Below are 56006 nucleotides of genomic sequence, written 5' to 3'. Positions count from 1 at the left end.
GCATGGCCGCGGCGATGAAGGCGCGCGACCCGGCGCTCTACGAACGCATCAACACGCAGCGCAATTCGGCTTGGGTGTCGCGCGTCAAGGCCCTGCTGGACGCGCCCGGCGACGACGATGCCCTCGTCGCGGTCGGCACTCTGCACTTGCTCGGTGCGGAAGGGCTGGTGCAGCAGCTGGCCGCCGCGGGTTACACCGTCGAGCGGCTGTAGCGCGGGGGCGGAGCCGCGGGCTGCAGGTCGATGCAGTCGACCGGGCAGGGTGGGATGCACAGTTCGCAGCCCGTGCAGAGGTCTTCCACGACCACGTGCAGGAACTTCGGCGCCCCGATGATCGCGTCGACCGGGCAGGCGGCGATGCACTTGAAGCAGCCGATGCATTCGTCCTCGCGGATGCGTGCCACCTGCGGCGGCTTCTCCACGCCGTGCTCGGCGGAGAGCGGCTTCGGCTCGCGGCCGAGAAGCGTCGCCAGCGCGCGGATGCCGGCTTCGCCGCCGGGAGGGCACTGGTTGATGTCGGCTTCGCCCTTGGCGATCGCCTCGGCGTAGGGCCGGCAGCCGGGGAACTTGCACTGTCCGCACTGCGTCTGCGGCAGCACGGCGTTGATCTGGTCGACCAGCGGATCACCCGCGACCTCGAAGCGCTTCGCGGCCCAGCCGAGCAGTGCGCCGAGGGCGGCGCAGAGGACGACCAGCGCCAGCAGGGGAAGCCACAGATCGGCCACGACGCGCCCTAGCGATCCATGCCGGTGAAGCCGGCGAAGGCCAGGGCCATCAGGCCGGCGGTCACCAGCGCGATCGGCGCCCCCTTGAACGCCGCCGGCACCTCGGCCGATTCCAGGCGCTCGCGCAGGGCGGCGAACAGCACCAGCACGAGGCCGAAGCCCACGGCCGCACCGAAGCCGAACAGCACGGATTCCAGCAGCGAATGCTTCGCCTGCACGTTGAGCAGGGCCACGCCGAGCACGGCGCAATTGGTGGTGATCAGGGGCAGGTAAATGCCCAGCACCTGGTACAGCCGCGGACTCTGCCGGTGCAGCAGCAATTCGGTGAACTGCACGGTCGCGGCGATGACGAGGATGAAGGCCGGCGTGCGCAGGTCGCCGATGCCGAGGGGCTCCAGCAGCCAGTGCTGCAGCGCCCACGAGAGACCTGCGGCCAGTGTCAGCACGAAGCCCGTCGCCAGCGCCATGCCCACGGCGGCATCGAGCTGCCTCGACACGCCCATGAACGGGCACAGGCCGAGGAACTTCACCAAAACGAAGTTGTTGACCAGCACCGCGCCGACGAGGATCAGCAGGATGTCGGTCACGGCGCGGAATCCGTGCTCAGCGCACCGGCATGCCGGGCAGGGCGCCGCTGTCGACGTCGAGCAGGGCGAGCGCGCCGCCATCGAAGCCGGCGGAGAGGATCATCCCTTCGCTCATCCCGAAGCGCATCTTGCGCGGGGCGAGGTTGGCGATGAACACGACATGGCGGCCGACGAGTTTCTCCGGCTCGCCGTAGCTGGCGCGGATGCCCGAGAAGATCTGCCGCTCGCCGAGCTCGCCGGCATCCAGCTTGAAGCGCAGCAGCTTGTCCGAACCCTCGACGAAGCCGCACTCCAGCACCTTGCCGATGCGCAGGTCGAGCTTGGCGAAGTCCTCGATGCCGACGAAGGCCGGCGCGCCGGCCTCGGCGGGCGTCGCGGCGGCCGGCTTGGGCGTTTCCGGTTTGGCGGGCTTCGCCGCTTTGTCGGCGGTGCTGGCGGCGGCCTTGGCGGCGTCGGCCGCGGCGGCGAGGGAGTCCTTGGAGGCGTCGATCATGGTGTCGATCTGCTTTTGTTCGATGCGGGTGAGCAGGGGCTCGTAGGGGCGGATGGCGCGGCCCAGCAGCGGCGTGGCGGCGTCGCCCCAGCCGGCGACGGGCGCGTCGAGGAAACCCTCGGCGCGCGCGCACAGCGCCGGCAGGATGGGCTTCAGGCCGATGGCCAGCAGGCGGAACAGGTTGAGCCCCTGCGTGCAGACGCGCTGCAGCTCGGCGTCGCCGCCCTCCGCCTTGGCGATGACCCAGGGCTTCTTCTCGTCGACGTAGCGGTTGGCCTCGTCGGCCAGCGCCATCACCGCGCGCACGGCGGCGGCGGCATCGTCGTCGAGGTAGTGGCCGCGCACCGCGTCGAGGGCTTCCACGAAGCGCGCGACCATCGCGGGATCGTCGAGCTCGGAGGCGAGCTGGCCGCCGAAGCGCTTCTCGATGAAGCCGGCGCAGCGGCTGGCGATGTTGACGAACTTGCCGACGAGGTCGGAATTCACCCGCGCCATGAAATCGGGCAGGTTGAGGTCGAGATCGGTGACGCCGCCCGAGCTCTTCAGCGCGTAGTAGTAGCGCAGCGCTTCCGGCGGCAGGCCAGCCTCGAGGTAGGTGCGGGCCTGGATGAAGGTGCCACGCGACTTGCTCATCTTGTCGCCGTTCACCGTCAGGTAGCCGTTGACGTGAAGGCGCGTCGGCGTGCGGTGGCCGGAGCCGTGCAGCACCGCCGGCCAGAACAGGCCGTGGAAGTTGACGATGTCCTTGCCGAGGAAGTGGTGCAGCTCGGTCTCGCCCTTCGCATTGCGCGCGGCATCGAGGAAGGCGCCGAAGTCGAGGCCGTTCGCCTCGCAGAGGGCCTTGAAGCTCGAGAGATAGCCAATCGGCGCGTCGAGCCAGACGTAGAAGTATTTGCCGGGCGCGCCGGGGATCTCGAAGCCGAAGTAGGGCGCGTCGCGCGAGATGTCCCAGGCCCGCAGGCCGGACTCGACCCACTCCATCAGCTTGGCGCGCACGCCCGGATGGGCGACGTCGCTGGCCAGCCATTCGCGCAGGAAGGCCTCGAAGCGGCCGAGCTCGAAGAAGTGGTGCTCGCTCATCCGCAGCTCGGGCGTGGCGCCGGAGACGACCGAGCGCGGGTTCTTCAGCTCGGTGGGTGAGTAGGTGGCGCCGCAGTTCTCGCAGTTGTCGCCGTACTGGTCGGCCGTGCCGCAGTTGGGGCACTCGCCCTTGATGTAGCGATCCGGCAGGAACATTTCCCGCACGGGGTCGAACAACTGCTGGATCGGCCGCGCGCCGATATGGCCGTTGGCCTTCAGCGCCGTGTAGATCGCTTCCGTCAGCGCGCGGTTGCCCGCGCTGTTCGTGGAGTCGTAGTGGTCGAAGCCGACGAGGAAATCGGCGAAGTCGCGCTCGTGGCGGGCCTGCACGCCGGCGACGAAAGCTTCGGGCGTGGTGCCGGCCTTCTCGGCGGCCAGCATGATCGGCGTGCCGTGGGTGTCGTCGGCGCAGACGAAATGGGTGGTGCCGCCGGCCATGCGCCGGGCCCGCACCCAGACGTCGGCCTGGATGTAGCCGACCAGGTGGCCGAGGTGGATCTCGCCGTTGGCGTAGGGCAGGGCGGTGGTGACGAGGGCGGGCGCGGGACGCGCCGCGGAGGCAGCGGAGGTGGTCATCGGCATCGCGGTGAAGGCAGGCGGCGATTATCGCAGATGGCGCCTGAGTCCCGGCCAAGGCCCCGGGAAAACGAAGCCCGGCGCGAGGCCGGGCTTCGGGGGCGGCGGAGGTGTCGGCTCAGTCCAGGGCGTACGTGAACTGGACGGAGACCTCGCGGCCGATCGGGCTGAACGCGCGCCAGAAGTACGGATAGCTGTTGAAGCCGTCATCCCGCGGCGCGAACTTGTTGAGCAGATTGTTGACGTAGAGGCCCACGGAGGCCTGCTCGGTGATGCGTTTCGTCGCGTTCACGTTCCACAGGATGTAGGGCGCGATGCGTCCGGTTTCCTGCCAGTTGGGCACGCTGCCGTAGCGCGTGGCGAAGACGTTGGCCGTCCAGTCGTTCCGAGCCCATGCCACCGAGCCGCGCATGCGGCTGCGGAAATCGAAGTTGCCCGGATCGTCGCGCCAGTCCTCCTGGACCGGATCGGTCGCGAAGCTCTGCAGTTCGAAGTTCAGCACGTGCGACCAGTCGAGGCTGAAGGCGAACGTGCCCCAGTTGGCGGTCTCCAGCCTGTGGCGGAGCGACGCGTCGATGCCGTCGATGCGCTGGTAGGCCTGGTTGACCGGGCCGCTACGGACACCGGTGATGCGGTCGGTCGGCTCACCCGGTGCGGGGGCGCGCTGCACGCGGCTGATGATCTCTTGGCAGAAGCCGGAGTTGATGTTGAAGGCGTAGGGCTGGCGCGTGCGCGTCAAGCCCGTGCGGCAGCCGGCCTCGGCGTCGAGGATGTAGGTCGACGTGAGGTTGGTGACCGCGCCCTCGAGTTTGATGTCGTAGTAGTCGACCGACGCGGAAATCGTGTCGGTGATGTCCCAGACGAACCCACCGGTGAACGAGCGGCCCGTTTCCTCCTCGAGCGTCGGCTCGCCGCGGCTGGTCGCGAAGACCGAGTAGGTGTAGATGGCGCCCGCGCAGGTGGACGTGCCCGGGGTGCCGCCGGTCGACAGGCAGCGGAAGGTGTCGAGGGCGTTGCTGAAGCTGCCGCTGCCCTCGTTGTAGACGTAGTGCATGTCCGGCGCCTTGAAGCTCGTCGACAGGTTGCCGCGGACCAGCAGCGAGTCGAAGGGGCGCCATTCGAGGCCGGTGGCCCACGTGCGGGCGTCGTCCACGTTGGTGATGTCGTCGTACTTGTCGTAGCGCGCGGCGATCGTCGCGCGCAGCGAGTCGAGCAGGGGCAGGCTGGTTTCCAAGCCGATGGCGTAGCGATCGCGATCACCACCGCCATTGGTGCCCGTCAGGTTGTAGGCCAGGCGGTTGGTCGGCAGGATTTCCGGTGGGGAATCGAGGTCGTAGCCCTGCTGGGTGACTTCGAAGACCGTCGCGAAGCCTACGGCGCCGGCCGGCAGCTCGAACAGTTCGCCGCTCAGCACGACGTTGCCCTGGTTGACGTAGGACTCCGACTCGTACTTCAGGTTGGTCGAGATCGAGGCGTACTCGGCCGGCGTCAGCGGCCGGTAGAAGCGCTCGAGGTTCAGCAGGTGCCGCGGCGTGCCGGTGGTGTTCAGGCGCGGGCCGAAGAAGAAGTCGGTCACCGCGGAGCCGTCGAGGCGCGGGCGCGTGCGGGTCGCCCGGTAGTCGGCGCGACCGACCGTCGCTTCCCAGTCGAAGCGATCGGCGAGGGTGCCGCGCAGGCCGAATGCGAGGTCGAGCGAGGACTCCTTGAAGCGCTGCAACGTTCCTTCAATGCCGCCGTACTCCTGCGGCGTGAAGATGCGCTGGATCTGGACGTTGCCGTTGATCTCCGGGTTCGTCGCGAAGAAGGTGCTGGTCACGCCCACGCCGTCCGTATGCGGGCCGCTGATGAACTCGACGCCGCCGGTGAGCTTGGAGCGTGACTGGAAGCCCATCACGCTGGCCCAGGCCTGCATGCCGTTGTCGAAGTCGAGGTTGCCGAACAGGTAGCCGGACAGATCGTTGTTGCCGTTGGCGACAGACTGGTAGCCCACGTCGTCGAAGTAGCCGCAGGCATTGCCCTGCGTGAAGGGCAGGCCAGTCGCGGCGTTGACGGCGCGATAGGTCCAGTCGACGTATTCGCCGCCGAAGCGCGCGCAGGTGCCCGCCGGCGGCGCGATGAACGAGGTCGAGCCGGTGGGCAGGCCGATGCGGTTGATGCGCAGGCCGGCGCCGGGCTGGATGCCGACGATGTCCGGCGGCAGCGGGTTGTCGAGGCGGGAATCCATGAAGTCGCGCTGGAACGCGTAGACCGGCTCATCCGCGTAGTACTGGAGGGCGTAGGTGAGGCTCCAGCGATCCCCGGTGCGCCCGCCGACCCACTGCAGGTCGGCGAAATCACCGCCGCCTTCGGTCGACGTTCCGGTGCGGAGCTTGGCCACGTCGCCGCGGAAGTCCTTGCGCAGCACGACGTTGATCACGCCCGCGACGGCATCGGAGCCGTAGATCGCGGACGCGCCGCCACTCAGGATCTCGATGCGCTCGACCGCCGCGGTCGGGATGTTGTTGAAGTTCTGGAAGTTGCTCTGGCCGTTGTACGGGAACGGATAGTCGGCCGCGCGGCGGCCGTTGATGAGCAACAGCGTGCGGCCGGCGCCGAGGCCGCGCAGGTTCACCGGCGAGCCGTTCGGCGTAAAGCCGCCGGCCGAGTTCAACTCGTTCTGGACCGAGCCCGCGTTCTGCGTGATGGTCTCCAGCGTTTCCGCGACGGTGACGAAGCCCTCGCGCTGCAGCTGGTCGTTGCTGATGATGGTGACCGGGGACGGCCCTTCGATCGTCGAGCGCTTGATGCGCGAGCCCACGACCTGGACGGCCTCCAGCCGCTTCGCCTCGCGCTCCGTCGCGTCGTCGTCGGTGCTGGACGCGTTCTGCGCCAGAGCCGGGAGGCTGATCCCCAGGGCTAGCGCGGTGAGCGTGGCGACGAACAGCGGTGAACGTGCCGGGTGCTTCCTGATCTGCATGATTCGAATCTCCCCATTCGATGTGGTGGTCAAGGCGTCCGTCCGTTGTGTCCCCACACAGTGACGAGCCCTAGGGAGAGGCTAGCAGGAGTGTGAAAGATTTGTGTGGGAGGCGGCGCGGCCCCAAACGACGAAGCCCGGCGCGAGGCCGGGCTTCGAAGGAAACACCGATCGATGGTCGATCAGTGGCCGGTGCTGGTGCTCGCGGCGGGCGCGCGGTTCGACGTCGCCATCTTGCACTCGTTGTTGAGGAAGTTCTCGATGAGCGTCAGGCCCTGGTCCACCTGGCGCGGATACCACGGCAGGCTGTGCGGCTGGTCGGCGATCAGTTCGAACTTCGCCGGCACCTTGTCCTTGACGGCGTTGTAGAAGTTCTGCGCGTGCCAGGCCGGCGTGCGGACGTCGCGGTCACCCACGTACAGCAGTACCGGGATGTTGGCCTTGTCCGTGTTCTGCATCGGGTCCATGCCCTTCACGGTGGTGCCTTGGACGATGCGCTGCAGGCGGTTCTCGCTCCACGTGTTGCCGAGGCGGGCGAGGTCGGTGACCGGCGCGCCCGAGATGGCGCAGGCGTAGGGGCTGTTCTCGCGAACCACTGCGGCGGCGGCGGCGAAGCCACCGTAGGAGTAGCCGAAAATGGCAATGCGATCCGCATCGGCGATGCCCTGCTCGACCAGCCACGCGGCGCCGTCGTCCTTGTCGTCCTGCATCTTCTGTCCCCACTCGGCGTCACCGCTGAGCCACAGGCGACGGCCGAGGCCCGAGGAGCCTCGGTACTGCGGGCGCAGCACGGCGTAGCCGCGCGAGGTCAGGAAGGGCACCCAGCCGCTCGCGTCCCAGCCGCCGACGTCGCGCGACCACGGGCCGCCGTGCGGGTGGATGATGGTCGGCAGCGGGCCCTGCTCCGGCGTCCAGCCGGCCGGGAGGTCGAGGATGCCCGGGATCTTCATGCCATCGCGGGCCGTCCACGTCACCCAGCGCTGTTCGCCGATGTCGTTCGGGTCGATGCCGGTGCGCTCCGTGCCCAGCGGCAGCACCTGCTTGCCGTCGACCAGCAGGAAGTAACGCGGCGGATGGCGGTTGCTCTCGGTGCTGAACAGGAACTTCTTGCGGTCGTCGGTGTAGCTCAACACGTTGACCTGCTGGCCCGGGAAGGCCTGCTTCAGGCCTTCATGGATGGCGGCCAAGCCCGGCTCCACCCAGGTCGTCTCGATGTTCATCGCGGCGACGGTGTAGCCCAGGACCTTGTTGAAGTCGCTGGGGCGAGTGCCGAGGACGATGTTGGCGATCGAGAACTCCGGATGCGCGATCAGCGGCTCGTCGTCGAACTCGCGGGTCTTCGGGTCGTACATGCGCGCCTGCACGAGGTCCGAGAACAGGTCGGTCAGCACATAGAACTTGCCGGTGGCCTCGTCGCGACCGACGAAGTTGAACTCGAAGCGGTCATTGATCTTGCGGGTGAGGTTGTCATGCACCTCGAACTCGCCCGTTTCCGGGTTCTTGATCAGGACGCGCTGCTCGAAGGTGCTGCCGACGGCTTCGAGTTCGTTCTTGGTCAGCAGGTCGCCGGTGCGCGGGTCGAACAGGCCGGGCGTGGCGCGGCCGCCGGCGCGGTAGACCAGCTCCGTGGCCTGCGTGCGGAGGTTGAAGCGGTAGTAGTCGGTGCGCAGCGTGCCCATGTTGGTCTGCTGCACCAGCACGTTCTCCGGGTCCAGCGGCAGCTGGTTCACCAGCCCCGCCGATCCGAAGATTTCGAAACAGCGCTGTTGCAGGTCGCTGACGCCCATGGCGCGGCCCTTGTCGGCGAAGGCTTCATCGAACGACGACTGCGTGCTGTCGGTGAGGTAGGCCTTGGTGACGAAGGTCTTGGTGTTGCCGATCGACTGGCCTTCGCCGCCGCACTCACCGATCGCGCCGGTGAACTCCTGACGGCCGACGACGAAGATGTGGTCGGACTTCAGCGCCGAGGCGCTGATGAACTTCATGCGGTCGCCGGAAGCCGTGACCGTCGGACCCGCGCCAAGATTGTCGAGGTCCCAGGTGGCGAGGGAGGTTTCGAATTCCTCGGCGTCGGCCTTGCCGATCAGCGCGACGATGCGCTTGCCGTCGCTGCTCATCGAGAGCGACTGGATTTCCGGCATCTTCGCGAAGGCGTCGACGGGGATCGGATCGCGGGCGGCGCTGCCGCCTGCCGCGGCCATCGCCGCGAAGGCGAGGCTGGAGAGAACTGCGGATCGCATAGGGGGTCTCTGGAAGGGCGAGGGTGGACGTGTCGGAAGACGACCGGCCGAGTGTGGCGCGGAGTCGTGTTCAGTGGATGTGCAGAAAGGCAGGGGGAAGTGTGTGAAGGCCCCTCCCGCCCAAAGAAAACGGCCGGGCGAACCCGGCCGTTTTCCGTCAGCTCAGCTGCCGCTTAGAAGCGGTAGTTGAAGCGGGCGAACAGCGAACGGCCCATCCAGTCGTACTGGGTGGCGAACGCCGGCGTGTTGCCGAAGCGCGTCGCAGTACCGGTCGAGACCGTCGGCGGCTTCTTGTCGAACGCGTTGTCGAGACCGACCAGCACGTCCCAATCGGCCTGGCGGTACAGCACCGAGAAGCTGTGGTAGATCGCAGCCTCGGCCTTGCTGTCGTACACCGGGTTGGCGTTGCCGAAGTACGTCGCCGGGGTGACGAAGCCACCCACGCCGAGGTTGTCGGTTTCGTCGACGTAACGCATGCCCCAGGTGTACGTGTAGTCACCACGCACGAGGGCCGAGCGGATGCTGCCGACGAGGGCCGGACGGCTGATCTCGGTGTTGCGGTCGTTGTTGTTGAAACCGCTGGCCTGCGCGCTGCTGAACAGCTGCTCGATGTCTTCCATCGTGTACGTGAACTGGCTTTCGACTTCGACCTTGCCGAAGCTGAAGTCGCCATCCCAACGCACGTTCAGGTCATAACCGCGGACGAGCTGGCGGTTGATGTTGACGTACGAAGCGCGGACGTTCGTGATGTTGAACGGATTGACCGTCGCGTTGCCCGGGTTACGGGTGAACAGGTTGCAGAACTCGTTCGGGAACACCGGCAGGGCGTAGCAGCTGCCGACGATCGCGCCGCCGCCCAGCGTGCTGATCTGGTCACGCACTTCGATCTCGAAGTAGTCCAGCGAGGCGCTGACGTTGGCGAACTCCGGGGTGAACACGAGGCCGGTGGTGAACGACTTCGAGGTCTCCGGCTTCACGACGCCCAGGCCGCCACCCGTGATGATGGTGGCCGACGAACCGGCGCCCGTGTAGTTCTGCGGAATGCCCGCGGCGGCGCAGTTGGTGCGGATGTTCGGGTTGGTGGCGTTGCCCCAGTCGATGCAGGGGTCGATGCCGAGCTGGCCGACGAAGCTGGTCAGGTTGCCCAGGTACAGCTCGTACAGGCCCGGAGCGCGGTACGACGTGCCGTTGGTGGCACGCAGGCGCAGCGACGGGATGATCTGCCAGCCCATGCCGACCTTCCACACGGAGTCGGAGTTGGCGACGGTGTCGTACTTGAACACGCGGGCCGAACCGTTGAAGGTCAGCTGCTCGACCAGCGGCAGGCCGGCCAGCACCGGGACTTCGACTTCGCCGAAGATTTCGGAGATGTAGTCCTTGCCGCGGGTCGGCTGGGCGCCGCTCTGGCCCCACGCGCTGCCCGACTGCTCGAACGCGCTCGGCGTGTCGTCGATCGAGATGCGGCGGAACTCGGTGCCGAAGGCGGCACCGGCGATGCCGGCCGGGGTCTCGAACAGGTCACCGTTGATGGTGCCGTTGGCGACCATCTGGGTGTAGACGGTGTTGCCGGTGTGGTACTGGCCGATGCGGTCGATCAGGCCCTGCATGCCCGAGCCGTTGAGCAGCGCCGGCGACAGGTAGTTGATCGGGATGCCGCCGCCGTTGCGGTCGAGCTGCACGTCGCCGGTCAGGTCGCGGTTGATGGCGAGCACTTCGTAGTCACCGCTCGAGCGGCTGTACGTGGTGTCGAAGCGCCAGCCCCACGAGGTGTCACCGAAGCCACCGTTGAAGCCCGAGGCGAAGTACCAGTAGTCGACGTCGATGTTCTGGTCCGACTTGAACGGCATGATCGGCTGGATCACGCCGGTGAAGCCGAACGGACGGCCGTCGATCGCCGGGAAGAACTGGCGGAACTGGCGCGATTCGGTCTGGCGGTTGGTGTAGAGCAGCTGGCCGGTCCAGTTGATATCACCGAAGGTGAAATCAGCCGACGAGAACAGGCTGGCGCGCTCCTGACCCGAGAAGACGTGCGACGAACCGACGAAGTCGAAGTTCAGCACGTCCTGGTAGAACGCCGGGTTGCCACCGATCGCGTTCGAGTTGCCGCGCGGGCGGTAGCCCGGGATCGGGCCGACGGTCGAGCCGTCCGGCGACGGGATGTAGCGCAGGCCGGTGACGGCGTCGATGACCGTGTTGGCGTACAGGTTGTTGCAGCCGCCGAGCGAGGTATTGCCGATGATCGAGCGGTCGACGCGGTCGATGATCTGGCCGTTGGCGTTGCGGACGAGGTCCTGCGGGCAGTTCAGGAAGTCACGGTCTTCGCGCAGCAGCGGCTCGGAATCCCACCACTGGAAGGCGGCGACGACGCTGCCGTTGTCGAAGTCCCAGCCGGTGGCGCCGGCGATCGAGTAGTTCGAGCCACCCGACTGCTCCGGCAGGTCGGTGTCGAAGGTCACGACCGTGCGGTCGACCGACTTGCGGGTGATCAGGTTGGCCACGCCGGCGACGGCGTCGGAACCGTAGACCGAACCGCCGCCGTCCTTCAGCAGCTCGACGCGCTGCAGGATGACGCTCGGGATGACATTGAGGTCGAACGCGCCGACCTGGCCGCGGGTACCGGCCGGGCCCGGACGACGGCCGTCGAGCAGGACGAGGGTGCGGTTCGCACCGAGGCCGCGCAGCGACAGGGTCTGGACGCCGTTACCGCCCTCGACTACGAAGCCCGAGAACTGGTTGCTGATCTGGGTCGAACCGGCAGCGACGTTGGACGTCTGCAGGATCGAGGTGGTGTCGAGCTGGCCGAGCGTGGCGCTCGTGTCAGCGGTGATGATCTGGACCGGCGAGACGCTGTCGAAACCGAGGCGGCTGATGAGCGAGCCGGTGACGGTGACCTTCTCGAGCTGCTTGGGCTGCTCGCCGTCCTGCGTCGATTCTTCAGTGGTTTCGTCCTGGTCGGCCTGCTGGGCGAACAGGTAGGGGCCGTACAGGCTGGTCATGACGGCCAGGGCGAGCGGGAGGCGCGCGAGGCTCTTGTGACGCTTGGTGGACATGCGAGGAGTCTCCGGTTTGGGATTCGGCATCGGTTCAGACGCCTGAGCGATTTATTAACACCGGAGCGCGATTAATGCAAATGAAACAAATGCCCCGGAATGCAAATTCTTGATGCCCCGGACCGGGCCGATGGCAAGATGCCGGCCGATTTCCCGACGGCCTTTCCCGTGATCCCGAACGAGCTCCTGACCGCGGCCCTGGCCGCGATTTCCGACCCCCACACCGGGGAGCCCCTGTCCCCCTCCGTCATTCGCTCGGTGGGCGAGGACGCCGGTCGGGTCATGGCCGTCCTGCAGCTGCCCTACGCCGCCGCCTCCTGGCATGACGAGCTGGCGGCCCGGGCCGAGGCGGCCCTCCGGGCGGTGCCCGGGGTGGTCTCGGCCCAGGTCGAGGTCGGTTCGCGGGTGCTGGCCCACAAGGTCCAGAAGGACCTGACCCCCCTTCCCGGAGTGAAGAACGTCATCGCCGTGGCCTCGGGGAAGGGTGGAGTGGGCAAGTCGACGACGGCCGTGAACCTGGCCCTGGCCCTGGCGGCAGAGGGGGCGAGGGTGGGGGTGCTGGATGCCGACATCCACGGCCCGTCGATCCCGATGATGCTCGGCCTGTCCGGCAAGCCCGACAGCCCGGACGGCCAGATGATCCTGCCGAAGCGCGCCCATGGCCTGCAGGCGATGTCGATCGGCTTCTTCCTCGGCGAGGACCAGCCCGCGATCTGGCGCGGCCCGATGACCACCCAGTACCTGCAGCAGCTGCTGACCGGAACGGCCTGGGACGAACTCGACTACCTGGTGATCGACCTGCCGCCGGGCACGGGCGACATCCAACTCACGCTGGCCCAGCGGGTGCCGGTCTCGGGGGCGGTGATCGTGACCACGCCGCAGGACATCGCCCTGCTGGACGCGAAGAAGGCCCTGAAGATGTTCGAGAAGGTCGAGGTGCCGGTGCTCGGCATCATCGAGAACATGGCCATGCACTGCTGTTCGAAGTGCGGCCACGTCGAACACATCTTCGGCGAGGGCGGCGGGCAGGCGATGTCCGATCGGTACGGCGTGCCGCTGCTCGGTTCGCTGCCGCTGGACATCCGCATCCGCGAGCAGGCGGACGGGGGAGCGCCCACGGTCGTCGCCGAACCCGGTGGCGCGATCGCCCAGGCCTACCGTCTGATCGCCCGGAAGACGGCGGCGCGCTTGTCCATGCAGGCCAAGAACAAGCAGATCGCCTTCCCCAGCATCGTGATCCAGGACACCTGAGCCGACCGGGGTGCGCGGCCCGCCGCGGCTTCACGCTAAGCTTTCGCTCCCCGAACACGCAGGCCGCGCATGAGCATCAAGAGCGACAAGTGGATCCGCCGGATGTCCGAAGTTCCGAACGGCATGATCGAGCCCTTCGAGCCCGGGCAGGTCAAGCATGGCGCCGACGGCCACCGCATCGTCAGCTACGGCACGTCGAGCTACGGCTACGACGTGCGCTGCGCGCGCGAGTTCAAGATCTTCACCAACATCAACTCGACGATCGTCGACCCGAAGGCCTTCGATCCGTCGAGCTTCGTCGACGTCGAATCCGATGTGTGCATCATCCCGCCGAACAGCTTCGCGCTGGCGCGTACCGTCGAGTACTTCCGCATCCCGCGCGATGTGCTGGTGGTCTGCCTCGGCAAGAGCACGTACGCGCGCTGCGGGATCATCGTCAACGTCACGCCGCTGGAGCCGGAGTGGGAAGGCCACGTGACCCTCGAGTTCAGCAACACCACGCCGCTGCCGGCCAAGATCTACGCCGGCGAGGGCGTGGCGCAGATGCTGTTCTTCCAGTCGGATGAAGTTTGCGCCACCAGCTACCGCGATCGCGGCGGCAAGTACCAGGGCCAGACCGGTGTGACGCTGCCGAAGACCTGATGGGACCGGCGTGGTGCCCTTTAGCGTGGATGTATCGCGCTATGGCGCCACCACCATCGACATCGGTGCGCCGGGCTGGAGCATCTGGTCGACGGTGTCGTCGCAGCCCCGCCGCAACGGCGCTATTGCCTTGGGCGACGCCGGCTACCACGGCACCACCAAAGCGCGACGCCCACGACGTCGCTCAATGGCCGGGTGGTCAGCAATGGCCGCCTGAACGTCAGCGGCTTCTGATCGGGGCCTTCCAAACGAAGACGCGAAAGGCCCGGGAAACCGGGCCTTTCTTTTTCGTGGGCCAAGCCCTTACGGCGTGGCGACCGCGGCGTTGGCTTCGGACGATTCGACGCGTTTCGGGGGGGTGTCGCCGAAGGCGATGTCTCGGAACCGCGGGGCGACGGTCGTGATCCGGCCTTCGCGGATCGCCTCCAGGGTCGTTCGCCGCTGATTTTCGTCCTCGATCCAGGTGCTGATTTGCCCCTGTGCCGACCAAGCACCGGCCGATTCGACGAAGACGTGGCACGACACGAAGTCGTTCTCTGCGGCATGGCAAACAAGCACGTCGGCGCGGCCATCGGCATCGACATCAAGGTGATTTGCTATGCAGGTCCCGCCGTAGCGCGAGCAGTAAGGGTTCTCGCCCTCGCCGCTGACCAGGACCGACGCGAGCAATGCCTCGGGCAAGGCGGGCTGGCCCGCGGGAACCCGGATGCGCGCTGCGAGCTGTGCAGGAGATTCGGGCGGCGTGCGTTCGGTTTCCCAGTGGTAGCGTGCTGGTCGTTCGCGGATCTCGGCCAAAGTCGAGACGAAGTCCTTGGACGCGTGGGGTGCTTCGGCGAGGGCGTCCAAGGCCGCAACGCCGCGACGCCCGCTTTCGAATCGGAGGTACTCGAGCCGATCCCGGACCGCCTCATCGACCACCGTTTCGTTCGCTGCGGTTTCGATCCGTTCCCGTTGGCTGGCGACTGCAAGGCGATGGGGGTCGAGGATCGGGGAGTTGCCCAGCAGACCAATGCCGATCAACAGCAAAGAGGCGGCGATATTCACTCGCGGCAGCTTCGTCATCCACGCGCCCGCGGGGCGCAAGGCTGCCCAAGCGTATCCAAGGGCGTAGGCGCCCAGCATCACCACGGCCACCAGTGCCCAGAAGCGATCCGTGGTCCAGCCATGCTCGTCGATGCGGACGATGACGGCATGGAGGGCGATCCCAGCGAACACCGGCAGGGCAACCATGGCTGCGTCCACCAGCCAGCGCAGGGCGCGCGGATAGGGCGATGCGCGGCCGTTCTGGACCACGGCGTTCAGCAGCAGTACCAGCGCGGCGACGAGCAGCGAAAGTGTGGAGGCCGTGCTCGCCGCGGCGCGGAGCGGCGCGAGGCCGGTAAACGGCAGCGTCAGCAGGAAGATCATGGCGATGAAAGCTGCCAACGGAAGGAACCCCGTGAAGATCGCGAACAGCACATTCCGTGCCACCTGCATCGCACGGTGCTGCGTCCGCGCCACCAGCACGCCCAGCCCGGCGAAGAGGCCGGAGGCCATGTAGATGAAGGGGTCCTCGCTGAACAGCCGATGGAAGAGGTCGATGCCGATGAGCTGGAACAGCGCCTGCCAGAGCGTCAGCAGCAGCCAGCCCAAGCCCGTCATCACGCAGACCACCTTGAGGGTGAGTGCGTTCTGCCACGCCAGCGCGAACAGGTCGTCGTAGGGCGCGCCGAAGCGGCCGAGCGCCAGTCGGACCTGCAGGTAGGGCAGGGCGACGAAGGCGATGAGGGCCATCGAGACGGCGAACGGTCCGAGCGTGGCGGATGCTGTGGTACCCGGCGCACCGGTCACGCTCCAAGCCGCCCAAGCCGCCGCCGCCCCGAAGATCGCGGTGGCCAAGACGGTGTTACTCCAGAATCGAGGGTCGTCGAGGCGTTGCAGAGACAGCTGCATCATGCTCGGGACCACCAGCACCAGCGTGTACCACGGCACCTGCCCGGACAGGTCGGAGAGGATCGGCCACCCCTGCCCGTCGCCGTATTCGACGAGATACAGCAGCAGGCTCTGCAGCAGGGCCAGCAGAACGATGGCGCTTTTCTCGCGTCGTGCCAGGGTGGGGGCGGTGTCGTCCATGGTCGGGGATTCTCAGGGGGGGTGGGGGAGCGCTCTCGGCGGAAGGGCATCCAGTGCGCGTGCCAAGGCCGATGCGATCGTCGGCCCATCGCCTCCGTAGGCGCGCCGCGTTCCCGCGCCCCACACGGGGCCCGGCCAAGCCGCATCACCCTCGCGACGCCCAACGACGTGCACGTGCAGCTGCCGCACGATGTTGCCGAGCGCGCCGATGTTGAGTTTGTCGATAGGGGCGAAATGCGCGCGGAGCAGGGCGCCGGCCTGGTTGATCTCGGCCAGCAGCAGGCGCTGCGAAGCGCCGTCCAGGTCGATCCACTCCGTAGCGCCCGGCACGCGCGGCACCAGCACCAGCCAAGGGAAGCGGGTGTCGTCCATCAGGCGCAGTTGCGACAGCGGGCCGTCAGCGATGAAGACCGAATCGGCCTCGAGCCGGGGGTCGAGCGTGAAACTCATCGCAGCGTTCGGGTGAAGAAGGCGAGGGTGCGCTGTAGCGCTGCCTGCGCCGAGGGCTCGTGGTAGTCGGCGCGCTGATCGCAGTTGAAGCCGTGCCCCGCGGGCCAGACCTCGATATGGGCCTCGGGCAGGTGTTCGCGGTGCAGGGCCACGTGGTCCGGCGGGATGAGTGGGTCGGTTTCGCCGAAGTGCATCAGCAAAGGGGCCTTCGGGTGCTCGTGGCCGAGGAAGGGCACGGTGCGACCGCCGTAGTAGCTCACAGCGGGGAGACCCAGCCGGCAGTTGGCGAGGAAGGCCGCCGTGCCGCCCCAGCAGTAGCCGACGACGCCCACCTTGCCGCTGTCCGTCGTGGTCTCGATCTCCCGCGCTGCCGCCTCGATGTCGCCCATCACCCGGTCGAAACCGACCTGGGCCGCGAGTTCGCGTCCGCGGGCCACGCCCGCCTCGTCATAGGCCAGTTCGACGTGCGATTCCACGTGGTCGAAGAAGGCTGGGGCGATGGCCACCCAGCCGTGGGCGGCGAAGCGGTCGACCACGTGGCGGATGTGCGTGCTGACGCCGAAGATCTCCTGCACGACGACGATCGCCCCGTGGGGCGGGATGGGCGGGTCGGCGCGCCAGGCGCTGATCCGCCCCGTGGGCGTCGAGAGCGAAACGGGATGGCCCATATGAACGCGTCCTCAGGGTCGGTGCGGGGTGCCCGGTATACTTGCCGCCCGTTCCCAGCTCGCGCAACCGGCATCAACGCCGGCGCCCCGCCATGTCCCTCAAGAACCCCAAGGTCGGCTTCGTCAGCCTCGGCTGCCCGAAGGCCCTCGTCGACTCCGAGCGCATCCTCACCCAGCTGAAGGTCGAGGGCTACGACATCGTCGGCAGCTACGACAAGGCCGACGTGGTGGTGGTGAACACCTGCGGTTTCATCGAATCGGCGGTCAACGAATCGCTGGATGCCATCGGCGAGGCCATCGCCGAGAACGGCAAGGTCATCGTCACTGGCTGCCTCGGCAAGCGCCCGGAGGAGATCCGCGCGGCCCATCCGGGCGTGCTCTCGATCAGCGGCCCGCAGGACTACACCAGCGTGATGAGTGCGGTGCACGCCGCGCTGCCGCCGAAGCACGATCCCTTCACCGACCTGCTTCCGGCCCCGCGCAGGCGCGGCAAGAAGGATGACGGGATGATCGAAGGCGTGGGCTTGAAGCTGACGCCCAAGCACTACGCGTACCTGAAGATTTCCGAAGGCTGCAACCACCGCTGCAGCTTCTGCATCATCCCCTCGATGCGCGGCGACCTCGTGTCACGGCCGGTGGACGAGGTGCTGCGCGAAGCCGAGAAGTTGGCGATGGGCGGCGTCAAGGAGCTGCTGGTGATCTCGCAGGACACCAGCGCCTACGGCGTCGATGTGAAGTACGCCGCCAAGACCTGGCGCGACCGCGAGTACCAGACCCGCATGACCGACCTCGCGCGGGGCTTGGGCGAGCTCGGCCTGTGGACGCGCCTGCACTACGTCTACCCGTACCCGCACGTTGACGACGTCATCCCGCTGATGGCCGACGGGAAGATCCTTCCCTACCTCGACGTGCCGCTGCAGCACGCCAGCCCGCGCATCCTCAAGCTGATGAAGCGCCCTGCCGCGGCCGAGAAGCAGCTCGAGCGCATCCTGCGCTGGCGCGAGATCTGCCCCGAACTGACCATCCGCAGCACGTTCATTGTTGGATTCCCGGGGGAAACGGAGGACGACTTCGAGCAGCTGCTGGACTTCATTGATGCGGCCGAGCTCGATCGCGTGGGTGCCTTCCCGTACTCGCCGGTGACCGGCGCCAAGGCCAACGACCTGCCCGATGCCGTGCCGGAAGACGTGAAGCAGGAACGCCTCGCGCGCTTCATGGAGCTGCAGGCGCAGATCAGCGCGGAGAAGCTCGAGCGCAAGGTCGGCACGGTGCAACAGGTCATCATCGACGCCATCGATGGTGATCTCGCGATTGGCCGTTCGAAGGGCGACGCGCCCGAGATCGACGGCACGGTGCAGGTCCAGGATGGTGCGGCGCACAAGCTGAAGCCGGGCCAGTTCGTCGATGTCCGCATCATGGGCGCGGACGAGCACGACCTGTTCGGGCTGGTGGCCGGGCAGGACTGACCGCCAGCCTCCGCGGCCGCGCGGGGCGCTGCGGTATCCTCGGGCTCCCTTCCTTGAGCCCGCCGACATGACCGAGTCCACGAGCGCCGCGCCGCTGTCGCGCCACCCCGTCGTCACCGGAATCGTCGGCTTCTGCGCCGGCCTAGTCATCGCCTACGGCATCGGCCTGTGGCAGCGCAGCAGCGCCTTGTCCGCGCAGGCGGAAGCGAACGCCGCCGTGATTGTCGCCAAGGACACCGAGATCGCCGCCAGCGCGGAGCGCCTGGTTGAAGCCCAGCGGGCCGCCACCGCCGCCGAGAGCCGCAACGCGCTCAGCAAGGCCCGGCTGGCCATCTTCCAGGCCCTCAACGACCTCGACCAGCGCAATTTCGGCGTCGCTGGAGATCGCTTGCGTGATGCCGCGACGCAGCTCGACGCGGTTGATGCCGCCAGCCTCGGCCTTGATCCGGCGCTGCTCTCGACCCTGAAGGCGGAAATCGCCGGCACCCAGGTGCTGGTCGCCACCGATTTCGAACAGCAGCGCCTGCAACTGCTCGAGCTGGCCGCCCGCATCGACGCGCAGACCGCCGCTGCGGCCGGCTCCGGCGCTCCCTGAGCGATGCCGGGCGTTCTCTCCATCGCCGGGCGCGATCATGACCTCGGCGGGGGCTTCGTCGTCCGCCGCCTGTTGCCCCACGCGAAGCGTCGCTCCGTCGGGCCGTTCGTCTTCCTCGATCACATGGGGTCCCATGGATTCCCGCCGGGGCAGGGCATCGACGTCCGCCCGCACCCGCATATCGGCCTGTCGACCCTGACCTGGCTTTGGGACGGGGCCTTGATGCATCGCGACAGCGTGGGTTCGGTGCAGGCTATCCGTCCCGGCGACGTGAACTGGATGACCGCGGGGCGCGGCATCGTGCATTCCGAACGCACGCCGGACGCCGAGCGTGCCAGCGGCCAACGCGTCGAAGGGCTGCAGACGTGGCTGGCGATGCCCGAGTCCGAAGCTGAAGCCGCACCGTCCTTCCAACACGTGCCGGCCGCCGACGTGCCGATCCTGCACCGCGACGGCGTGGACATCGCCATCGTCGCCGGCCACGCCTTCGGCCAGCGCTCGCCGGTCCGCACCTGCGTCGACACGCTGTACGCCAGTGTCCGGTTCGCGCCCGGCGCATTCCTCGATCTGGACGACGAACACGAAGAGCGTGCGGTGTACCCGCTGGAGGACGGGCTGGTGTTGGACGGTGAACCTCTCGCCGCGCGCCAGTTGCACGTGCTGTCGGGCCGTGGCGACGTGCGCTTCGCATCGACGGCGCCCCTGCGCGCCATGCTGCTCGGCGGTACGTCGCTTGGGCCGCGCGTACTCTGGTGGAACTTCGTCGCGACGACGCGCGAGCGGATCGAACAAGCCAAGGTCGACTGGGCGGCACAGACGCTCGGCACGGTGCCGGGCGAGTCCGAATTCATCCCGCTTCCGGAGCGTTGATCCGATGGTCGAATGGTGGACGAATGTGGCCGGATGGCTTCCGTGGTGGGCTTGGGTCATCGCGAGTGGACTCGCGCTGATCGGGTTCACGCTGTCGTGGGCGTCGGCCTTGGCCGTGATCTCCGCCGCGGGGTCGAACCATGGCGTGTTGACGCCGCGCCAACGCCGCATGGCGCGTTACGCATCGATGGCGTCACTCGCCGCCATTCCACTGACTGCGGCGCTCGGGCTCTTTGCCATCCTTTCAGCCGCGTGGGCGCTCTTCACCTGATTCCGAGGTGAAAATCGGTGAGGCCGGGATCGTTTCCATTGACCATCCCGGCCTGCTGTGAAAGGCTGCGGCCAATTCGACAGTCAGCGCGCACGTGGCGCGCAGGGGCAGTACGGTCGTCCATGGCAAAGACTGGATGGGGTTTCTTCTCGAAGCGTCGCCGCCGCCCCGTGGGGCATGTGGCCCTGTCCCTGTCGATGGATCGTCTCGCGCTCGTCGTCCGCCCGGCGGATGGTCGTCCGGTTCGGGCCTACGAGCGCGCCGCGGGCGCCGATGTCGGAGCCACCCTGCAATCGCTCGTGCGGGAGGCCGACGCGGCCGGTATGGCCTGCGAGTGGGTGCTCGAGCCCGGTGCCTACAGCCTGCAGCAAGTCGACAAGCCGGCAGTGCCGCCGGCGGAATGGGTGCAGGCGCTGCGCTGGAAGGTGCGCGACCTGATCGGTTTTCCGATCGATGACGCCGTGATGGACGCCTTCGAGGTGCCCGGCCTCGACAGCCGCGGCCGCCCGCCCACCCTCTACCTCGCGGTCGCCCGCAAGGACGAATTGCGCCCCCGCATCGCCCAGATCGAGGCGGCAGGCCTGCAGCTCTCGAGCATCGGCATCAGCGACTTGGCGTGGGCCGAGGCGGTGCGGACGCTCTCACCGGGCGACGACAGCCAGGCCGCGCTGGTCATCGATGCCCGTGGCGGCACCATGCTGGCGATGCGCGAGAACACGCTGTTCGTGGCCCGCCGTTTCGAGTTCGATGGCGACGACCAGCGCGTGCTGCGCGAGCCGCAGGCGGGCCGTACCGAGCGTCTGTTCGAGCGCATCGCCCTTGAGCTCCAGCGTACCCTCGACTATTTCGACCGCACGCACCAGCGCCCGCCGCCGCGTCGCCTGCTGCTGCTGGCCGGCTTGGAAGGCCTCGATGGCCTGGGGGAATCGCTGCGCAACAGCCTTGGACTGGACGTGCAAAGCGTTTCGCCGGAGTCCGCTTGGCCTGAATTGTCGGCGCTGCCCGAGGCCGCTCGCGTCCGCGTCGCGGCCCTGTCCGCCGTCGGCATGGGGGCGGGCCGCGCATGAGCACGCAACGCATCGATCTCTACCGCGACGACCTCCGTCCGCTCGAGCCCAGCGAGGAACTGCCGCGGAACCTCGCCCTGATCGGCCTCGCCGCGTTCGCGATGCTGGTCTGGGGCGGCATCGCCCAATGGCGGGCTTCGGTTTCGGCGGAGCGCCTCGCTGCGCTGAACACCGAACAGGCATCGCTGCAGGCGCAGATGACCACCGCCTCCGAGCAACTTGCCGCCCGCAAGCCCGATGCGGCACTCACCGTGGCCCTCGTCGAAGCGCAGTTCGGCGTCGATGGCCGCCGCTGGCTGGTCGACGAATTGGCCCGCGCCGGCGACGAGGTGGTGACCTTCAGCCACGTGCTCGAGGGCCTGGGGCGCCAACGGCCGGCGCCGCTCTGGCTGACCCGCATCCGCGTGGCCGAGGCCGGCGCGGAGCTTGGTCTGGGCGGGCGCACCTTGGATGCGGACGCCGTTCCGGGCTTCCTGCAGGGGCTGTCGACCGAAGACGGCCTGAAGAATCGGGAGTTCACGCACTTCGCCATCGAGCGTCCGAAGGACGCCGGTGAGCCGCTGCGGTTCGACATGGCCACCGATTGCGTTGCGCTGGCCGCGGGCTGCACGACGAAGGCGGAAGCGGAGGACGCCCCATGAGTCGGTTCGTCGCTCTCCAGCAGCGCTTCGATGCCATGCAGCCGCGCGAGCGCCTGCTCATCAGCCTCACCGGCGGCGTATTGCTCGTTCTCGGGCTTTACGTGCTGTGGATCGAGCCGGCCAGCAAGTCGGCCGCTTCGAACGCCGCGCAGATCGAATCCCTGACGCCGCAAGTCGAGAGCGCGCGGGCCGCGCTGGCCCTCGTGCAAGAGGAGTTGGCCCGGGACCCCGAGGCGGAGCGCCGCCTCGCGCTGGATCGCCTTAAGCTGGAATCCGGCGAACTTGACGCCCGGTTGCGCGCCGACGAGGCCGCCGTGATCCCGCCGGGGCGCATGCCCGCGGTGCTGCGTGACCTGCTCGGACGCGATGCGCGGCTCACCGTGCTCGGCGTCCGGGCGCTGCCGCCCGAGGTGCTGCGCTGGTCGCCCGCGCCGGCTCCCGCGCCGCCCCCGGGCACGACGACGGCGGCCCAGGGCGCACCCGCCGCGGAGGCATCGGTGCCGTCCACGGAGGGCATTCCGGCGCTCTACCGCCACCGCGTGGTGCTGCGGTTCGAGGGGGACTACGCGGCGGCGCTGGACTACGTCCGCGCCGTCGAAGCCTTGCCGTTCCGCGTGCGCTTGCACGATCTCGATGTCGACGCCGAGCGCTGGCCGGCCCTGACGATCACGCTGACGGTGGAAACCCTGGGCCTGCAGGAGGGCTGGATCGGTGTCTGAGCGCCTTCGCCTCCTGCTGGTCGTCGCCGCCCTGGGAGGGCTGGTCGGGGCCGGCGTTCCCGACCCGACGCGGCCCGCCATCGCGCCCCGCGTTGTGGCCAGCGAGGCTGCCCCCGTCGCGGCCCTCGTCCTTCAATCCACCTTGGTCTCGCCGAGCCAGCGCAGCGCCATCATCAACGGACAGCGCTACCGCCTCGGCGATGCCGTCGGCGACGCCCGCCTGGAGGCCATCGGCCCCGGCTGGGTGCGCTTGCGCAGCCCCACGGGCAGCACCGAGCTGCGCCTGTCCTTCACGAATTCCACCCGACCGGTGAACCGCTGATGTTCCGACTCCTGCCGATCCCGCTGGCCCTGCTCCTGGTCGCGCCGCTGGCCGCCCAGACGCCGTCGCCCGCCACGCCCGCGCAGGCCGCGACGCCGCCGCCTGCCGTCACCCGCGCCCTGGTCGCGCCGCCGCCGCGTCCAGCAGCGGCCCCGCGCTTCAACGTCGATGTCGACGAAGTGCCGGCGCGCGCCTTCTTCATGAGCCTCGTACAGGACACCGCCATCAACATGGTGGTGCACCCGGACGTGGCCGGGAACATCAGCCTCAGCCTGAAGAGCGTCACCGTGCCGGAGGTGCTCGAGGTCGTCCGCGAGGTCTACGGCTACGAGTACGAGCCGCGCGGCAACGGCTACATCGTGCTGCCGGCCCGGCTGCAGTCGCGCGTGTTCGAAGTCGACTACCTGCACCTCCAGCGCGTCGGCGAGTCGCGCACGCGCGTGAATGCCGGTGACCTCACGAGCAGCGAGAATGGCGGCAGCCAGAGCAGCAGCGGATCGGACGGGAGCGGCGGCGAAGACGGCGAGTCGGGCGGCGGCGGCAGCGGCCGCAGCGAGGCCTTCACCAGCCGCGTCCGCACGCGCAGCGAATCCGACTACTGGGCGGAGCTGGACCGTGCGCTGCATGCCATCGTCGGTGACGGCCCGGGCCGCTCGGTCATCGTCAGCCCGCAATCCAGCACGGTCGTCGTGCGCGCGCTGCCTTCGGAGATGCGCGACGTGCAGCGCTACCTCGAGGCCGTGCAGGGCGCGGTGACGCGCCAAGTCATCCTCGAGGCGCGGATCATCGAGGTGACGCTCAACGACAAGTTCCAGGCCGGCATCAACTGGGCCCAAGTGGTGGACAGCGGCGCCGGCATCATCGGCCAGACCGGCGGCGGCGCCATCTTCGGCCCCGATGGCCGTTCGGAAATCGGCGGCAACACCGGCAGCTTGGATCCGAACAATCCCTCGCTGCCGGATGGCACCGCCACCTCGGCGTTCGGCGGCGTGTTCACGATCGGCTGGCAGCGCGGTGACTTCAGCGCCTTCGTCGAACTGCTGAAGCAGCAGGGCGACGTCCGCGTGATGTCGAGCCCGCGGGTGTCCGCCACCAACAACCAGAAGGCCGTCATCAAGGTCGGCAGCGACGAGTTCTTCGTCACCGGCATCAGTGGCGCGCAGAACCAGAGCGTCGGCAACCAGACCCAGCAGACCGACCCGTCGCTGGAGCTCACGCCGTTCTTCTCCGGTATCTCGCTCGACGTGACCCCGCAGATCTCCGAGGACGGCAACGTGCTCCTGCACGTGCAGCCGACGATTTCGGAGGTGCAGGACCAGACCAAGCTCATCGTCGTCGGCGACCGCGATTACCGCCTGCCGCTGGCCGTGAGCGCCGTGCGCCAGAGCGATTCCATCGTGCGTGCCGGCAACGGACAGCTGATCGTGATCGGCGGTCTGATGCAGGACAGCGAGACGCGGCAGAACGCGCGCACGCCGTTCCTCGGTGCCATCCCGGTGCTCGGCCACCTGTTCCGCCAGACGCGCAACACCGGCCGCAAGACGGAGCTGGTGATCCTGCTTCGCCCCACGGTCGTCGAAGGCGCCGAGACCTGGAATCGCGCCGCGCAGCCGCGCCTCGACGAGACGCGCGCGCTGCAGTCGGAAACCCCTTGACCGGTGGCCTGGCCACGGCGATGTACGAAGAGCACTTCGGCCTCCGCCAGGCGCCGTTCTCGCTGACGCCGGACACCGGCTTCTTCTTCCGTAACGATGCGCATGTCGAAGCCCTGCAGGTGCTTCGCGTCGCACTCGACGCCGGCGAAGGCTTCATCAAGGTCACCGGCGAAGTCGGCACCGGCAAGACGCTGCTCTGCCGCCTGCTGCTGAACAGCCTCGACGAGCAGTGGGTGACGGCCTGGGTGCCCAACCCCTACCTCGACCCGGACGCCCTGCGTCGCGCCATCGCCGACGAGCTGCGCGTCGCGCTCGGCCCCACGCCGCGGCAGCACACGCTGGTCAAGAAGCTTCAGGAGCGACTGATCGAACTCGCCGCCAGCGGCAAGCGCGTGGCCGTCATCATCGACGAGGCGCAGGCCCTGTCGGATGAAAGCCTCGAGGCGCTGCGGCTGCTGTCGAACCTCGAGACCGAGACCCGCAAGCTCCTGCATGTCGTTCTGTTCGGGCAGCCTGAACTGGACGAGCGTCTGGCGCAGCCGCAGCTGCGCCAACTGCGGCAGCGCATCGGCTTCGGCTACCGCCTGCAGCCGCTCGACGCCGACGGCGTGGCGCTCTACCTGCAGCATCGCCTTTCGGTGGCCGGTTACAACGGCCGGCCGCTGTTCGCGCAGCGCGCCCTGCGCCGCCTGCACCGCGCGAGTGGCGGCATTCCGCGCCTGGTGAACGTGCTCGCGCACAAGGCCCTGCTGCTGGCCTATGGCCGCGGACTGCGCGAGGTTTCGGAGGCCGAAGTGGCGCTGGCCGTGCGCGATACCGATGGTGCTGCAGCGCCCGCGCGCGCTGGCTGGGGCAAGGCGGCGGCGTGGTCGGCCGCTGTCGCCGCCGCGATCGCTGGCGCGTTCTTGGTGTGGCGTTTCGCCGGGGGTGCGGCATGAGCGTGATCAACCAGATGCTGCGCGACCTCGATGCGCGCGGGCAGGGCGATGCGGCGTCGCGTCACGCCGCGATGGCTTCGGTGGGGCAGCCCGTGGGCCATCACGCCTCGTCATGGCGCTCGCGACGTCTCTGGTGGTGGGTGGCGGCCGCGAGCGTCGCGCTCGCGCTCACCGCCGTGCTGCTGGTGGTGAACCGGTGGCAGGCCGTCGAACGGCTGGCCGAGGCGGGCGTCGACAGCGAGGCGAAGGGATCGGCCCATCCTGAAGCTCCGGTCGAGGCCACGGTCGTCATGCCGGCCGCGCCGCAGGCGGCGAGCATCGTCCCGGGACCCGCTCAAGTGCCAACGCCGACGCCGGTCGTTGCGGCACAGGTGGAGACCTCCCCCGTGGAGCCGCCGGTGGTGCCTTCGGCAACCTCGACCGCCGCCGCGCCGCCACCATCAGTGCCAGCACCGGCCGCACGCGCCACCATCGAGCGCATTGCCACCGTGGTCGATCCGCTCGATGCCGCGCGCGTGGCGCTTGCCGAGGGCCGCGCCGATGCGGCCCTCGCCGCGCTGGCCGTCCAGCCCGAAGCGGGTGCCGAGCGCGATGCCCTCGAAGCGGCTGCGCTTCAGCAGCTCGGGCGCCATGCCGAGGCCGAACAGGCTTATCGACGCGCCCTGCGGCGCGAGCCGGACGTCGGGGCCTGGTGGGCGGGGCTGGGCATCTCGCTGGACACGAGCGGTCGTGGCGACGAGGCGCTCGACGCCTTCCGTGAAGCCCAGCGCCGCGGCCCGCTCGATCCGGCTTTGGCAGACTATCTTGGCGAGCGGGTCGAGGCCCTGTCCGCCGGCGAACCATCGAGGTGACCATGTCCACGCTACCCAGTGCCGCCGTAAAGAAAATCCGCATCGGCGACCTGCTGGTCGAGAACGGCCTCATCACGGCCGAACAGCTGCAGCACGCGCTCTCCGAGCAGCGGAAGCTCGGCTCGAAGCTCGGGCGCACGCTGATCGACCTCGGCATGGTCAGCGAGAACGACATGCTGCAGCTGCTCTCGCGGCAGCTCGCCATTCCGTTGATCGACCTGCGCAGCTACCGCTTCGAGCCGGCCCTGGTGCGCAAGCTGCCGGAGACGCTCGCACGCCGCTTCCGCAGCATCGTGCTGAAGGAGGAGGGTGGCGGCTACGTCGTCGGCATGGCCGACCCCACTGACCTGTTCGCCTACGACGAGCTGGCACGCGTGCTGGGCGGCAAGGAGATCCGGCTCGCGCTGGTGCGCGAGGACGAGGTGCTCCGCACCTTCGACACCGTCTACCGGCGCACCGAAGAGATCAGCTCGCTCGCGCAGGAGCTCTCCGAGGAAGTCAGCAACGATGCCGCGCTCGACGTCTCCCAGCTCGGACTCGGCGAGGACACGGCCGACGCGCCGGTGGTCAAGCTGCTGCAATCGCTGTTCGTCGACGCCGTGCAGGCGGGTGCTTCCGACATCCATATCGAACCCGACACCGACTGCCTTCGCCTGCGCCAGCGCGTCGATGGCGTGTTGAACGAGCAGATCATCCGCGAGCGGCAGATCGCCTCGGCGCTGGTGCTGCGCCTGAAGTTGATGGCGGGCCTGAACATCTCCGAGAAGCGCATGCCGCAGGACGGCCGCTTCCAGATCAGCGTCCGCGGCAAGGGCATCGACGTGCGCGTCTCGACGATGCCTGTGCAGCACGGCGAGTCGGTGGTCATGCGATTGCTCGACCAGAGTGGCGCGATGCTCGACCTCGATTACCTCGGCATGCCGGCGCCGATGCTGTCGCGGTTCCGCAACATCCTTCAGTCGCCGAGCGGCATCATCCTGGTCACCGGTCCGACGGGCTCCGGCAAGACCACCTCGCTTTACGCCGCGCTGAACTCGCTGAACCGACCCGAGAAGAAGGTCATCACGGTCGAGGACCCGGTGGAATACCGGCTGCCGCGCATCAGCCAGGTGCAGGTCAACACCAAGATCGGCCTCGACTTCGCCGCCGTGCTGCGTTCGGCGCTGCGACAGGACCCGGACATCATCCTCGTTGGTGAAATGCGCGACCAGGAGACGGCCGAAATCGGCCTGCGCGCCGCGATGACCGGCCACCTCGTGCTGTCGACGCTGCACACCAACGACGCCGTCGGCACGGCCGACCGCCTGCTCGATATGGGGGCGCCGGGCTACCTGCTCGCGGCGTCGTTGCGCGTGATCATCGCCCAGCGCCTCGTGCGCCGCGTCTGCGAGAGCTGCGGCGAACGCTATCTCCCGGACGCGCACGACCAGGCCTGGCTGGCCGAGATGCGCCCCGGCATTCCCACCGATAACCTGCGCCGCGGCCGGGGCTGTCAGCACTGCAACGGCACGGGCTACCGCGGGCGCATCGGCGTCTACGAGTACCTCGAGCCCACGCTTGACATGCTCAACGCGCTGCGACGCGGGCAGCACGACGGCTTCGTGAGCGCCGCCTCGCGCGCGCCGCTGTACCGCCCGCTGTCTCAGGCCGCGCTCGACTACGCGCTCGACGGCTTGAGCACCCTCGAAGAGGCGAAGCGCATCGGTGGCGAGATCTCGCCCTCGGGCGCGCACTGACGCATGCCCAGCTTCCTGTACAAGGCGCGGGATGCCCAGGGCCGGCCGGTCAGCGGGTCGGTCGAGGGCCTGTCCAGCGAGGCGGTCGCCCGCCAGCTGGGCAGCAGCGGCATGGTGCCGCTGGAGATCGTCGAGACCAGCAAGCAGGAGCCGCTCGGCGAGCAGTTCATGGCGTCGCTCGGCTTCAACCTGCCGAGCCGGGTCGACCTGATCCTGTTCACCCGGCAGATGTACGCGCTCGCCCGCGCCGGCGTGCCCATCACCCAGGCGTTGCGCCGCCTGTCCACCACCTCGCGCAACGCCACGTTGGGGAAGACGCTGCTGTCGATGCTCGAGGAGCTCGAGGCCGGACGCGACATGGCGACGGCGATGTCGCGGCACCCGAAAGTCTTCGGGCCGCTGCTGACCGCCATCGTTCGCGTGGGCGAGGAGAGCGGCCGCATCGACGAAGCGTTCCTGCGCCTGAACCAGCACCTCGAGCGCGAGCAGAAGGTTGTGGAGCAGGTGAAGACCGCCGTGCGCTACCCGGTGATCGTGCTGGTGTTCGTGGCGCTCGCGGTGTTGGTGATCATGGCCTTCGTGATCCCGGAGTTCTCCAAGCTTTACGGCTCCTTCAACGTCGAGCTTCCGCTGCCGACGCGCATCATCATCGGTACGTCGAATTTCTTTGCCGCCTGGTGGTGGCTGGTGCTCTGCGCGATGGGGGGCGGGGCCTGGTGGCTGCGCCGCTACGTCCAGACCGACGAGGGGCGGCTGCGATGGCATGGGCTGCTGCTGAAGATGCCGATCATCGGCAACATCGTGCTCCGCGCCACGCTGGCGCGCTTCGCGCGGGCGTTCGCCATGGCCACGCGTTCCGGCGTGCCGGTCTTGCAGGCCTTGGCCGTGGTGTCGCTGGCGGTGGAGAACGATGTCATCGCCAAGCAACTGCTCGGCATGCGTTCCGCGATCGAGCGTGGCGAAAGCCTGACTCGCGCCGCGGCGATGCAGCAGTGCTTCACGCCGCTTGTGCTGCAGATGCTGACCGTCGGCGAGGAGACCGGCCAGATCGACGAGATGCTCGTCGAAGTGGCCGACTTCTACGAGCGCGAGGTCGACTACGACGTGCGCAACCTGAACGACCTCCTGCAGCCGGTCCTCACGGTGATCGTCGCCGGCATCGTCTTCGTCCTTGCCCTCGGCGTGCTGCTGCCGATGTGGGACCTCGTGAAGTTGGCCCGGCAGTGAGGCGGATGGCGTGAAGCGCGCGGAATGGCCGGCCCTCGCCACGACGAACGCGGGCTGGCTGCGGCACGTGAACCGCGCCGTGAGCCTGCTGATCGTCGTCGTGCTGTTGACCCTGCTGTTCCGTGCCGGTCGCGACATCCTCGCCGAAGGCGAGCGCATGGCCCTCGATCTCGCAGAGCAGAACCTCGAGAACCTCGTCTGGCTCGAGGGCAAGCGGGTGGTGGCCGAAGAGGGCATGGCCGGGCTGGAGCGCCGAGCGGGCAGCGATCCCCGCGGCTGGGCCCAGGACCGGCTGGCCAAGGTGGCGCTTGCCGACCGGCCCGCGGGCCCGCTGCCCGCCTGGGCAGACGAGCGCTGGAGCTTCGACGGCACGCGGGGTGAACTGGTGTATCGCGTTAGCTGGCTGGAAGGCGGCGACCGGCGCTGGCGAGTCGAGGTCTACCGGGACGACCCCGGAAGTTCGACGCCGGGATTGGCCCGCGACTTGCTCCTCGTTCGCATCGCACCTTCCGGGCCGCCCCCCTGAGCGGAGCGTGCGGGCAGGAATCGTTCACCGCAATTCACGGGACCGTGCATTCTTCCAAGCAAATCAAGGGCGTATAGTCCCTTCATGACGAAGCGTCTAAGCTCCGTCGTATCCCTCCACCAACGACAGGGTTCCGTCCATGCGTCGCCAGTCCGGCTTCACCCTCATCGAACTCGTCATCGTCATCGTCGTGTTGGGCATCCTGGCCGCGTTGGCCGTGCCCCGCTTCATTTCGCTGCAGCGCGAGGCACGGATTGCCGTCATCGATTCGCTGTTCAACTCGATCCGCTCGGGTTCGAACATCATCTACGCCAAGTCGGCGGCCATCGGCGAGTCGGACAATGCGACCGATTCCGTGGATATCGATGGCACCGGCCCCGGCGGCGCCATCGGCACCAATTTCGGTTACCCGCAGGCCGAGCAGGCGGATCTCTCGCTGCTGTTCGACAACCTCTCTCTTCGCTACAATTTCACGGGTGGCGCCGCCGCGGGGGGCTCCACCGTGTCCATCCGCCTCGATGGCATCACCACCTGTTCTGTGACGTACGTTTCTCCCAGCGCGGCGGGCATTTCGCCTACGATCACACGTGACATCACTGGCTGCTGAACCCGGAGCACCCCATGAAGAACCAGAGTGGCTTCACCCTGATTGAACTCGTCATCGTCATCGTGCTCCTTGGCGTGCTTGCCGCCATCGCGGTGCCGCGCTTCGTCAACCTCGAGGACGATGCCCAGGAAGCGGCCCTTAACGCTTCGGCGGCTGCGATCACCTCGGCGATGAATATCAACTACGCAGGATGCGCAGTGAACAACCACGACGCAGCCGACCCCGACTGCGAGCCGGTGGACAGCTGTGGTGACGCCTCGCTGGTCGTCAACGGCGGCCTCGGCAACTTCGAAGTGGCCGCTGATACGGCGATCGCGGCGAACAACGGCAGCACGCTGACCAGCTGCACGCTGCGGCGCACCGGAACCACCACGCCGACGCGCACCTTCACCGCGGTCCGCGCGGGCACCTGATCGCGTTCCGCCCCCGGCTGAACGCGTCCGAGCACGGGGGCGGCAGGGAGACCTGCCGCCCTTCGTCGTTCAGGGCCCCGGCCTGACCGCATGAACCGCCTCCTGCCCCCCCGCCCAGGCCAAGCCGGCTTCACGCTGGTGGAACTGGTGATCGTGATCGTGATCCTCGGCGCCTTGGCCGTCGTGGTGCTGCCTCGCTTGGGCGAGGGAAGCTTTCGCAGCGCGGCGTTCGCGGAGCAGGTGGCGACCGCCTTCCGCTACGGGCAGCGGTTGGCCGTCGCGACCGGTTGCGAGATCCAGGTCGAAGTCAGCAGCGCGACCAGCAGTTACGCGGTGCGTCGCCGCAGTGACGGGACGGACAGGAGTTGCGGAACCGCGGGCGGATTCTCTTTGGACGTCCGGAACCCCGGTGGCTCCGGCGCCTTCAGCGGCACGGCGACCGCAGGCGTCACCGTGACCCAGGGTCTCGTCATCACGTTCAACGCGCAGGGACTGCCGAGCCCGAACGGCGGAACGGCGATCGTCGGCGGGCGCAGCATCATCGTGGAGGCGGACACCGGCCATGTGCGCTGATCGCCAACGCGGATTCACCCTGCTCGAACTGGTGGTGACCCTCGTCATCCTCGGTGTCGCCTTCGCCGCGATCGCCGGCCTCGTCGGCACGCTCGGCGGCGGCAGCGCGTCACCGGTGCTGCAGACGCAGGCGCTCTACATCGCCGAGGGCTACCTCGAGGAAGCGATGCTGAAAGCGTATGCGGACCCGGACGGCGTCAACGAGGGCTGCGGCGCCAGCCGCGATCTGTGGGACGACATCGGGGACTATGCCTGCCTCGCGACCCCGGCCTCGCCGACCGATTCCGCGGGCGTGGCCATTGCCGGCCTCTCGCGCTACCGCGTGGCCATGGTGGTCGATGCCCCGTCGACCGTGGGCGGCGCCACGACCCGGCGGGTGGAAGTGCGCGTCACCAACATCGACGGCGATTTCGACGTTCGGCTCGCGGCTTTGAAGGCACAGTACTGAAATGCGGACCCGCCTCGCCGCCGGATTCAGCCTGATCGAACTGGTCGTCGTGATCGTGCTGATCGGCGTGCTCGCGACGGTGTCGGTGGCGCTGATCCGCCAACCGATCGACGCCAGCGCCGACGTTCAGCGCCGTGCGCGTCTGGCCGATGCCGCCGACCAGGCGATGGCGCGCATCAGCCGCGACCTGCGGCTCGCCTTGCCGAACAGCATCCGCACCAGCGTCGACGGGCGGGCGATCGAGATGCTTGTCGCCCCGATGGCGGGCCGCTATCGCGGACGCCCCACCGCGGCGGGCGGCGGCGACGTGCTCGATTTCACCGCTGCCGACGCGTCGTTCGACCTGCTGGCTCCGCTGCCGGCGGTTCCTGCATCGGGGCAGTGGGCCGTGGTCTACAACCTGACGGCCAGTGGCACTCAGGCCAACGCATGGGCCGGGGACAACCGCGCGACGATCGGCAGCGGCAGCACGACCACACGCATCACGCTCGCGACGCCCTTCCAGTTTCCGTTCCCGTCGCCCTCGCAGCGCGTTTACGTCGTCGACGAGGCGGTGCAGTACCGCTGCGCCAGCGACGGGCAACTGCGCCGCCATGCCGGTTATGCCCCTGCGACCACCATGGTGGTACCGCCCGTGGGCAGCTCGTCGCTGCTGGCCGAGGGCGTGAGCCTCTGCAGCTTCCGCTTCGAGGCGGGCAACGCGAGCCGACAGGGCCTCGCCGCGCTGTCGCTCGCCATCACCCGCGATGGCGAATCGGTGAACCTGCTCAAGTCCGTCCACTTGCCGAACCTGCCATGAGAGCCGCGCGCCACCAACGGGGCTTCAGCCTGGTCGCCGCGGTGTTCGTGATCGCGATCGCGCTGCTGATCGTGCTCGCGGCGGTGCTGACGCTAAGTGCGCGCAACCGCAGCACCGTGCAGGCGCTCGACGCCAGCCGCGCGCTGTTCGCGGCGCAGAGCGGCGTCGACATCGCCATCGCCCGGAGCCTTGGCGGCGGCTGTGGCGCGGTGCCGGCGAGCGTCGACATCGAAGGCTTCACCGTAGCTTTGGCCTGCAGTAGTCCGCCGCCGGTGGACGAGGCGCCTGACGTCTATGAGATCTACACGCTCACCGCCGTCGCCCAGCGCGGCAGCTTCGCGTCGAACACCTTCATTTCCCGGCGCGTGCGCGCCACGGTGACGCAATGAGCGGTTGGCCGGGTCGGGCGAGGCGTTGCCTGCTGGCGATGCTGGTGCTCTGGTTCGCCTTCGCGGCTCCACTCGCCGCGCAGATCGCCACGCGCTCGACGTCGCAGGGTGGCGTGGCCAGTGGAACGCTCGTGCTGCCGAAGCCCGCAGGCACCAACACGGGGGATGTGCTGGTTGCCGCGATCACCGTGGTGCCGGCATCGCCGACGATCGCCACGCCGGCGGGTTGGACCCTGCTGTTCAGCGACAACACCAGTGCGAACGCGCGGCTCGCCGTGTTCACGCGGGTGGTGCCGCCGGCCGATGGCGCCGTCGCGAACTACAGCTTCTCGTTCGGCGGAGCCCATCAGGGCGCCGCAGGCGGCATCGTCGCCTTCATCGGCGTCGACAACGCCGCGCCGGTGGATGTCTCCGGCCGGCAGGCCACGGCGGTGGGCTACGCGCACGCCACGCCATCCCTCAACACGACGGCCCGCGGTGGCGTGCTCGTGGGTGCCTTCGCGATGCCCGGCTCGACAGACGACTGGTTCCCGCCGGCCGGGATGATCGAAGCCATCGACGTGACGTCCGGGGCGGTGCGGCCGAGTGCCACGGGTGTCGGCCTGACCATGACGCTCGAGCCGCGCGCTGCCCCTGGGGCCACCGGCACTCGGACGGCGACGGCGGCGGACACCGGGATCGCCGCCGCGGCCGGGCGCACGGCCCTGGTCGCGCTGCGGCCTGCGCTGGCACCGGCGAATACACACTACCGTCTCGATGGCGCCGTCGGTTCGTTGGCCGGCAACGCCGGCGAAGTGTTTGATAGCGGCGGCACTGGCCTGCATGGCGTGCGCAGCGTGATCACCGCGCCCAGCACGACGAACCTCGTCGCGCCGGCCCCGACCATCCACGGCCAGGTGGCGGCGGTCTCCGGGCAGTTCTGCAACGCGGCGCAGTTCGATGGCCGCTCGGTGCTTCAGGTGCCTGCGAACGCCCAGTTCGACTACTCCACCGAGTTTTCCGCCTCGGTATGGATCTACCCGACGCAGGCGCCGACGGGCGGCGGCTTGTTCTCGGTGCTGTCGAACGACCAGAACTACGAATTCCATCTGGATGCCAACCGCCGCCTTTTCTGGTGGTGGGGCGGCGGCGCGCGCTCGCTGACATCGAACACCCAGATCCCGTTGAACACCTGGACCCACGTGGCCATCACGTTCCGCTCGGTGGCCGGCTCCGCGCGCCAGCGCATCTACATCAACGGGGTCCTCGACGGGAACACAAACGCCTGGGCCGGCACGCTGACCGCCAATGGCTGCAACTTCTACATCGGCGGCGATGTCTCGACGGGCGCGGGCTGCGGACTGATCGCTGATCGCGCTTTCCGCGGCACGATCGACGAAGTGAAACTCTATAACTACGAGCTCACCGCGGCCGAAGTGAACAACGACCGCACCATCGGTCGCAATTGCGCCAGCGCGGTGTCGCGATACCGCATCGAGCACGACAGTGGCGCGCATTCCTGCGCCGCCGAGAACATCACCATCCGCGCCTGCGCAAACGCCGACTGCAGCTCGCTTGCGAGTTCTGGCGCAACGGGCACGCTGGTGGCGGGCGGCAACTCGGTGCCCTTCAGCATCCCGGTGGGGCAGACGAGCACTTCGGTTTCGATCCTCCTGCCGACGACGACCGGGTTGCCGGACCCCGAAAACGTGCGCCTGACCATTGGCACCGTGTCGCCGGCCCCGGCCCTCGTGACCACCTGCCGGAATCTCGCCGGCACGATCGACAGCGCGGGCGCCTGCGACATCAGCGTGGCCGATGCGGGCTTCATCATCGACGCCCCCGACCACGTGTCCGACACCGCGCAGACCGTCCGCATCCAGGCCGTCAGGAACCAAGGGCCGAGACTCGGCTGCACGCCACTGTTTGCGAACGTGACCCGTAGCGTCGGGCTGTGGTCGAACTACAACGATCCGGCCACGGGAACGCGGCCTGTTGTCGTCGCAGGCAACAACCTTGTGACCGCATCACCGGGCACGCCTATCCCGCTCGCCTTCGATGGCACGGGAACCGCAACCGCGAGTCTGCGATATGCCGACGCGGGTCGGATCTTGCTTCGAGCCCGCTACTCAGGGAGTTCGAGCACTGGCGACGCTGGCCTCGTAATCACTGACAACGGCAGCGACGCCTTCGTTGCGCGGCCAGCGCGATTCCAACTGACCATTCCGGGCCACGACGCCAACCCAGCCGTTCCGGGTAATGCGACGCGCCCGGTGTTCGGGGTGGCTGGGCTACCGTTCACGGTGTCCGTGCAGGCGCTGAATGCGTCGGGCAACGCGACGCCGAACTTCGGTCGCGAGTCGACACCCGAGCGCGTGACGCTGCGTTCGACGCTTCAGGCACCGGTAGGTGGCTTGAATCCCGACCCCGTTCCGACGCTTGCAACGGGCTTTGGGGCCTTCACCAACGGATCGGCGACGGGCAGCTGGCGTTGGGATGAGGTTGGCGTGATCACGCTGACGCCGGAGCTGAGGGACGAGCAGTACTTGGATTTCGCACCAACCTCGGATGCGAACGTGGTCGGCACGGCGGTCGAGCGCGTCGGTCGGTTCCGTCCGGCGCGACTCGGCGTCGACGTTCCCAACGCACCGACGTTGGCGAACGCCTGCGCGGCCGGCGGCTTCGGCTACGCGGGGCAGGAGTTCGGTTTCGGCACGCTGCCGGAGCTTATCGTGACCGGCTTTGCGGCCACCGGCAGCGTCACCGGCAACTACCAGAACGGCGCGGGGTCGGCGAACGCGTTCTGGCGTTTCGGTGGGGCGCTGGCCAATCGAACGTACACCAGCACAGCGACAGGCACCGTGGCCACGCTGTCGCGCACGACAAATGGTGGCAATGCGACGGTGACGGAACAGGCCGCTTCGACGCTGCTGGAATTCGATGGCACCGGCCGCGTCACCGTCAGTGGGGATCGCCTGACATACGTGAAGCCGACGGCTCCGGAAGATCCGTTCAACGCCCAGGCCACGCTGACGTTGACGGTCGCCGACCTCACCGACAGCGATGGCGCCTGCTTCGACACGGCCGCCCTCGACGGTTGCGACCCGCTGGCGATCGCCGGCATCGGTGGCAGCGTCCAGCGCTGGGGGCGCATCGCAGTGACCAACGCGTTCGGCCCGGAGGTGCTCGACCTGCAGGTGCCGATGCGCGCCGAGTTCTTCAACGGCACGACCTTCGTCGCCAACACCGACGACGTGTGCTCGGGCGTGACCCTCGCGCCGTTGGTCGACGTGAATGCCAGTGATGCCCTCGTGCCGGCTGAAACCTGCGTGCAGGACAGCGGCAGCCCCGGCGCGAGCGGGCAGGGCTGCGCCGTGCCCGGGCCGGTGGCGCGGCGCTTCACCGCGGTGCCCGCGGTGGGCAACGGCGGCACCTTCGTGTGGTGGATGCGTGCGCCCGGGGTCGGCAACGTGGGCGTGCTCGATGCCACGCCCACCGTGCCCGCGTGGCTGCAGTTCAACTGGCGCGGCACGGGAAATGCGGCACCGACGGCACGGATCGGCTTCGGCGTGTACCAAGGCGACCGACGCGCCATCCACGAGCGCGAAGTCTATTGAGATGCGCCGTGGCGAACCCCATTCCGCGGCACCGATGACCCTTCGCGATGTCGTCCTCCGCGCCTTGTGGGCGTTGGCACTCATCGTCGGCGCCCCGCAGGCCTGGGCGCAGGACACCGTCCGCGACGACTTCAACACCACGAGCTGGGGCGAGAACTCCGGAACGCGGAGCTTCTCGGCGGCTTGGACCTTGAGTGGGGCTCCAGTCCGCAATGGCGCGGAGGCCGAGCTCCGGAACAACCAAACGATCATGCGCAGTGCCGATTTCAACGGCTACGACGTGGCGACGCTGTCGGTGCGGATCCGCAGCCTCGGCGACCTGGAGTCGAACGACCAGCTGGCGGTACAGATCGCCAGCGCTTCCGGGGGGCCATGGACTACCCTGCAGACTTTCAGCGACGACCTGCCGGGAATCCTCGACCGCAGCTATACGATCAGCGCCTTCCTGTCGGCCACCACGTCCGTTCGGCTCGTGGTGAATGGCGCGACGGCCACGGGCGAAGCGTTCGCCGTCGACTTCGTGGAGCTCCGGGCACTGGCGCCGACCTGCTTCGCGGACACCTTCAACGCCGCGGCGCTCAATGCCACCGACTGGGCGACCAATTCCGTCAGCGGCAGCTTCGGGCAGCCGCGCATCGTCAACAACCGGCTGCGGATCACCGATGCGTCCGGCAACGTGGCGACGGCGGCTTCGCTGCGCCGGTTCTTCCCCGGTGCGGACAACCGCGTGGTGGTGGAGTTCGATTACCTCGCCTATGGCGGTAGTGGTGCCGACGGCGTCGCGGTGACGCTCTCCGACGGCAACGTGACGCCGGTGGCGGGCGGATTCGGTGGTTCACTGGGCTATGCCCAGCGCAGTGGCATCAACGGATTCGCCGGCGGATGGCTGGGCATCGGCATCGACGAGTTCGGCAATTTCTCCAACGCGACCGAGAGTCGTGTTGGTGGCCCAGGTTTCCGCGTGGACTCCGTCGCGCTCCGTGGCTCGGGCAACGGAACCGCGGGCTTCCCCTATCTGGCAGGCACCGCGACCCTGGTGCCGGGCGTCGATGTGTCGGGTGCCGCCGCTGGACCGAACCATCGCTATCGCATCACGGTCGACAATCGCGTCGGGGTGGTCGCTGGCGCGCAAGTCAGCGTGGAACGCAACGCCGGTAGCGGCTTCACCACGCTCGTCGCGCCGTTCAACATCTTCACCGCGAATCCCGCGCAGGCGGCGGTGCCCGATAACTTCCGGCTGTCGCTCACCGGCTCCACGGGCGGCTCCACCAACATCCACGAACTCGACAACCTGCAGGTCTGCGCCACGCGGCTCCAGCAGCTCGCCGAGATCGACCATTTCCGTTTCTTCCACGACGGGCAGGGCCTTACCTGCGAACCGGAAAGCATCGTCGTGCAGGCCTGCCTCGACACCAACTGCACCCAGCAGGTGAGCGGGCCGATCCAGGTGACGCTCAGCCCTTCGGGTTGGGTCGGTGGCGACACGCAGACCATCACTTCCGGCCAGACGCTGCGATTGCGGCGCTCGACAGCGGGCAACGCGGCGTTGACGATCACCGCGAGCAATCCGCCGCGGAGGCCGTTCACGCCGGACCGCTGCTTCGTCGGCGGCGTGCAGCAGGCGAATTGCAACCTGCCATTCGTCGATGCCGGATTCGTCCATGAGGTGTCGAACCATGTCTCCGACGTGGTGCAGAACGTCACCGTGCGCGCCGTGCAGCTCAGCAACACCACTCGGGCCTGCGTCCCGAGCTTCGCCAACGTCACGAGACGGGTGGGCTTCTGGTCGAACTACCTCAATCCGACGACCGGCACGCAACGGGTGGTGGTCAACGGCACCAACATCGGTACGGCGGCGTCGGGAACCGGTTTCGATCTGGCATTCAACGCGAATGGCGAGGCGAACATCACGGTGCGCTATCCGGATGCCGGCTCCGTGCGTCTGTTCTCGCGCTACACCGGCAATGCCGCGAATGGCGATGCAGGCCTGGTGCTGAACGGCCAGGATGACTTCGTCGCCAAGCCGCGTGATTTCCTGCTTTCCGTGACCGGCTCCGGTCCGGGCGGGTCGAGTTCGGCCTCGGGCCCGGTGTTCGCGCGCGCCGGCGTGCCGTTCTCGGCGACCGTGACTGCGCGCAACAACAGCGGGGCGGCGACGCCGAACTTCGGGCGGGAGACGGTGCCGGAGCGGGTTCGCCTGCTCTCGACGCTGCAGGCGCCGACCGGCGGCCTCAACCCCGACCCGGTGGCGAGCCTGTCGACGGGTTTCGGGGCGTTCGCCAATGGCACGGCCACCGGCGACTGGCGCTGGGACGAGGTGGGCATCATCACCTTGATCCCGGAGCTCGCTGACGGTGATTACCTCGGCTACGGCACGCCGTCGCAGCCGGCTCCCGGGAACGTGCCCAACGTCGTCGGTGCGGCCTTGGCGAACGTCGGCCGCTTCATTCCTGCGCGTCTCGCGGTCACGCCGAACATCCCCACGTTGGCCAACGCCTGCGCGGCGGGAAGCTTCGGCTACGTGGGGCAGGAGTTCAGCTTCGGCACCAACCCTGCGTTGACGGTGAGCGGCTTGAACGCGCTGGGTGCCGTCACCGGCAACTACGTCAACGCCGGAGGCGCCGCCAACGCGTTCTGGCGTTTCGGCGGCGCGTTGGCGAACCGCTCCTACACCAGTTCGGCCGCGGGCACGCTGGCAACGCTGTCGCGCACAACGAACGGTGGCGCCGGAACGGTGGCGGAGAACACCGCGGCACCGTTCGACGGTACCGGGCTGGTCACCGTCAGCGGTGATCGCCTCACCTACGCGAAGCCGGCCGCGCCCGAAGTCCCCTTCAACGCCCTGGCGACGCTGACGTTGACGGCGGCCGATCTGACGGACAGCGACGGCGTCTGCTTCGACACGGCCGCCCTCGACGGTTGTGACCCACTGACGACCGCCGGCATCGGTGGCAGCGTCCAGCGCTGGGGGCGCATTGCGGTGGCCAACGCTTTCGGCCCCGAGGTGCTCGACCTGCAGGTGCCCATGCGCGCCGAGTTCTTCAATGGGACGACCTTCGTTGCCAACACGGCGGATGCGTGTAGCGGCGTGGGCATCGCTCCGCTGGCGGATGCCAACGCCAGTGACACCCTGTTGCCCTCCGAGACCTGTGTGCAGGACAGCGGCAGCCCCGGGGCGAGCGGGCAGGGCTGCAGCGTTGCCGGGCCGGTCGCCCGCCGCTACACGGCGACGCCGCCGGTGGGCGCCGGCGGCAATTTCACGCTGTGGCTTCGCGCTCCGGGCGCTGGCAACGTCGGCATCCTCGACCTGACGCCCACCGTGCCCGTCTGGCTGCAGTTCAACTGGCGCGGGACAGGCAGCACCGTGCCGACGGCGCGGATCGGCTTTGGCGTGTACCAAGGCGACCGCCGCGCCATCCACGAGCGCGAGGTGTACTGATCAGGCGTAGCGCACGTCGACGACGATGAAACGCGCCGGTCCGGCGGGCAGGGCGGCTTCGAACTCGTCGTCGATGCGCTTCTTCAGCGCGGCCCGCGCCAGCGGGGAATCGATGCTGATCCAGCCCTTGGCCGCATCGATCTCGTCCGGGCCGACGATGCGGTAGGTGCTTTCCGCACCGCTATCTTCGCGTTCCACCGTGAGCCACGCGCCGAAGAACACCGCCTGCGGATCGGCGGGGTGAGCCTCGACGACCTTCAACACCTCGATCCGCTTCGACAGGTAGCGAACCCGGCGATCGATCTCGCCGAGCTGCTTCTTGCGGTAGGTGTACTCCGCGTTCTCCGAGCGGTCGCCTTCGGCCGCGGCGGCGGCCAGGGCCTTGACCACCTCCGGCCGGCGGACCCGCCACAGTTCGTCGAGTTCAGCCTTGAGCCGCTCGAAGCCCTCGCGCGTGATCAGTGCGGTCGAGGGCCATTGCGGCGGACGCCAGCGCGGCATCAGCCGCCGGTCGGCACGTAGACGAGGGGGGCGTTGGGCCCAAGCTCCCAGCCGAATCCGATCCAAAGCGCGAACAGCGCCGACCAGCCGATCAGGAAGGTGATCGAATAGGGGATCATCGTGGCGACCACGGTGCCGATGCCGGCCTTCGGTTCGTAGCGCTGCAGGAAGGCAATGACGATGGCGAAGTAGCTCATCATCGGCGAGATGATGTTGGTGACCGAATCGCCCACGCGGTAAGCCGTCTGCGTCACTTCCGGCGAATAGCCGAGCAGCATGAACATCGGAATGAACACGGGCGCCATCAGGGCCCACTTGGCCGAGGCCGAGCCCATCGCCAGATTCACCGTCGCCGTGAGCAGGATGAAGCCGAGCAGCAGTGGGATCTTCGGCAGGCCCAGCGACTTCAGTGTCTCGGCGCCTTCCACCGCGAAAATCAGGCCGAGGTTCGTCCAGTTGAACAGGGCGACGAACTGCGCGGCGAAGAACACCAGCACGAGGTAGCTCGCCAAGGTGCCCATCGAGGTCGACATGCCCTTGATGACGTCGGCATCGCTCTTGATGGTGCCTGCGCCGACGCCGTAGGCGATGCCGATCAGCGCGCCGCCGATGAAGATCAGCGCGACGATGCCGCCCAGGAACGGCGCGAGGGCCTTCAGCGTGTCGGGCTCGCCCGGGATGCGCAGCCAGCCCCCCTCGGGAACCGTCGCGGCGAGCAGTGCGGCAGTGAAAATCACCGTGGCGATGCCCGCCCACGCGAGGCCGCGCTTCTCGGCCCCGGAGATCGGCTCGATCTTCTCGTCGCCTTTGCCATAGCTGCCGTCGGGGAAGCGGCGGGCGACGATCTTCTCGGTAACCCACCAGCCGAGCAGGGTGATCAGCGGTGTCGAGACCTGCATGAAATACATGTTTGCCGCGGCGCTGACCGTGTACGTCGGATCGACGATGCGGGCGGCTTCCTGCGACAGGCCGGAGAGCAACGGGTCGATCGTGCCGAGCAGCAGGTTGGCGGAATAGCCGCCGGAGACGCCGGCGAAGGCCGCGGCGATGCCAAGGATCGGGTGGCGACCGGCGGCCACGTAGAGCAGGCCGGCCAGCGGCACCAGCAGCACGTAGCCGATCTCGCTGGCCATGTTCGACATCACGCCCGCGAACACCACGATCGGCGTGAGCAGGAAGCGCGGCGCGTTCAGCACGACGATGCGCAGGCAGGCCCCGATGAAGCCGCTGTGCTCGGCCACGCCGATGCCGATCAGGGCCACCAACACGGTGCCGAGCGGGGCGAAGCCGGTGAAGTTGGTAACCAACCCACCCATGATGCGCTGCAGGCCGTCGACGCTGAGCAGGTTGACGGGCACCACCGGTTCGCCGGTCTTCGGGTGGGCGACGCTGAGGTCGAACTGCGCGGCGATCGCACTGGCGATCACCACGAAGACCGTGAGCAGGAAGAACAGCGTGGCCGGGTGCGGCAGCAGGTTGCCGGCGCGCTCGACGATGGCGAGGAAGCGGTCGACGGCGGTGCGCGGCGCCGCGGCGGGAAGGGCGTCGGAGGCGGACATCGGAGAGGGTTTCAGGAGGAAGGGCCCGATTGTGCCGGAGGCCGCCCCAACTGTGCGCTGCGCGCCGCTTCCGCGAGGCGCTGGAGGCCAGCGCGTTCGGCCGCGGCGATGACCGGGGGCCAGTCGGTGGTTTCGAGTGGCGTGAAGGAAGGGTCAAGATCGAGGCATTCCTGCACGAGGGACAGTGCCCCCCGCGCATCGCCTTCGACGATCTTCTGGTGCAGCCATTGCCGGCCGTGCGCGAGAAGCGCGGGGGTGTCGCGGGCGTCGCGAAGCAGCTGCCGGTAATGGCGATGCAGGCGCGTCGACACGGCGCGCTCGCGGAGTTCTTCCTCCAGCGCCTTCCTCGCCTCGGCGGTCTTCCCATCACGGAGCATCGCCGTGATGCGGTCCTCAAGCCGATGATCGCGGCTGAAGTGCAGCTTCTCCGGTTGTTCCGGCCCCGACGGCGTGAAGCCCAGGGCATCCCGGTACTGGAACACCAGCCGGCCACACACGTGCGCGGCCATGAACAGCACCCACAGGGCGATGGCGGTGGAGACCATCGCACCGAAGAACGGGGGCAGCACGCGGTCGAGCCAGGCCGCCCCCTGCAGTCCGAAGCCGAGCCCCAGCCAGACGAGGAGGATGGCGCCGAGGTAGGGCAGGCCGACGCGGGCCAGCACCTCCACCCAGAACACTGGATTGATGGCGCGGCCGATGTGCTCATCGATGGCGAGCGACATCGCGATCAGGGGCAGCACCGTCGCCATCAGCAGCCGCCACGCGGCGGGCCAGGGACCGGGTGCGAACATCGTCAGCGCGAGATGAACGACGGCGAAGGCGAGGAGCAGTGCCAGGAACGCGAACACCGCGCGATCGCCGACATCGAGGCCGAAGCGCGGAGGTTCGCGGTGGCCATGGGCGGAATCGCGCAGGACTTCCAACGCGTGCTTCGGCACCGCGAGGAGCAGGAACAGCGAGGCGAACGCGCCGATCACCGGCACGATCTGGACGCTGGCGATCATCGACAGCACGCCGATGACCATGCCGTTGCTCCCCAGCCAGGGGTAGCGGATGACGTGCTCGGCATCGCGCCAGTACGGCGGCTGGTCGGCGACGCCGCGGTCATGCACTTGGCCGCGCGTGCGCCAGTCCTCGTTCACCGACGCCCACCCAATAAGCCCCCGAGCAGGCCGCGCAGCAGCGAGCGGCCCAGTTGGTTGCCGACCGTGCGTGCCGCGGATTTCGTCATGGCTTCGACGGCGCCCTGCCGACGGCCCGTGCCCCAGAGGAAATCGTTGAGGCGGCCGCCCGGCTTGGCCTCGGGCGTGGCGCTGCCGCTGCCGCGAGTCGATGCCGGCGCGCCGTCATCACGACCTGCCTCGGTTGCCGCCTGCGCCGCGCGGCGTTCGAGCATTTCCGAGGCCGAATCGCGATCCAGCGGTGTGTCGTAACGGCCGGCCAAGCCGCTCTGTGCACGCAGCGCCGCGCGTTCGTCCGGAGAGATCGCACCGAGACGGCAGCCAGGCGGCGCCATCAGGGTGCGTTCGACCATCGATGGCTGGCCGCCGCCCTGCAGGGTCGAGACCAGCGCTTCGCCAACGCCCAGTTCGGAAATCGCTCGGGCCGTGTCGAGGGCCGGGTTGGGCACGAAGGTCTCGGCGGCGACGCGCACGGCCTTCTGGTCGCGCGGGGTGAAGGCGCGCAGCGCATGCTGGATGCGATGGCCCAGCTGGGCCAGCACGACGTCCGGGATGTCGGAGGGGCTCTGCGTGCAGAAGTACACGCCCACGCCCTTCGAGCGGATCAGGCGCACGACCTGCTCGATGCGTTGCTGCAGCGAGGGCGGGCAGTCGGCGAACAGCAGGTGGGCTTCGTCGAACACGAACACCAGCTTCGGCTTGTCGAGGTCGCCGACCTCGGGAAGGGTCTCGAACAGTTCGGACAGCAGCCACAGCAGGAAGCTCGCGTACAGGCGCGGCTTCAACACCAGAGTCTCGGCGGCGATCACGTTCACCGTGCCGCGGCCGTCGGGGGCCGTGCGCATCAGGTCGCCGAGCTGCAGGGCCGGTTCGCCGAGAAGGCTGCGCGCGCCCTCCTGCTCGAACTTCAGCAGCGCCCGCTGCAGCGCGGCGAGGCTCTGCGACGAGACGAGGCCATAGGTCTTCGAGATGAGCTCGCGGTTCTCGCCGATGAAGCCCAGCAAGGCGCGCAGGTCGTCCATGTCGAGCAGCAGCAGCCCTTCCGCATCGGCGAGGGCGAAGGCGATGTCGAGCACACCGCCCTGGGCGTCGGACAGCTCGAGGATCCGCGACAGCAAGGTCGGGCCGATCTCGCTCACCGTCGTGCGCAGCGGATGGCCGTTCACGCCGAACAGGTCCCAGAACGCGACGGGCAGCGCCGCGAAGCCGAAATCCGAGAGTTTCAGGGCGTCCAGGCGCGCCTGCAGTTTCGGGTTCATCGCGCCGGCCATGCCGAGCCCCGCGACATCGCCCTTCACGTCGGCGATCACCACGGGCACGCCCGCCTTGGCAAAGCCTTCGACGAGGCGAAGCACGGAGACGGTCTTGCCCGTTCCCGTCGCGCCAGCGATCAGGCCGTGGCGATTGCCGAACTTCAGCGGCAGCGTGATGGGGCGGTCTTCGGCATGGCCGAGCAGGAGGGCGTCGGGGGCTGGCGTCGTCACGGTTCCGTTCCGCGTGGGGTCCGCGCGAGTGTAGCGGTCGTCGTTCCGCTGTCGGATTCCGGTTGAGCGGGGGGCGGGGCGCCGGTAGGCTGCAAGCCTTGTTTTCGAGCGTTCCTGCGAGTGTCCATGCGTCGTTTCCTGCGTTGCGTCCCGGGGCTCCCTTCCGCGTTGGCGGTGGTGGCCTTGGCCTGTGTCCCCGCGGTGATGGCGGCGCCGTCGTCGGCGGATCCCGGCACGGAGGCCGAGCAGGAATCCCTGTACGTGGATTTCGAGGCGGCGGCGAAGGCCTACCGCGACGGCGTGGCGCAGGCGGCCGGCGGCGAGCGTCGCCCGGGCAAGCGCGCGGCGCAGCGCGCCATGGACCGGATGTTCGACCTGGTGGAGCGCTGCAGGCGCATCGAGGGCTGCGAGGCCGATCGCCTGGTGTCCCGCTTCGACGCCCTGCTCGGCGCCCGCACAAGCGTGGCGGGCGAGGGCGCGAACGAGGCCGAAGCTGATCCGGCGGCGGCAGGGCCGGCGCAGGCTTCGCCGGTCGTCGAGGCATTCCCGAACGCCGCCGACACGCTGAACCAGCTGAACGGCCGCGACCTGCGCGAGTTGATCGTGCAGAACGAAGCCGTGCGTGCCGCGATGGCGGAATGGCTCACCGCCCTGCGCCCGCAGCTCATCAACGCGCACGAGCAGTACCAGTACATGCGCTTCCTGATGTGGCCGGAGTACGAGCGGGCGGGCCTTCCGGAGGCCCTGCTGTTCGCGATCATGGCCCGCGAATCCGGCGGCCGCGTGCACGCGATTTCCCCCGCGGGCGCGGCGGGCCTGATGCAGTTCATGCCGGCCACCGGGCGGCGTTTCGGCCTCGGCTGGCAGGACGGCTACGACACCCGCTTCGAGCCGCAGCTCGCCTCGCGAGCCAGCACGCAGTACCTCAACGAGCGCTTCGCCGAGCTGGGCCACAACCTCGAGCTGGCGCTCGCCGCCTACAACGGTGGCGAAGGACGCGTCGGCCGCCTAGCGCGGCAGAACCCCGGCAAGTCGTTCTGGGACCCGGCGGTCTACAACGCGCTGCCGAAGGAAACCCGCGACTACGTGCCCTACATCCTGTCGGCGGCGTGGCTGTTCCTGCACCCGGAGGAGTACGGCCTCGAATTCCCGTCGGTGAACGGGGCGGCCACCGTGCTGGCATTGAAGCAGCCGGCGTCGATCAACCAGCTCACCATCTGCATTGGCAACGGCGAATCGCGCTACGGCTACTTCCGCGCGCTGCGCAACCTCAACCCGCGCTGGCTGCCGGAAGCCGTGCTGCCGGCCGGCACCGAGCTCCGCGTGCCGGTCGTCGTGATGCCGCTCTACGACGCCGGTTGCGTCAGTGGCTCGCGTGCCGAGCGGGCGCTGGCCCTCGTGAATGCGCGCAAGCCCGAGGCGGGGCCGGCGCCGCGTGAGGCCGTGGCCACGGGCTCGCGCTACACGGTGCGCCGCGGCGATACGCTCAGCGGCATCGCGCGCCGGCATGGCTGCAGCGCGCAGACCGTCGCTCGCGTGAACGGCCTGCGCTCGCCCTACGCCTTGCGGCCGGGCCAGCGCCTCAGCCTCTCCGGCTGCCGCGGCTGATGTCACTGCGCCGCGCGCCGCTGCTCGTGCTGCTCGGCGCTGCGGCGTTCTCCACCGCGATGCCGGCCAGTGCCCTGCGCTGCGGCTCGCGCGTGGTCGATCGCGGTGCGCTCGACGCGCAGGTGCTGTCGCGCTGCGGCGAACCCTACTGGCGTGCGCCCCGCGGCGAGTTCCTGATCCGCGGCGAGGGCGGCCTGATCGAGCAGCGCGTCGAGCGCCGCATCGAGGACTGGTACTACAACTTCGGGCCCAGTCGGCTCACGGTGCGCCTGCGTTTCGTCGACGGCGTGCTGGAGGCCGAGGAAACCCTCGGCTACGGGCAGCCGCGCGTGGGCGGGCGCTGCACGTCCACCGCACTGCAGCGCGGCCTCAGCGAGGGCGAAGTGGTGCTGCGCTGCGGTGCGCCACTCCGTCGCCGCACGACCTATGCCGACCAGATCATCCGCGACGGTTTCGGCCAGGCCCGCGTCCAGCCGAGGCCTCGCGAGGAGTGGTGGTTCCGCCGCGATGACTCGCGCTTCCTCGCCCGCGTCATGCTCAGCGACGGCCGGGTGGAATCGGTCGAATCGGTGCGCCCATGAGCGCCTGGCGCACGCTCGGTCTCTTCATCGGCATGGCGGCCTGCCTGTATGCGGCCCTGGTCGCCCTGATGTACAGCAAGCAGCGCAGCCTGCTGTTCTATCCGCAGTTGACGCGCAATCCGCCGCTGGCGCCGGAGTTCCAGTTCGAGGCCGAGGGCGCGACGCTTCGCGGCTGGGTGGTGAATCCGGGCCAGCCGCGGGCCCTGCTGTATTTCGGCGGCAATGGCGAAGACATCTCCCTGAGTCGCGACGACGTCGCGACCTGGGCGCCGGATCACAGCGTCTACCTCGTGTCCTACCGAGGCTACGGGCACAGCGGCGGCGAGCCCAGCGAGGCCGCGCTGGCCGCCGACGCCATCGCGCTGTTCGACCACGTGGCGCGATCGTATGCGGACGTCGATGTGTTCGGCCGTAGCCTCGGCAGCGGCGTCGCGGTGCACGTGGCCGCGGTGCGCCCGGTGCGCCGGCTCGCCCTGGTGACGCCGTTCGACAGCGTGCTGCGGGTGGGGCAGGGGCATTACCCGTGGGTACCGCTGGCGTGGCTGCTCAAGGATCCGTTCGAGAGCTGGCGCCGCGCACCGAAGCTCGGCATGCCGACCTTCGTCGTCATCGCCGGCCAGGACAATGTCACGCCACCCGCACATGCGGAGGCGCTGATCGCCGCCATGCCCCGGACCCCCGAGGCGCTTCGCCTCGAGCAGGCGCAGCACAGCAACGTGCAGGTGTTCCCCGAGTACGACGCATCCTTGCGTCGCTTCTTCGCCGCGGATTGAAGCGATGGCCGCGTCGCTCCGGCGCCTCGCACGCGCGATTTCCGGCGTCGCCGGCGCGCTCTGGGCCCTGCCGCTGACCGCGCCGATGCTGGTGATGGGCCTCATGGCCTGGCCCTTCGGCGCGCGGTTCTCGACCCTCGGCCCCATGCTGGTGGTCACGCGGTTTCCGTTCGGCCCGATGGGCGCCCTCGCGCTGGGGCAGGTGGTGCTCAGCCGCCTGCCGACGCTCGATCTCCGCGTGCCGAGCTACCGGGCCCGCGACGCCGCGCGTCGCGATTCGCCGGCCCTGTTCCGGACCGAGCGCGTGCATCTCGGCCGCCACGAATTGGCGCATGTGCGGCAGGCGCTGGTGCTGGGGCCGCTGTTCCCCTTCGCTTATCTGATCTCGGGTGGCATCAGCGCCCGCAACCGCTTCGAGCGCGCGGCCGATCGCTATGCGCGAAGTGGACGGGGCTGGTGGCCGGAATGGTGACGGCGTCTCGTAAACGGCATCGCGGTCGGGCTATGGTTCGAAGCACGCCGCACCGATCCGACGCCTCATGTTGATCGCCCTCGCCGGATTGCCCGGCGCCGGAAAGTCCACGCTCGCGAAAGGCCTGCAGGTGCGCCTGCATGCCGAGATCGTCTCGCGCGACACGATCCGCATGGCCGAATTCCCGGAGTGGGACGATCGCGCGGCAAAGCGGGCAGCCTTCGAGATCGTACGCCTCGATGTCAGCCTGCTGCTGCGCACCGGGGCCAAGGTGGTCGTGGACGGTGCCACGCTGGCGACCCGTGCGGAGCGCCACGAGCTGCACGAATTGGCGGCGTCGCTCGGTGCGCCCTTCGTGCTGCTCTGGCTCGACCTGCCGCCCGACGTCGCGGCGAAACGCATCGCCACCGACCACCACGATGCGCCACGCGACCGCCAGCCGGGCCTGGCGCATGCCGTGGCGGGGCGATTCGATCCGCCCGTGGGCGAGGACGGCGTGGTGCATCTCGATGCGACGGTGTCGGCGCCCGCGCTGCTCGAGGCGGCACTGCGCGCGATTCGCGGCGAGGCTTGAGGTTGTCGGCCGGAAAACGATGAACCCCGCGCGCGGCGGGGTTCGTCGTTGGATGTGGTGCCGGGCGTGGGACTCGAACCCACACGCTTTTAAGGGCGGCGGATTTTGAGTCCGCTGCGTCTACCGATTCCGCCAGCCCGGCCGGGCCCGCGAAGTATAGCCCCTCAGGCCTCGAGGAAGTCGCGCACCGCCGGTCCGAACCGCGCGAGATCGACCAAGAAGGCGTCATGGCCTTGCGGCGAGGGCAGGGGCAGGAAGCGGCTGTCGACGCCACCGGCGCGGAAGCCCTCGGCAATCTGCTCCTGCTGCTGCAGTGGGAAAAGGATGTCGGTATGCACGCCGATGGCCAGTGCCTTCTCGAGCCGCACCGTCGCCAGGGCGGCGATGACCTTGGCGTCTTCGTCGGCCCCGTCGCCACGCGAGGCGCCCGGCGCGTAGTCGGCGGCGTCGAACCAGTCCATCGAGCGGGAAAGGTAGAGGTAGGCGTTCGGGTCGAACTGGCGCACGAAGCGCTGGGCGTGGCCTTCGAGGTAGCGCTCCACCTCGAACTCCGGGCCGAAGGGGTCGTCCTCGCGGCACTCGGCGTCGAACTTCACGCGGCCGAAGCGGCCGTCCCATTCCATCGCTGAGCGATAAGTGACCACGCCAAGCTTGCGCGCCATGCGCATGCCGCTCTCGGGGTAGCTGGCTTCGGTGTACTGGCCGTCCGCCCAGCGCGGGTCGAGGCGGATGGCCTCGCGCTGCAGCGAGCGGATGGCGATGGAGAAGGGCAGCGAACGGGCACTGCCGCTGATGTTGACGTGGCGGCGGGCGATGCCCGGATGGCGCAGTAGCAGCGCCAGCGCGCTCATGCCGCCCATGGAGTTGCCGATCACCGTGTCGAGGCGGTCGATGCCCAGCGCGCGCACGAGGTGCGCCGCCGCATCCGCGCCGTCCTCGACGCTCAGGTCGGGAAAGCGCAGGCGGTAAAGCTCGCTGTCGTCCGGATGCGCCGAGGCCGCCCCCGTCGAGCCCTTGCAACTGCCGAGCGGGTTCACGCAGATGACGAACCAGCGGGTCGTGTCGATGGCCTTGCCCGGTCCGAGCATGCCCTCCCACCATCCCTCCGCCGCGTTGCCGTCGTTGCTCGCGGCATGGGCGTTCGGGGAAAGGCCCGGCAGGATCAGCAAGGCGTTGTCACGCGCGGCGTTCAAGTCGCCCCAGGTCTCGAAGGCAAGCCGCGCACTGAGCAGCGCGCCACCGCGCTTCATCGGGAAGGGCGAGGGCAGCGCGATGAATCGCGTGCCGGGTGGAATGAATTCGGTCATTCGTGAGAGGACGCGCCGGGGCCGCTCAGCTTAAGGGCCGAACGTCGGCGCGCGCGCGGCGTCGGTGGGGGCGTCGCTCGGCGCCAGCGCCAGCGAGATCGGCGCGGCCTGCGCCAGTTCGACCACGACGGGAGGCGCGACGAGATCGCCGGCTTCCGGCTGCACCGAGCCGGAGCGGGCAAAACGGGCGGAGACCTCGACGCGCGGCGTGGCGGAAAGCGTCGACGTGGGCATCAGCCGGTCGGCGTCGCTGAGCGTGATCGTGATCGGCAGTCGCGCGGCCGGCACGCGCCGCGCCGCCACCGGCGGACCGGCGGCATCGGCATTGCGGGCGAACACGAACAGCACGGCCTGCGGCGGCAAGGCGGCAACCGCCTCGGCGTCGGCGCTGATCGTTACCGTCAGGGTTCCAGGCGTCCCGGGCGCTGGCTCGTTCGTCGTTGGCGCAGTGGTCGGGGGGGCGTCCGCTGCGACGGGCGCGTTGGCCCGCGCGGCGTCGGCTGCGGCGATCAAGGCGGGGTCCATCGGCGGCAGGCCGGCGGCTTCGCGGGCGCCGCCGATCTGCTCGACGAGTGCTTGGGCCGTCGCCGCGTCGACCATCGGCAGCAGCGCTTCCCAGCGCGCTACCGCGCCAGCGCCATCGCCGGCCTGCAGGGCGGCGATGCCGCGGAACCACAGCGCACGTTGGTGGTTCGGCACCTTCGCGAGCGCCTCGTCGAGCAGTGCCGTCCCCTCGGGGCCGAAGGCGCGCTCGGCGTTCGAGAGCGAGATGGCCTCGGCGGTTTCCACGAGCAAATCAGGCTCGTGCGGCGCAAGCACGCGTGCTTTGCGGAACGCCGCGGCCGCGGCAGCGAAATGCGGCATGGCGGCGGCGAAATCGCCGGCCGAGGCGGTCTCGCGGCCCTGGTTCTTGCGGGTACGGCCAAGCAGCACCCAGCCTTCGAGGCTGTCCGGTTCGCGCTCGAGGCGGCGTTCGAGCTGCACGACGGCCTGCTCGATCGATTCCGGCACGGCACGATTCGCCGGGTCGAGCGCATCCGGCGTGCCGAAACCGGCGTAAAGCGCGGCTGCGCTGATCGGCACGGCGACCAGCAGGGCGAATGCGCTGCGACGCGCGCTGTTCCACAGCGTCGGCAACACGAAGGCGAGGGCGAGGGCGATCAGCGCGGTGGCGCCAAGGAGGAAAGCGAGCATCAGCGGGTCACCAGTCCTGGCGGTCTTCGGCGGGCGGAGCGGCGGGCGCGTCGGTCTTCTGGCGGCGGACGATCGACACCACCACGCCGGCACCGACGAGGAGCAGCAGACCCGGTCCGAACCACAGCGCCCAGGTCACCGGGTTCACTTGCGGGCGATAGAGGATGAAATCGCCGTAGCGCGCCCGGAAGAACGCGGTGATCTCCGCATCGCTCTTGCCTTCGCGGATGAGCGTGAGCACCTGGCGGCGCATGTCGTCGGCGACGCCTGCCGGCGAGTCGGCCAACGACTGGTTCTGGCACATCACGCAGCGCAGCTCTTTGGCGATCGCGCGATAGCGGGCTTCTTCCTCCGGGCTCTGGAAGTCCTTCGGATGCAGCGCGGCAACGGTGCCGGCGAGCAGCAGTGCGAGCGCGACAACGACGTGGCGTAGCGTGTTCATCCTTCGCTCTCCAGCGTGGTCAGCAGGGGCCACAGCTGCGTTTCGACCACGTCGGGCGTCACCGGGCCGACGTGCTTCCAGCGCACGATGCCCTTCGCATCCACCAGGAAGGTCTCGGGCGCGCCGTAGATGCCCCAGTCGATCGCGGCGGCGCCTTCGACGTCGGCAATGATGCGGTGGAAGGGGTTGCCGAACTGCTGCAGCCAGCGTGCGGCGTCTTCCGGCGCGTCCTTGTAGTTGTAGCCGACCACATGCAGGCGACCGCTGTTCGCGATGTCGGTGATGACCGGGTGCTCCACGCGGCAGCTTGCACACCAGCTCGCCCAGATGTTGACGAGGTAGGGCTTGCCGAGCAGGTCGGTCTTGCGGACCGTCGTCGACGGGTCGTTGAAATCCGGCAACGCGAAGTCCGGGGCGGGTTGGCCGATCAGCGGCGAATCGATGTCGGTCTGCGACTTGCCCGCATTCATGACCACCCCCGTGCCGAGCAGCACGGCCAGCGCGAGGAAGAGGCCCAGTGGCAGCCAGCGGCCCATCACAGCGCCTCGGCCGGTGCCGTGGCGGCCGGGGCATTCACCGGTTTGCGGAAGCGACGGTCGAAGGCGACGACGAAGCCGCCGATAGCCATCATCAAGGCGCCGAACCAGATCCAGCGGATGTAGGGCTTCACGTACAGGCGCACGGCCCATTCGGTCTTCTGCGCATCGAGCGGATCACCGAGCGCCACGTACACGTCGCGGAACAACCCGGCTTCGTAGTAGGCCTCGGTCATCATCTGTCCCGACACCGGGTAGAAGCGCTTCTCGGGCTTCAGGGTGGCGATGAGTTCGCCGTCCTTGAAGAGCCGCACCGTGCCGACGTCGGCGTCGAAGTTCGGGCCCTTCTGCGGCGCGACGCCGTCGAAGGCGAAGGTGTATTCGCGCACCTCGAAGCTCATGCCCGGCTTGGCCGCCACGTCGCGCTCGATCATCGTGCTTTCCAGCACCAGCACGCCGATCACGAACACGCCGATGCCGGCATGCGCCAGCACCATGCCGGCCATCTCGGCGGTGAGTTTCTGGCGCTGGGTCTTAAGGCGCCGCCACAGGAAAACCGCGGTTCCGGCGATCACCCAAAGGCCACCACCGACGCCGGCCGCCGTCTTGAAGGAGCCTTCGGGCCAGGTGAAGAACACGAGGAACATGGCCGCGAGGCCCAGAACCAGCCACGGCGCCATCATCCGTCCAACAGCACCGGCATCCTCCCGGCCCCAGCGCGTCACCGGGCCAAAGGGCACCAGCAGCACGACCGGCGCCATCAGCAGGGTGAACAGCAGGCCGAAGTAGGGTGGGCCGACCGAGATCTGGCCGAGCTTCAGGGCATCGACGAGCAGCGGGAAGAGCGTGCCGAGCAGCACCATCGCCGCCGCGGCGGTGAGCAGCAGGTTGTTGACCAGCAGCAGCGTCTCGCGCGAGCTCCCGGCGAAGGGCTGCGCCGCTTCCGCCTTCGGCGCGCGCTTCGCATAGAGCGCCAGCGAGCCGCCGACGACGACCAGCAGGAAACCGAGGATGTAGAGGCCGCGCTGCGGGTCGCTGGCGAACGCGTGCACCGAGGTGAGCACGCCCGAGCGCACGAGGAAGGTGCCGAGCAGGGACAGCGAGAACGCGGCGATGGCGAGCAGAAGGGTCCAGCCGTGGAAGCTGCCGCGCTTCTCCGAGACCGCCTGCGAATGCAGCAGGGCCGTGCCCACCAGCCAAGGCATGAAGCTGGCGTTCTCGACCGGGTCCCAGAACCACCAGCCGCCCCAGCCCAACTCGTAGTAAGCCCAGTAGCTGCCGAGGCCGATGCCCAGCGTCAGGAAGGCCCACGCCACATTGGTCCAAGGGCGCGACCAGCGCACCCATTGCGCATCGACGCGGCCGTCGAGAAGGGCGGCGACCGCGAACGCGAACGCCACCGCGAAACCGACGTAGCCGATGTAAAGCAGCGGCGGGTGGAAGATCAGGCCCGGGTCCTGGAGCAACGGGTTTAGGTCCCGTCCTTCGGTCGCGGCCGGCAGCAGGCGCTCGAACGGGTTGGAAGTAAAGGCGGTGAAGCTGAGGAAGCCGACGGAGATCAGGCCCATCACGGCCAGCACGCGGGCGATCACCGGCAGCGGCAGCGAGCGCGAGAAACGCGCCACCGCGGCGATCCAGATGCCGAGGATCAGCACCCAGAGCAGCAGCGAGCCTTCATGCCCGCCCCAAACCGCGCTGATCTGGTAAAGCATCGGCAGGTTGATGTGCGAGTTGTTCGCGACGTAGGCCACCGAAAGATCGTGGTCGATGAAGGCCCATGTCAGCGCGGCGTAGGACACCGAGAGCAGCGCCAGTTGCCCGTAGGCCAGCGGGCGCGCGAGGTTCATCCACGCGGTGTTGCCCCGATGGGCACCAGCCAGCGGCAGTGTCGACATCGCCACCGCCAGCAGCAGCGCCAGCAGAAGCGCTAGGTTTCCGAGTTCGGGCAGCATCAGTACGTGCCGCCCGAGGTCGTCGCTTCAGCCGGCGGTGCCGCAGCGTCGGGCGGCGCATCGCCATAGGTGGGCGCATCGGCGGCAGCCTTGGCCTCGCCTTGTTCCTTCGCCGCGGCGATCGCGTCGGCGACTTCCTTCGGCATGTACTGCTCGTCGTGCTTGGCCAGCACTTCGTCGGCCACCAGTTGGCCGTCGCGGATTCGGCCCGTGGCGATGACGCTGGTGCCCTCGCGGAACATGTCCGGGAGGATGCCGTCGTAGACCACCGGATAGTTGTTGAAGCGGTCGGTCACCTCGAAGGCGACGCGCAGCGAGCCGGTCTCGCGCTTCACGCTGCCCTCGAGCAGCACGCCACCCAATCGGAAGCGCGCATCTTCCGGCACCTGGCCATCGCGAACGGCGGTCGGGGAATGGAGGAAGGTGACGTTGCGCTGCAGGGCCCAGACGATGAGCCCGCCGCCGACGGAGGCGGCAAGCAGGACCAGCAGGGCCATCCAGAGGCGGCGTTGGCGGGTGGGGTTCATGGGGACTCGTTCTTCGAAGCGGAGGCGCGGCGTTCGCGCAGCAGGATGCCGCGCAGCAGCGATTTGAACTTGATCCGTGGCAAGAACGCGTCGGCGAGCAGGATCACCAGGGCGATCGCGTAGGCCGCGGCGACGAACCAGCCGTGAAGATGCTCCATCAGCGCGCCTCCATGGCCAGGGCCTTGGCCCAGGGCTGGGCGGACTCGTTCTCAAGGTTCAGCACGCGGGCCCGCTGCAGCAGGGAGCCCACGAACCAGAACTTCGTGGCCAGCGTGGTGAGGATCAGCGGCCACAGCATCGAGGCATGCATCTGCGATTCGCCGCGCGTCAGGTTGATGGTGTCGCCCTGGTGCAGGCTGTTCCACCAGTCCACGGAGAAATGCACGATCGGCACGTTGATCACGCCGATGAGCGCCAGGAAACACGCGGCGCGGGCCGCGGCCCGGCGGTCCTCGATGGCGTTGTGGAGCGCGATCACGCCGATGTAGAGGAAAAACATCACCAGCATCGAGGTGAGGCGCGGGTCCCACTCCCACCACGTGCCCCAGGTGGGGCGGCCCCAGATCGAGCCGGTGATCAGCGTGATGGCCGCGAAGGCGGCCCCGACGGGCGCGGCGGCCACGGCCAGGGTCTCGCAGGCCTTGATGCGCCAGACCAGCGCGATGAAGGCCTGCACCGCCATCGCGACGAAGATGAACATCGCCGACCACGCCGCCGGCACGTGGATGTAGAGGATGCGGAAGCTGTCGCCCTGCTTGTAGTCGGTCGGCACCGAGAACAGCGCGCCGTAGAGGCCCGGCAGCAGCAGGACGACGGCGGCGGCGAAGCACCAGGGCGTCCAGCGGGCGCAGAAGCGGTCGAAGTTGGGCGGCGAGCCGGTGCGATGGAACCAGAGCAGCAGGGCATTCATGTGTGCGCGATCCGAAGGGCCGCTGCCGCGGCGAGAGGCGCGAGCACGAGCGCCAGCACCAGCGCCCCGGCCAGAAGCAACAGGGCGCCGAGCGCGTCATAGCCCTCGGCCGCGGCCGCAACGCTGCCTGCGCCGAAGACGAGTACCGGCACATACAGCGGCAGGGCGAGCAAGGGCAGCAGGATACCAGAGCGCTTTACGCCGACCGTGAGTGCTGCGACCACGGCACCGATCAGGCTGAGCAGGGGCGTGCCGAGGGCGAGCGAGGCCATCAGGATCGGCAGCAGCGACATCGGCAACTGCAGCATCGAGGCCAGCAGCGGCGCGACCAGCAGCAAGGGCAGGGCGGTGGTCAGCCAGTGCACGAGAACGCGCATGCCGACGAGCAGGGCCAAGGGCGACGGCGAAAGCAGCATCTGCTCAAG

At 68.7% G+C, this 56006-nt stretch carries 53 protein-coding genes and 1 tRNA gene (2 of these 54 only partly in view); 31 read left to right on the top strand and 23 right to left on the bottom strand.

All coding sequences use genetic code 11. The features are described from left to right. Positions 1-212: the 3' portion of a TraB/GumN family protein gene (locus tag ACIQ6S_RS01855; protein WP_397606860.1), read on the top strand. It extends 691 nt beyond the left edge of the window; only the last 212 of its 903 coding nucleotides appear in the window; the start codon falls outside the window, past its left edge; the stop codon is at positions 210-212. Here the strand turns inward: ACIQ6S_RS01855 and rsxB are convergent. The 6 genes from rsxB to ACIQ6S_RS01825 all read right to left on the bottom strand — a co-directional run bounded on the left by rsxB (position 191) and on the right by ACIQ6S_RS01825 (position 11706). Beyond that, on the bottom strand, positions 191-724 hold the full coding sequence (gene rsxB / locus ACIQ6S_RS01850; protein ID WP_397606859.1) for an electron transport complex subunit RsxB: 534 nt from the start codon (positions 722-724) through the stop codon (positions 191-193). The two genes, ACIQ6S_RS01855 and rsxB, sit on opposite strands and share 22 nt — an antisense overlap. 8 nt (positions 725-732) lie before the next feature. Further along, a complete protein-coding gene (rsxA, locus tag ACIQ6S_RS01845) occupies positions 733-1311 on the bottom strand; it encodes an electron transport complex subunit RsxA (protein ID WP_397606858.1) in 579 nt (192 codons plus the stop codon). 16 nt (positions 1312-1327) lie between these two features. Further along, positions 1328-3460 carry a methionine--tRNA ligase gene (gene metG / locus ACIQ6S_RS01840; protein ID WP_397606857.1) on the bottom strand — a complete coding sequence of 711 codons (2133 nt, stop codon included), beginning with the start codon at positions 3458-3460 and terminating at the stop codon, positions 1328-1330. Between the two features lie 118 nt (positions 3461-3578). Continuing rightward, the gene (locus ACIQ6S_RS01835; protein ID WP_397606856.1) at positions 3579-6416 is read right to left on the bottom strand and encodes a TonB-dependent receptor plug domain-containing protein; all 2838 of its coding nucleotides are present in this window, start codon (positions 6414-6416) and stop codon (positions 3579-3581) included. A gap of 182 nt (positions 6417-6598) precedes the next feature. Next, positions 6599-8656: an alpha/beta hydrolase family protein gene (locus ACIQ6S_RS01830; RefSeq protein WP_397606855.1), complete on the bottom strand. Its 2058-nt coding sequence runs from the start codon at positions 8654-8656 to the stop codon at positions 6599-6601. Positions 8657-8829: 173 nt separating this feature from the next. Then, positions 8830-11706 (bottom strand): TonB-dependent receptor plug domain-containing protein, encoded by a 2877-nt coding sequence (locus tag ACIQ6S_RS01825; RefSeq protein ID WP_397606854.1) that lies wholly within the window; start codon positions 11704-11706, stop codon positions 8830-8832. A gap of 138 nt (positions 11707-11844) precedes the next feature. Here ACIQ6S_RS01825 and apbC point away from each other — a divergent pair, with 138 nt between their 5' ends. The 3 genes from apbC (at position 11845) to ACIQ6S_RS01810 (ending at position 13816) form a co-directional block, all read left to right on the top strand. Continuing rightward, positions 11845-12957: an iron-sulfur cluster carrier protein ApbC gene (apbC, locus tag ACIQ6S_RS01820; RefSeq protein ID WP_397606892.1), complete on the top strand. Its 1113-nt coding sequence runs from the start codon at positions 11845-11847 to the stop codon at positions 12955-12957. 69 nt (positions 12958-13026) lie between these two features. Then, positions 13027-13599: a dCTP deaminase gene (dcd, locus tag ACIQ6S_RS01815; RefSeq protein ID WP_297875266.1), complete on the top strand. Its 573-nt coding sequence runs from the start codon at positions 13027-13029 to the stop codon at positions 13597-13599. Between the two features lie 10 nt (positions 13600-13609). Next, complete coding sequence (locus ACIQ6S_RS01810) at positions 13610-13816, top strand: hypothetical protein (RefSeq protein WP_397606853.1); 207 nt, start codon at positions 13610-13612, stop codon at positions 13814-13816. 86 nt (positions 13817-13902) lie between these two features. Here ACIQ6S_RS01810 and ACIQ6S_RS01805 read toward each other — a convergent pair whose 3' ends face one another. The 3 genes from ACIQ6S_RS01805 to ACIQ6S_RS01795 are packed head-to-tail and all read right to left on the bottom strand — an operon-like array spanning position 13903 to position 16829. Further along, positions 13903-15711: a DUF4153 domain-containing protein gene (locus tag ACIQ6S_RS01805; RefSeq protein ID WP_397606852.1), complete on the bottom strand. Its 1809-nt coding sequence runs from the start codon at positions 15709-15711 to the stop codon at positions 13903-13905. Between the two features lie 12 nt (positions 15712-15723). Further along, complete coding sequence (locus ACIQ6S_RS01800) at positions 15724-16161, bottom strand: HIT domain-containing protein (protein WP_397606851.1); 438 nt, start codon at positions 16159-16161, stop codon at positions 15724-15726. Next, positions 16158-16829, bottom strand: coding sequence for a dienelactone hydrolase family protein (locus ACIQ6S_RS01795; RefSeq protein ID WP_397606850.1), 672 nt, complete (start codon positions 16827-16829; stop codon positions 16158-16160). The genes ACIQ6S_RS01800 and ACIQ6S_RS01795 overlap by 4 nt, the downstream gene beginning before the upstream one ends. A gap of 92 nt (positions 16830-16921) precedes the next feature. Here ACIQ6S_RS01795 and rimO point away from each other — a divergent pair, with 92 nt between their 5' ends. From rimO to ACIQ6S_RS01685, 22 genes are all read left to right on the top strand, one after another. Then, entirely contained in the window at positions 16922-18295 is a 1374-nt protein-coding gene (gene rimO / locus ACIQ6S_RS01790) for a 30S ribosomal protein S12 methylthiotransferase RimO (RefSeq protein ID WP_397606849.1), read from the top strand. 67 nt (positions 18296-18362) lie between these two features. Continuing rightward, positions 18363-18890: a hypothetical protein gene (locus tag ACIQ6S_RS01785; protein WP_397606848.1), complete on the top strand. Its 528-nt coding sequence runs from the start codon at positions 18363-18365 to the stop codon at positions 18888-18890. 3 nt (positions 18891-18893) lie between these two features. After that, on the top strand, positions 18894-19760 hold the full coding sequence (locus ACIQ6S_RS01780; protein WP_397606847.1) for a pirin family protein: 867 nt from the start codon (positions 18894-18896) through the stop codon (positions 19758-19760). Positions 19761-19764: 4 nt separating this feature from the next. Further along, positions 19765-20031, top strand: a complete 267-nt coding sequence (locus ACIQ6S_RS01775; RefSeq protein ID WP_397606846.1) for a hypothetical protein — start codon at positions 19765-19767, stop codon at positions 20029-20031. A 179-nt stretch (positions 20032-20210) separates the two neighbouring features. Next, positions 20211-21098 (top strand): hypothetical protein, encoded by an 888-nt coding sequence (locus ACIQ6S_RS01770; RefSeq protein ID WP_397606845.1) that lies wholly within the window; start codon positions 20211-20213, stop codon positions 21096-21098. After that, positions 21095-21739, top strand: a complete 645-nt coding sequence (locus tag ACIQ6S_RS01765) for a hypothetical protein (RefSeq protein WP_397606844.1) — start codon at positions 21095-21097, stop codon at positions 21737-21739. Before ACIQ6S_RS01770 ends, ACIQ6S_RS01765 begins: the two co-directional genes overlap by 4 nt. Continuing rightward, entirely contained in the window at positions 21736-22458 is a 723-nt protein-coding gene (gene gspM / locus ACIQ6S_RS01760) for a type II secretion system protein GspM (protein WP_397606843.1), read from the top strand. The genes ACIQ6S_RS01765 and gspM overlap by 4 nt, the downstream gene beginning before the upstream one ends. Continuing rightward, the gene (locus tag ACIQ6S_RS01755) at positions 22451-22780 is read left to right on the top strand and encodes a hypothetical protein (RefSeq protein ID WP_397606842.1); all 330 of its coding nucleotides are present in this window, start codon (positions 22451-22453) and stop codon (positions 22778-22780) included. Before gspM ends, ACIQ6S_RS01755 begins: the two co-directional genes overlap by 8 nt. Continuing rightward, the gene (mshL, locus tag ACIQ6S_RS01750; RefSeq protein ID WP_397606841.1) at positions 22780-24435 is read left to right on the top strand and encodes a pilus (MSHA type) biogenesis protein MshL; all 1656 of its coding nucleotides are present in this window, start codon (positions 22780-22782) and stop codon (positions 24433-24435) included. Before ACIQ6S_RS01755 ends, mshL begins: the two co-directional genes overlap by 1 nt. Then, positions 24432-25373: an ExeA family protein gene (locus ACIQ6S_RS01745; RefSeq protein WP_397606840.1), complete on the top strand. Its 942-nt coding sequence runs from the start codon at positions 24432-24434 to the stop codon at positions 25371-25373. The genes mshL and ACIQ6S_RS01745 overlap by 4 nt, the downstream gene beginning before the upstream one ends. Beyond that, a complete protein-coding gene (locus tag ACIQ6S_RS01740) occupies positions 25370-26224 on the top strand; it encodes a tetratricopeptide repeat protein (RefSeq protein ID WP_397606839.1) in 855 nt (284 codons plus the stop codon). The genes ACIQ6S_RS01745 and ACIQ6S_RS01740 overlap by 4 nt, the downstream gene beginning before the upstream one ends. Positions 26225-26226: 2 nt before the next feature. Then, entirely contained in the window at positions 26227-27960 is a 1734-nt protein-coding gene (locus ACIQ6S_RS01735; RefSeq protein WP_397606838.1) for a GspE/PulE family protein, read from the top strand. 3 nt (positions 27961-27963) lie between these two features. Beyond that, complete coding sequence (locus tag ACIQ6S_RS01730; protein ID WP_397606837.1) at positions 27964-29187, top strand: type II secretion system F family protein; 1224 nt, start codon at positions 27964-27966, stop codon at positions 29185-29187. Positions 29188-29197: 10 nt separating this feature from the next. Continuing rightward, complete coding sequence (locus ACIQ6S_RS01725; protein WP_397606836.1) at positions 29198-29713, top strand: hypothetical protein; 516 nt, start codon at positions 29198-29200, stop codon at positions 29711-29713. Positions 29714-29852: 139 nt separating this feature from the next. Further along, positions 29853-30320 carry a type II secretion system protein gene (locus ACIQ6S_RS01720; RefSeq protein WP_397606835.1) on the top strand — a complete coding sequence of 156 codons (468 nt, stop codon included), beginning with the start codon at positions 29853-29855 and terminating at the stop codon, positions 30318-30320. 14 nt (positions 30321-30334) lie between these two features. After that, positions 30335-30733 (top strand): type II secretion system protein, encoded by a 399-nt coding sequence (locus ACIQ6S_RS01715; RefSeq protein ID WP_397606834.1) that lies wholly within the window; start codon positions 30335-30337, stop codon positions 30731-30733. Positions 30734-30823: 90 nt separating this feature from the next. After that, complete coding sequence (locus ACIQ6S_RS01710; RefSeq protein ID WP_397606833.1) at positions 30824-31306, top strand: Tfp pilus assembly protein FimT/FimU; 483 nt, start codon at positions 30824-30826, stop codon at positions 31304-31306. Beyond that, positions 31296-31754, top strand: a complete 459-nt coding sequence (locus tag ACIQ6S_RS01705) for a prepilin-type N-terminal cleavage/methylation domain-containing protein (RefSeq protein WP_397606832.1) — start codon at positions 31296-31298, stop codon at positions 31752-31754. The genes ACIQ6S_RS01710 and ACIQ6S_RS01705 overlap by 11 nt, the downstream gene beginning before the upstream one ends. Before the next feature lies 1 nt (position 31755). Continuing rightward, a complete protein-coding gene (locus ACIQ6S_RS01700; RefSeq protein WP_397606831.1) occupies positions 31756-32553 on the top strand; it encodes a prepilin-type N-terminal cleavage/methylation domain-containing protein in 798 nt (265 codons plus the stop codon). After that, positions 32550-32942, top strand: coding sequence for a hypothetical protein (locus ACIQ6S_RS01695; protein WP_397606830.1), 393 nt, complete (start codon positions 32550-32552; stop codon positions 32940-32942). Before ACIQ6S_RS01700 ends, ACIQ6S_RS01695 begins: the two co-directional genes overlap by 4 nt. Further along, positions 32939-36538 (top strand): DUF6701 domain-containing protein, encoded by a 3600-nt coding sequence (locus ACIQ6S_RS01690; protein ID WP_397606829.1) that lies wholly within the window; start codon positions 32939-32941, stop codon positions 36536-36538. Before ACIQ6S_RS01695 ends, ACIQ6S_RS01690 begins: the two co-directional genes overlap by 4 nt. Positions 36539-36572: 34 nt before the next feature. Continuing rightward, a complete protein-coding gene (locus ACIQ6S_RS01685; RefSeq protein ID WP_397606828.1) occupies positions 36573-39977 on the top strand; it encodes a DUF6701 domain-containing protein in 3405 nt (1134 codons plus the stop codon). Here the strand turns inward: ACIQ6S_RS01685 and greB are convergent, their stop codons facing one another. From greB to ACIQ6S_RS01665, 4 genes are read right to left on the bottom strand one after another with little or no spacing between them, the layout of a single operon-like run. Beyond that, entirely contained in the window at positions 39978-40478 is a 501-nt protein-coding gene (gene greB / locus ACIQ6S_RS01680; protein WP_397606827.1) for a transcription elongation factor GreB, read from the bottom strand. It abuts the gene before it with no gap. Beyond that, entirely contained in the window at positions 40478-42037 is a 1560-nt protein-coding gene (locus tag ACIQ6S_RS01675) for an AbgT family transporter (protein ID WP_397606826.1), read from the bottom strand. Before ACIQ6S_RS01675 ends, greB begins: the two co-directional genes overlap by 1 nt. Positions 42038-42048: 11 nt before the next feature. Further along, on the bottom strand, positions 42049-43182 hold the full coding sequence (locus tag ACIQ6S_RS01670; RefSeq protein WP_397606825.1) for a hypothetical protein: 1134 nt from the start codon (positions 43180-43182) through the stop codon (positions 42049-42051). After that, the gene (locus ACIQ6S_RS01665; protein WP_397606824.1) at positions 43179-44705 is read right to left on the bottom strand and encodes a helicase HerA-like domain-containing protein; all 1527 of its coding nucleotides are present in this window, start codon (positions 44703-44705) and stop codon (positions 43179-43181) included. Before ACIQ6S_RS01665 ends, ACIQ6S_RS01670 begins: the two co-directional genes overlap by 4 nt. 126 nt (positions 44706-44831) lie before the next feature. Between ACIQ6S_RS01665 and ACIQ6S_RS01660 the strand changes: the two genes are divergently transcribed. From ACIQ6S_RS01660 to ACIQ6S_RS01640, 5 genes are all read left to right on the top strand, one after another. Next, positions 44832-46313 (top strand): transglycosylase SLT domain-containing protein, encoded by a 1482-nt coding sequence (locus ACIQ6S_RS01660; RefSeq protein WP_397606823.1) that lies wholly within the window; start codon positions 44832-44834, stop codon positions 46311-46313. Continuing rightward, the gene (locus tag ACIQ6S_RS01655; RefSeq protein WP_397606822.1) at positions 46313-46894 is read left to right on the top strand and encodes a DUF2845 domain-containing protein; all 582 of its coding nucleotides are present in this window, start codon (positions 46313-46315) and stop codon (positions 46892-46894) included. Before ACIQ6S_RS01660 ends, ACIQ6S_RS01655 begins: the two co-directional genes overlap by 1 nt. After that, on the top strand, positions 46891-47667 hold the full coding sequence (locus ACIQ6S_RS01650; protein WP_397606821.1) for an alpha/beta hydrolase: 777 nt from the start codon (positions 46891-46893) through the stop codon (positions 47665-47667). Before ACIQ6S_RS01655 ends, ACIQ6S_RS01650 begins: the two co-directional genes overlap by 4 nt. Positions 47668-47671: 4 nt before the next feature. Then, positions 47672-48139: a hypothetical protein gene (locus tag ACIQ6S_RS01645; protein ID WP_397606820.1), complete on the top strand. Its 468-nt coding sequence runs from the start codon at positions 47672-47674 to the stop codon at positions 48137-48139. Positions 48140-48206: 67 nt separating this feature from the next. Continuing rightward, the gene (locus tag ACIQ6S_RS01640) at positions 48207-48713 is read left to right on the top strand and encodes an AAA family ATPase (protein WP_397606819.1); all 507 of its coding nucleotides are present in this window, start codon (positions 48207-48209) and stop codon (positions 48711-48713) included. Positions 48714-48768: 55 nt separating this feature from the next. On the opposite strand, the gene ACIQ6S_RS01635 is transcribed toward ACIQ6S_RS01640, so the two are convergent. The 10 genes from ACIQ6S_RS01635 to ccmB all read right to left on the bottom strand — a co-directional run. Further along, a tRNA-Leu gene (locus ACIQ6S_RS01635) sits at positions 48769-48855 on the bottom strand. Positions 48856-48877: 22 nt separating this feature from the next. Then, on the bottom strand, positions 48878-50020 hold the full coding sequence (locus tag ACIQ6S_RS01630) for a homoserine O-acetyltransferase (protein ID WP_397606818.1): 1143 nt from the start codon (positions 50018-50020) through the stop codon (positions 48878-48880). Between the two features lie 30 nt (positions 50021-50050). After that, positions 50051-51214 carry a tetratricopeptide repeat protein gene (locus tag ACIQ6S_RS01625; RefSeq protein ID WP_397606817.1) on the bottom strand — a complete coding sequence of 388 codons (1164 nt, stop codon included), beginning with the start codon at positions 51212-51214 and terminating at the stop codon, positions 50051-50053. 7 nt (positions 51215-51221) lie between these two features. Further along, the gene (locus ACIQ6S_RS01620) at positions 51222-51656 is read right to left on the bottom strand and encodes a cytochrome c-type biogenesis protein CcmH (protein ID WP_397606816.1); all 435 of its coding nucleotides are present in this window, start codon (positions 51654-51656) and stop codon (positions 51222-51224) included. Further along, the gene (locus ACIQ6S_RS01615) at positions 51653-52192 is read right to left on the bottom strand and encodes a DsbE family thiol:disulfide interchange protein (protein ID WP_397606815.1); all 540 of its coding nucleotides are present in this window, start codon (positions 52190-52192) and stop codon (positions 51653-51655) included. Before ACIQ6S_RS01615 ends, ACIQ6S_RS01620 begins: the two co-directional genes overlap by 4 nt. Further along, the gene (locus tag ACIQ6S_RS01610; RefSeq protein ID WP_397606814.1) at positions 52192-54144 is read right to left on the bottom strand and encodes a heme lyase CcmF/NrfE family subunit; all 1953 of its coding nucleotides are present in this window, start codon (positions 54142-54144) and stop codon (positions 52192-52194) included. Before ACIQ6S_RS01610 ends, ACIQ6S_RS01615 begins: the two co-directional genes overlap by 1 nt. Further along, positions 54144-54671, bottom strand: a complete 528-nt coding sequence (locus tag ACIQ6S_RS01605) for a cytochrome c maturation protein CcmE (RefSeq protein WP_397573165.1) — start codon at positions 54669-54671, stop codon at positions 54144-54146. Before ACIQ6S_RS01605 ends, ACIQ6S_RS01610 begins: the two co-directional genes overlap by 1 nt. Further along, positions 54668-54829, bottom strand: a complete 162-nt coding sequence (locus tag ACIQ6S_RS01600) for a heme exporter protein CcmD (RefSeq protein ID WP_297866635.1) — start codon at positions 54827-54829, stop codon at positions 54668-54670. The genes ACIQ6S_RS01605 and ACIQ6S_RS01600 overlap by 4 nt, the downstream gene beginning before the upstream one ends. Further along, entirely contained in the window at positions 54829-55581 is a 753-nt protein-coding gene (gene ccmC, locus ACIQ6S_RS01595) for a heme ABC transporter permease CcmC (RefSeq protein WP_397573166.1), read from the bottom strand. The genes ACIQ6S_RS01600 and ccmC overlap by 1 nt, the downstream gene beginning before the upstream one ends. After that, positions 55578-56006: the 3' portion of a heme exporter protein CcmB gene (gene ccmB, locus ACIQ6S_RS01590; RefSeq protein WP_397606813.1), read on the bottom strand. 276 nt of this gene lie beyond the right edge of the window; 429 of the gene's 705 nt are visible here — the last part of the coding sequence; its start codon lies beyond the right edge, outside the window; its stop codon occupies positions 55578-55580. The genes ccmC and ccmB overlap by 4 nt, the downstream gene beginning before the upstream one ends.

It is taken from the genome of Silanimonas sp. (assembly GCF_044377035.1).
GTDB lineage: Bacteria > Pseudomonadota > Gammaproteobacteria > Xanthomonadales > Xanthomonadaceae > Silanimonas.
The sequence above is the reverse complement of the archived record's forward strand: the minus strand, read 5'-3'. Positions and strand labels throughout refer to the sequence as shown.

Bases quoted from the DNA above. Each gene is read 5' to 3' on its own strand.
- metG (WP_397606857.1), bottom strand. From the start codon at position 3,460: ATGACCACCTCCGCTGCCTCCGCGGCGCGTCCCGCGCCCGCCCTCGTC.
- ACIQ6S_RS01835 (WP_397606856.1), bottom strand. From the start codon at position 6,416: ATGCAGATCAGGAAGCACCCGGCACGTTCACCGCTGTTCGTCGCCACG.
- ACIQ6S_RS01830 (WP_397606855.1), bottom strand. From the start codon at position 8,656: ATGCGATCCGCAGTTCTCTCCAGCCTCGCCTTCGCGGCGATGGCCGCG.
- ACIQ6S_RS01825 (WP_397606854.1), bottom strand. From the start codon at position 11,706: ATGTCCACCAAGCGTCACAAGAGCCTCGCGCGCCTCCCGCTCGCCCTG.
- apbC (WP_397606892.1), top strand. From the start codon at position 11,845: ATGCCGGCCGATTTCCCGACGGCCTTTCCCGTGATCCCGAACGAGCTC.
- dcd (WP_297875266.1), top strand. From the start codon at position 13,027: ATGAGCATCAAGAGCGACAAGTGGATCCGCCGGATGTCCGAAGTTCCG.
- ACIQ6S_RS01805 (WP_397606852.1), bottom strand. From the start codon at position 15,711: ATGGACGACACCGCCCCCACCCTGGCACGACGCGAGAAAAGCGCCATC.
- ACIQ6S_RS01800 (WP_397606851.1), bottom strand. From the start codon at position 16,161: ATGAGTTTCACGCTCGACCCCCGGCTCGAGGCCGATTCGGTCTTCATC.
- ACIQ6S_RS01795 (WP_397606850.1), bottom strand. From the start codon at position 16,829: ATGGGCCATCCCGTTTCGCTCTCGACGCCCACGGGGCGGATCAGCGCC.
- rimO (WP_397606849.1), top strand. From the start codon at position 16,922: ATGTCCCTCAAGAACCCCAAGGTCGGCTTCGTCAGCCTCGGCTGCCCG.
- ACIQ6S_RS01785 (WP_397606848.1), top strand. From the start codon at position 18,363: ATGACCGAGTCCACGAGCGCCGCGCCGCTGTCGCGCCACCCCGTCGTC.
- ACIQ6S_RS01780 (WP_397606847.1), top strand. From the start codon at position 18,894: ATGCCGGGCGTTCTCTCCATCGCCGGGCGCGATCATGACCTCGGCGGG.
- ACIQ6S_RS01775 (WP_397606846.1), top strand. From the start codon at position 19,765: ATGGTCGAATGGTGGACGAATGTGGCCGGATGGCTTCCGTGGTGGGCT.
- ACIQ6S_RS01765 (WP_397606844.1), top strand. From the start codon at position 21,095: ATGAGCACGCAACGCATCGATCTCTACCGCGACGACCTCCGTCCGCTC.
- gspM (WP_397606843.1), top strand. From the start codon at position 21,736: ATGAGTCGGTTCGTCGCTCTCCAGCAGCGCTTCGATGCCATGCAGCCG.
- mshL (WP_397606841.1), top strand. From the start codon at position 22,780: ATGTTCCGACTCCTGCCGATCCCGCTGGCCCTGCTCCTGGTCGCGCCG.
- ACIQ6S_RS01740 (WP_397606839.1), top strand. From the start codon at position 25,370: ATGAGCGTGATCAACCAGATGCTGCGCGACCTCGATGCGCGCGGGCAG.
- ACIQ6S_RS01735 (WP_397606838.1), top strand. From the start codon at position 26,227: ATGTCCACGCTACCCAGTGCCGCCGTAAAGAAAATCCGCATCGGCGAC.
- ACIQ6S_RS01730 (WP_397606837.1), top strand. From the start codon at position 27,964: ATGCCCAGCTTCCTGTACAAGGCGCGGGATGCCCAGGGCCGGCCGGTC.
- ACIQ6S_RS01720 (WP_397606835.1), top strand. From the start codon at position 29,853: ATGCGTCGCCAGTCCGGCTTCACCCTCATCGAACTCGTCATCGTCATC.
- ACIQ6S_RS01715 (WP_397606834.1), top strand. From the start codon at position 30,335: ATGAAGAACCAGAGTGGCTTCACCCTGATTGAACTCGTCATCGTCATC.
- ACIQ6S_RS01710 (WP_397606833.1), top strand. From the start codon at position 30,824: ATGAACCGCCTCCTGCCCCCCCGCCCAGGCCAAGCCGGCTTCACGCTG.
- ACIQ6S_RS01705 (WP_397606832.1), top strand. From the start codon at position 31,296: ATGTGCGCTGATCGCCAACGCGGATTCACCCTGCTCGAACTGGTGGTG.
- ACIQ6S_RS01700 (WP_397606831.1), top strand. From the start codon at position 31,756: ATGCGGACCCGCCTCGCCGCCGGATTCAGCCTGATCGAACTGGTCGTC.
- ACIQ6S_RS01695 (WP_397606830.1), top strand. From the start codon at position 32,550: ATGAGAGCCGCGCGCCACCAACGGGGCTTCAGCCTGGTCGCCGCGGTG.
- ACIQ6S_RS01690 (WP_397606829.1), top strand. From the start codon at position 32,939: ATGAGCGGTTGGCCGGGTCGGGCGAGGCGTTGCCTGCTGGCGATGCTG.
- ACIQ6S_RS01685 (WP_397606828.1), top strand. From the start codon at position 36,573: ATGACCCTTCGCGATGTCGTCCTCCGCGCCTTGTGGGCGTTGGCACTC.
- greB (WP_397606827.1), bottom strand. From the start codon at position 40,478: ATGCCGCGCTGGCGTCCGCCGCAATGGCCCTCGACCGCACTGATCACG.
- ACIQ6S_RS01675 (WP_397606826.1), bottom strand. From the start codon at position 42,037: ATGTCCGCCTCCGACGCCCTTCCCGCCGCGGCGCCGCGCACCGCCGTC.
- ACIQ6S_RS01660 (WP_397606823.1), top strand. From the start codon at position 44,832: ATGCGTCGTTTCCTGCGTTGCGTCCCGGGGCTCCCTTCCGCGTTGGCG.
- ACIQ6S_RS01655 (WP_397606822.1), top strand. From the start codon at position 46,313: ATGTCACTGCGCCGCGCGCCGCTGCTCGTGCTGCTCGGCGCTGCGGCG.
- ACIQ6S_RS01650 (WP_397606821.1), top strand. From the start codon at position 46,891: ATGAGCGCCTGGCGCACGCTCGGTCTCTTCATCGGCATGGCGGCCTGC.
- ACIQ6S_RS01645 (WP_397606820.1), top strand. From the start codon at position 47,672: ATGGCCGCGTCGCTCCGGCGCCTCGCACGCGCGATTTCCGGCGTCGCC.
- ACIQ6S_RS01640 (WP_397606819.1), top strand. From the start codon at position 48,207: ATGTTGATCGCCCTCGCCGGATTGCCCGGCGCCGGAAAGTCCACGCTC.
- ACIQ6S_RS01630 (WP_397606818.1), bottom strand. From the start codon at position 50,020: ATGACCGAATTCATTCCACCCGGCACGCGATTCATCGCGCTGCCCTCG.
- ACIQ6S_RS01625 (WP_397606817.1), bottom strand. From the start codon at position 51,214: ATGCTCGCTTTCCTCCTTGGCGCCACCGCGCTGATCGCCCTCGCCCTC.
- ACIQ6S_RS01620 (WP_397606816.1), bottom strand. From the start codon at position 51,656: ATGAACACGCTACGCCACGTCGTTGTCGCGCTCGCACTGCTGCTCGCC.
- ACIQ6S_RS01615 (WP_397606815.1), bottom strand. From the start codon at position 52,192: ATGGGCCGCTGGCTGCCACTGGGCCTCTTCCTCGCGCTGGCCGTGCTG.
- ACIQ6S_RS01610 (WP_397606814.1), bottom strand. From the start codon at position 54,144: ATGCTGCCCGAACTCGGAAACCTAGCGCTTCTGCTGGCGCTGCTGCTG.
- ACIQ6S_RS01605 (WP_397573165.1), bottom strand. From the start codon at position 54,671: ATGAACCCCACCCGCCAACGCCGCCTCTGGATGGCCCTGCTGGTCCTG.
- ACIQ6S_RS01600 (WP_297866635.1), bottom strand. From the start codon at position 54,829: ATGGAGCATCTTCACGGCTGGTTCGTCGCCGCGGCCTACGCGATCGCC.
- ccmC (WP_397573166.1), bottom strand. From the start codon at position 55,581: ATGAATGCCCTGCTGCTCTGGTTCCATCGCACCGGCTCGCCGCCCAAC.